Origin of the sequence: Natronorubrum texcoconense, assembly GCF_900100335.1 — an archaeon.
GTDB classification, from domain to species: Archaea; Halobacteriota; Halobacteria; order Halobacteriales; family Natrialbaceae; genus Natronorubrum; species Natronorubrum texcoconense.
The window spans coordinates 166,225-222,522 of the sequence record NZ_FNFE01000002.1; the positions used below are offsets into that span (position 1 = coordinate 166,225).

Consider the following 56,298-nt stretch of genomic DNA (forward strand, 5'->3'; position numbering starts at 1 on the left):
TCTCGTCGTCCGTCTCGCTTTCCTCGTCCGCATCGTCGTCGCTTCGGCCGCCGTCGGACAACTGAACGTCCCGCGTCGTCAGCTGACTCTCCCTGACGGTGACGGTCGACCGCCGCGTGTTGTAGCCGTCCGCGCTGGTCTCGAGCGAGTAGCTCCCCGGATCGATCTCGAACGCGTAGCTGCCGTTCTCGTCGGTCGTCGCCTCGAGATCGGTGCCCGCGATCCGAACCGTCGCGCCCTCCACCGGTTCGTCGTCGGGGTTCGTCACGGTTCCCTCGAGCTCCGTCGGCTCGGCGGTGAGCGTCACGTCGGTTCGCGTCCAGCTTCCGTTCGAGAGGGTCTCGGTCCAGGTCTTCGGTTCGTGACCCGCCGTCTCGACGGTGACCTCGTGCTCGCCTCCCTCGAGTTCCAGACTGTAGAAGCCGTCGGCGTTGGTCCTCGACGCCTCGCTGGAGCCGTTGACGGTGACGTTCGCGCCGAAGATCGTCTGCCCGTCCTCGTCGGTGACGGTGCCGCTGAGCCGGGTGGTGTCGCTATCGATCGCCGCACTCGAGAGTCCGGCCCCGAGCGCGAGCAAAATCACGAGACTGAGACCGATCGACGCGGCTGTCGCGACGGCTGTGACGGCGCTGGTATCGACCCCACTCATTCGGATTCGACCAACTCGAGTAGGGATTCCGTCGCTCGAGGCTATAGGGTATCGGACGACTCACCGCTCGATACGTCGCTCACCGCTCGAGCGACGCCGAACGACCTCTCCCCGAGTAGCGACGACCGTGGCCCACCTCGAGCGAGCACCACGCTTTTATCGGCGCTGTGCGACTCCGAACCTATGACCGGACTGTACTACGAGGAGTTCACCGTGGGTGAGACGATCGAACACGAGCGCCGGCGGACGATCTCCGAGAGCGACAACCAGCGCTTCTGCGATATGACGATGAACCAGCAGCCGCTGCATCTGGACGGCGAGTTCGCGGGCGACACCCAGTTCGGTGAGCGACTGGTCAACGGCCTCTACACGATGTCGCTGGCCGTCGGCATCTCGATCCCGGAGACGACCGACGGGACGATCGTCGCGAACCTCTCCTACGACGACGTCGAGCATCCAAAGCCCGTCTTTCACGGCGACACGATCCGCGTCCAGTCGACGGTGACGGACAAACGCGAGACCAGCGACGGTGAGCGCGGAATCGTCACTATGCACGTCGAGGTACACAATCAGGACGACGACCTCGTCTGCGAGTTCGAACGTACCGTGCTCTCGCTGAAACGCGAGCACGCGGAGGCGTGACCGATGGCGAACGCACCAGCCGTGACCGACGGCGACGACCACGGTCTCGAGTGGCTCTCGCTGGACGACGACGAATCCGTCCTCTGGTCCGGCGGCCCGGATCGCCGAACGATCGCGCCGACGGCGGCGCTACTCGCCCTTCCGGTCCTCTCCCTACTCGTGGTCCCGTTCAACGCGGCCGCCGGACTGGCGCTTACGGCCGTGCTGGCGCTGGTCGTCGGTCCGCTCGTCGCCTGGTCCGTGCTCTGGATCCGCCGGACGGATTACGTCGTGACCACCAGCGCCCTCTACGCGAAACGGGGTATCCTCTCGCGAGACGTCAAACGGATCGACTTCGAGAAGGTCCAGAACACGTCCTACAGCCAGAGCGCCATCGGAACCCGCGTCGGCTACGGCACGGTCGAGGTCAGCTCCGCCGGCGGCTCCGGCGTCGAGATGAGCTTTCGATCCATTCCGGAGCCGCGGGAGATCCAACAGCTGATCAGCAGCCGCGTCTCGCCGGGTCGTTCGTCGAGTAGCCGAACGAACACCGACTCCGACGCTGACGTCGAGTCGGACGACGTGCTCGAGGAGATCCTCGCCGAACTGCGAGCGATTCGGGCGGCACTCGAGGAGGGTGAGACGAACCGACCGAGACCGTCCGAGTCACAGCCGACCGACGCCGATGCCGAGAGCGTCACGCTCGAGCACGATTCGGCCGACTCACAGCGGTAGACCTGTAGCAGCGTCCTCGCCGGATTGCGTACGGTGCGTCGACCGACGCTCCATCAGAACGTCGTCGAGATCATGTAGAGGTTGATGCAGACGGCGGCCGTCCAGGGGATCGCGAGTCCGGCGGGAACGATCGCTCGGTAGGCCTTCGGCAGCATCGGTCGACAGACCAGTCCGATCCCGATCGCGAGCGCCTTGAGCGCGAGCATACCGAGCAGTCCGTAGCCGTCGATCGCGCTTCGAGCGACCGGGTTCGATTCGGCCAGCCCCAGGTGGAGCCCGACGAACGTCGTCACGACGTCCCCGACGAGCGAGAGGCCGACGAGGACCCAGAAGAACCGCTCGAGGGCGGCCGGCGAGACGTCGACCGGGAGTTGGTGGTGCAGGTGTGCGGCGTCGGAACTCATACTCTCCCCGCCGGAGTCGAACCGGGCGTCGACGCGTCGACCGTCGGGAGCGTGCCGTTCGCACGCCACGCTTCCACCAAATGGGGTATTGTTATGCCAGGCGTAGGCCTCGTCGACCCGACGCTTTCGGTCAGTAACGACCCTCAAACGCCGTGATAACAGTCTCGAACGGTCCGCGATAGTGAACGGACGTGACCTGAAATCGTCTCGAGATTACACGATCCGCCAGCGACGTAATCGCGGGACGAGATCGGATAGGCGGCCGGAACACGGAGAGATGAAAACGCGAGTAGCGGGCTGATCGTTGGAGAAATAGAACGCTACCGGTGGATGGTTCCCGTCCTCACACTGTCTGCTGTAAGTCAGTTCCGGGGGGCCCCAGAACGGATCGCGACCCCACCGGTAAACCGTTACAGCAAACCGTATCAGAGCACGGTTCCGTGTTTCTTGTCCGGCAGCGACTTCTCGACGTCCTCGTAGAACGCGAAGCGGGCGGCGAGTTCCGCCCGCAACTCGCTGGGCGGGACGATCTCGTCGATGACGACCTCGCTGGCCATCCGGTGGACGTCGATATCCTCGCGGTACTCCTCGCGGAGTTCCCGTTCCATCCGTTCGCGTTCCTCGGGGTCGTCGATCTCGGAGAGCTTGCGCGCGTAGACCGCGTTGATCGCTGCCTCGGGGCCCATGATAGCGATCTCACCCGAGGGAAGTCCGATGACGCTCTCGGGATCGTAGGCCGGCCCACCCATCGCGTAGATCCCCGCGCCGTAGGCCTTCCGGACGACGACGGTCTGCTTCGGGACCGTCGCCGAGGAGGTCGCGTAGATCATCTTCTTACCCTGCTCTAAGATGCCCTCCTTTTCGACCTGTGAGCCGGCCATGAAGCCGGGCGTGTCACAGAGGTAGAGTAACGGAATGTTGAACGCGTCGGACTTCCAGACGAACTCCGCGGCCTTCTCGGCGGCGTCGGGGAAGATCGCCCCGGCCCGGTGGGCGGGCTGGTTGGCGACGATCCCCACGGGACGGCCGTCGATTCGGGCGTACGCCGTGATGATCTCCGGGCCGTAATCGGGCCGTAACTCGAAGTAGGTGCCCGAATCCACGATCCGGTCGATGACGTCGGTCATGTCGTAGCCCTTGTTCGGCGACTGCGGGACGACGGCGTCGATCCCCTCCGGCGACCGCGCCGGCGAGGTCGGCTCCTGCTGGGGCGGCTTCTCGTCCGAGTTGTCCGGCAGGTAAGTGATCAGCTGGGCCACGAGCTCCCGCGCGTGTTCTTCGTCCTCCGCGATCAGATCCGCGGAGCCGGACTCTCGAGCGTGAACCTGCGGTCCGCCGAGCTCCTCGAGGTCGATCTCCTCGCCGGTGACCATCTGCACCATCCGGGGGCTCGCAATCGCCATCGCGGACATTCCTTCGACCATGATCGTGAAGTCGGCGAAGACGGGCGTGTATGCGGCGCCGGCGATACAGGGGCCGTAGAGGACACAGACCTGCGGCACTCGCCCCGAGAGCATCGAGTGGTTGTAGTAGTACTTCCCGATCCCCTCCCGGTTCGCGAAGAAGCCCGTCTGCTGGTCGATCCGACCGCCGGAGGAGTCCATCAGGTAGAACACCGGCCGGCCGGTCTTCAGCGCGCGCTGTTGCATGCGCAGGAACTTCTCGACGCCCTTCTTGGCCATGCTCCCGCGCTTGACGGTGTAGTCGTTGGCCATGAAGTGGACGTCTCGGCCCTCGAACGTCGCGCCGCCGGTGATGAGGCCGTCGGCGGGCAGTCGGTCGTCCGTCTCCTCGCCCGTTCCGTCGGGGTGCCAGTCGTCGAACGCCGCGAACCTGCCGTCTTCGAACTGGAACTCGCTGTTCTCGCCGTCGAACCAGAGATCGAGGCGATCCCGAACGAACAGCTTCTCCGAATCCTTGAGTTGGTCGCGGTACTTCTCGGGGCCGCCCTCGAGAATGTCTGCGATCTCCGCGCGAAGCCTTCGCTCGCGGTCGGTCGGCTCGAGGTCGTCCGCTCGGCCGCTCCCGGTGGAGTCGCGCTGCGGAGCGCCGGTGTTCGAAGCGGAATCGGTTTCGCGTTCCGCCGACGGTTCCGATTCGGCCGTTCCGTCGTGGCTCGCCAGCGGCTCGTCGTCGTCGCCGACGTACACCTCGACCGATTCGCCGACGTGTTCGGCCAGTGCGGCGGCGATAGCGGCCGCTTCCTCGTCAGACGCCCCTGCCGCGATACGAACGTGCATGATAGACGATGTGTGGGGGGACCAAAAACCGTTTTCGTCGTCGACTCGATCGCGCGACGATCCGGGAACGGAGCTGACGGCACCCCGAGTGCGTTCTCGTCGGCCGAAACCGCCCGCTCACTGATGAGTGGCTTGGAGCGAGAAGGTACTGTAGCGCGGGACCCTCGAACGGGACGGTAGAGAGGAGAAAACGGTTCGCGTCCGACCGCCACTGATCGTTCGGAGCTCGCCACGAGGGATGAGGAGGATCGCGTGTCGTGGACGCGAACCGATCGGGAGTGAGTCGTACCGTCGGGCATCTACTGCCCGCCAGTAGCTGCCTTCGTGGTCACCAGCACGAAGACAGCTATTGCTGGACGGGGAACTGACACGAACGCTTGCGTTCAGTCGTACAGGTTTTATATCGGGTCGGGTTTATGAACGCCTACGAACGTTTCGGCGCGCCGGCATTGGCGCGTCGCGGCCCGCACAGCGGCCGATACAAAACGAGTAGCAGGTGCAGGCACAACCGCTATCGCCGATTTCGTCGTTACATTCGACTGTCATCGACCCTCCCGTGTACGTGAACATTAGCTTTGGCGTCGTGAACTGAACGGACATTGCAGACACCAGAATCGCGGTATGGAAGGCACACACACTGAGCATCTCGTCCACCGGGTCGCCACGATCCGTGATCGGATCGAGGCCGGCATGGATCGTCGCGAGTTTCTTCGGACCCTCGTTACCGGCGGCTACGCACTCGGCGTCGCCGGGGCGCTCGGCGTCGACGATTTCCTCGCAGCCGACGACGGCGAGGTTCCCATCGTCACGGCACACGTCCGAGCCGATCCCGACGACCCGTGGTCGCTCGAGGAGCGAACGCGATACGTTCCCGCCGACTGGTACGCATCCGTCCAGAAAGCTCTCGAGTTGAACGAGTTGCTCGCACGAACGGCGTTGACCGGCTATCTCGGGAGCGCGGTCGTTCCCGGATCCTACGACAGCGGGACGGCCACCGTCTCCGTCGGTATCTCGAGCGATCCGAGCTCGCTCAGGGAATCGTTCGACGGACTGCTGGACGGAATCTCGCTCGATATCGAGACGATCGGCGAGATCGAAGATATCGAGCAGGGGCCACAAGATATCGAGCCGCGAGTCGTCGACTCCGTCACGAGCGACGACGTTCCGAGCGGCGTCGCCTGCGAGACGGCGAACAGCATCGCGACGCTCGGTCCCGTCATGTACGACCCCAGCAGCGAATCGGAGTTCTTCGTGACCGCCGAACACGCGTTCGACGGCGGCGCAAATACGAACGACGACTACCTCAACCTCCCGGTCGACGGAAGCGACTCTGTCGAACTGGGCCCGGTCTCACACGCCCATCCGGCGGAGGACGTCGCCGCGATCACGCCCGAGGGACGAGTTCGGCCCTCGAACGCGATCGACACGCCGTCGCCGTCGCGCGTTCGCGGCCAGCTCACCCGGCTCGGACTCGCGGACCTCATCGCCCGCGACGAACAACTCGAGAAGGTCGGCGCGGTGACCGGCCACACGACGGGCGCTATCCAGGGGATCGACGCGGTCACCTGCTTCACCGACAACTTCTGTCGGCACGGCCAGATCCGCTGGGGCGGCGAAATGGATCTGACCGACGGCGACAGCGGCTCGGTGAGCTACTTCGCCGACCCCATGGGCGACGACGAAGACGTCCTCATCGCGGGCTTCAACAACGCTCGCACCTGGTGGCCGGGACAGAGCTACGTCTGGGGCGTCGGCGCCTACAGACTCACCGAGATGTACGGCTATCACTTCTAACTGCACCGAACTGTACCAAACAGGCTTCACACCCACCTCACTCCCACCCCATTTCCACTAACTCATGGCAACCGATACCCACACCGGCTCCGATCGTTCCGACCAACCCGGGATCGTGAGATCCGTCGCCCGACTCGTCGGCGATCTACTCATCGTCACCTGCTGGGTCGTGTTTCTGACGCTGGTCTTTCTCGGGACCGGGTGGCCCCAGTGGGCGTTTTACCTGCTGTTGATACTCGGCGTCGGCCTGTACGTCACCGTCACGGCGACGTGGACGGGGTCCGGCGACTAGAAACCACGAGAGCCAAAAATCGGGCGAGCGAAGTCGGTAACAGCGGACCGCCGAATCTCGACTACGCGATCAGATCCTCGAGTCGATCGATCAGTTCCTCGTTGCCGACGTGAACCGGCGTTCGGTCGTGAAGATCGTCGGGATCGACGGCCAGCAGCGATCGCTCACCGTCCGACGAGCGACCGCCGGCGCGTTCGACGATGTAGCCGATGGGGTTGCCCTCGAACTGGAGGCGGAGTTTCCCCTCGGGACGGGACTCGAGGCCGGGGTAGCCGAAGATCCCGCCGTAGGTGAGCACCTGGTTGACGTCGCCGATCATCGCGCCGCCGTACCGAAGCTTGAGTTCCTGTTCGATCTCGCGAGCGTACTCCTGAAAGTCGTCGGGCCAATCGGGAACGCGCCCGCCGAAGCCGTAGACGACCGGCTCGTCGGGGAGCCGAACGTCCCGCTGAACGACGGTTCGTTCGCCGCCGGTCAGTTCGTACTCCGTGACCGAGTCCTCGGTCGCGAGCACCATCGTCGTGATCGGGCCGTACAGGATGTAGCCGGCGGCGACGAGCGTCTCGCCTCGAGCGGGGAGCGCGGCGTCGTAGACGCCGAAGATCGTCCCCATCGCATTGTTCGACTTGAGGTTCGAGGAGCCGTCCAGCGGATCGACGGCGACGGCGTATACGTCCGCCATCGCCGGATCGCCGCCGCAGTCTTCGACCTCGGCTCGCTCCTCGCTCGCGTACTGTCCGACGCCGTCGATAGCGGCGAGTCGGTCGCCGAGCAGTTCGTCCGCCCAGACGTCGGCTTCGACCTGTGTCTCGCCGCTCGGATTCTCCTCGTCGACGGTGCCGCGACGGCCGATGAGCCCCTGTCTGATCTCGGTCGCCGAGCGGCTGATCGTCGCGATCACGCTCTCGACGACTGGATCGGACACCGTCATCCTATTCCGTAGCCTCGAGTGCGGCGTCGGCCGTCTCCTCCTCGTAGATGACTCGCTCGAGGGCGTCGAGGAGCTGGGTCGGGTCCTCGCGCTGCCAGACGTTACGGCCGACGGCGAGACCCTTGCAGCCGGCGTTGACGGCGGCCTCGACGGTCGAGAGGAACTCGTAGTCGGAGGTCTTCGAGCCGCCGCTCATGACGACCTTCATATCGCCGGCGGCCTTGCAGGCGTGTTCCATCGCCTCGGGGCTGCCGGGGTACTTGACCTTCGCGATGTCGGCGCCGATCTCGAGGGCGATTCGGGTCGCATACGAGATCGTGCCGGGCTTGGTGTCGTTTTTCAGTCCCTGTCCGCGCGGATAGGACCACATGACCATCGGCAGGTCGTGCTCGCGGGCGCTCTCCTGGGCGTCGCGGAACTCCTCGTACATCTCGACCTCGTGGTTCGAGCCGCTGTAGACGGTGAAGCCGACGGCGTCGGCGCCGAGTTCGGCGGCGTAGTCGACCGAGCAGTTGACTGGCGAGTCCGGCTCGCCCATCCAGAGGTTCGAGGTCCCGTTGAGCTTCAGCAGGAGGTTGACGTCGTCCTCGTAGCTGGGGTAGTAGCCCTCGGCGACCCCCTTCTGGACGGCCATCGCGGTGACGGCGTCGTGCGTCGCCGTCTCGAACACCGTCGACGGGTCGAGCTTTTCCGGCACGTCCTCGAAGTCGACTGGACCGTGCTCTAACCCGTGGTCCATCGCCAAAATCAGTGACTTGCCATCGCGGACGATCGGTGAATCGTCGATCGGAATCATCTGTAAGTGGGTCCAACAGGCCGCTATAAATCTCTGATGGTCCGGATTATCGAAATTACGTACGATCGTAGTTATCTCCGCGGTAATCCGGCCCGATTCCCCTCATTCGTTGTAGTTTACCGAGGCACTCGTTGTCACTCGAGCAGTTCTCGGGCGTTGTGTCGCCACGTTCGAACGTGGACGACGTTCAGCCCGAGGACTCGAGCGACGTCGAACGCGCTGATCGTCGCCAGTCGCTCCGCCGAGCAAATCCCGGCTTCGGCCAACTCGTCGGCGTCGTCGGGTCCGACGCCGGTCACCGCCGTCACGGGCGTCGGTTTCGGCCACGGTCGCTCCGACGGTTTTTCTCGGCCGACCGCCGCGACGGGAGACGCGTCGTACTCGAACGCCTGCCAGTCCTCGTCCGCACTGACGGCGATCCACTCGCGTTCGGCAGCTCCGAGTCCGCGAACCTCGTCCGACCGGCGGTCGAGGTCGCCGTCGCTCTCGAACGACCACGGGAGCGAGAACCGCCGTCGAAGCGTCCCCGCAGTCGTTTCATCGAGTCCAGCATCCAGCAACATTCGATAGGAGTACTCCTTTTCCGGAATCGCCTCGGGGTCGATATCGGCCGCTTTCAGAGCCGTCCGCTCGTCGGGCTCGAGTCGCGACCGATCGTCGGTAGCGGTCTCGTCGGTAGGCCGATCCTCGCCGGCCTCGAGTACCTGCCGTTCGTCGAACGCGAGTACGACACCGTCATCGGCGTCAGTTCCAGCGCCGGCAGCGGTGACGCCATCGTCATCGTCAGCAGCGGCGATAGCGCCGTCGGCGTCAGCAGCGACAGTAGCGGGATCGACTTCCAGATCGACCGAAATACCGATTCCGAGATCGACAGTCTCGGTGCGTTCGCTGTCGCTTCCCGTCTCCGTCTCCCGCTTCCTGACGACGTTGTTCTTGCTCACGCGACCCACCAGTTATCAGTAGCTCACACTGTCTCGCCTTGAAGGTTGTCCCCAGAGTGGAACTACAGAGCGCCGGCCAGACGACAAAGCACTGTCCAGACTACGGAACACGGGCCTGGATAGCCGACTCGAGCCAGCACACAGCCGTGACATCCGGCCGCGATCTGATGGCGGCTTCGTCTTTCACGCTCGATTTCGGTGGCTCGATCCCGTGAGACCGCGTCGCCGACTGATCTGTCGCCAACATCGACCGATCGTGTAGCTTCGACAGAATCTATTTGTGAACGATGTCCGTACGTCGAAACAATGCGGCCCGCCCGACTCGCACCCGCCGTCCTCTGTTGTACCCTCCTCGCACTGGCCGGTGTCGCCGTCGTCGTTGGTGCACCCCCGCCGACGTCCCTCTGTGGCGTCTGTGGGCCCGGAGTCGCCGACGATTCCGAAATCGACGGCTCGACGGGGCCCGGTACGCTCGACATCTACGTCGACGACACTGGAGATTCGCTCTGGAGCGCCCGCGTTCCCGTCACCGATTCGGCTGCCGATCGATACCGGACCAACGAAACCGCACTCGAGATCGCGGTCGACGACGCCTGGGTCTCGCCGCACGCGGCCGGCGGCGACGTTCGAGCCGTGGAGTCGACGATAGATGACGAGACCGTCGTCGTGAACTACACCGTCACCGATGTCGCGCGGTCGGGCGTCGGTGACGCCTGGCTCGTCGATTATTTCGCCGACGTCCCGTCGAACACCCGCTACTCGCTGACCGCCGAGCGGGTGACGATCCACGCACCCGAGCGAACGGTCGTCACGAACGATCCCGCCCACGCCAGCGTCGAGGGGAACACCGCGACGTGGACGCAAAGCGACGACTCCGCATCCGGCGGCGATTTCAACCGACTGACGTACGTCACCTACGGCGAGGACAGCATCCGCGACACCGCGAGCGGCTACGCGACGATCGGGCTCGAACGCGGCCCGCCCGCCTTAGAACGCGGCGTTCTCGGAGGCCTCGTCCCCGGAGCGCTGCTCCTGCTCGCGGGAGTAGCCGTCGTTCGCTACGACCCGGGCCGCGAGACGCTCACTCCGGCGACGCTCGAGCGGCTGTTCGTCGCGGCCGGAGCGATCGGTGCGATCGGATTTCTCGCCCTGAGTGTGGCGGCGACCGGTCGACCGCTCAGTCCCGGACTCGGTGCGCTGAGCGCACTCGGCATCGGCTACGCCTCGATCGGCATTGCGGCTCGCCGGAGCGATTTCCGACACAGCACTCGCGGAGTAGCCGGCATTGCTGCGCTCGTGACCCTCGGAACCGGCGTGTTGCTGTGGCTCTTCGGCGGTCCGATAGCCGTCGTCGTCCTCCCCTTCGCACTGGCTACCGCGTGCTTCTTGCCGCTTGGACACGCCTCAGCGACCCGTTCGAAGCCCTCCGTTCCGCTTCTCTTCGCGGTACTCTCGGCGTTCGTACTGATCGCCGGAGCCGTCGGCCTGGCGTTTCTTTCCCCACCGGTAGGATTCGGCGTGATCCTCTATTGGCTCGTGTTGGCGTTCTGGGCGGCCGTCATCGTCGCGTTCGGCTATCCGCTCGGGCTCATGGGCCGTCGACTCGCCGAGGCGTAAACACCGACCGAGTCGCCGTCGAACCTCTCGAGGCAAAACAGATCAATCTGCGAACGCTCGATAGCACCCACTACGTCGACGAGCTATCCGCTTCCGAATCGACGCTCACTCGGTCGTGAATATGTCCTTCGCGAGCGTTCAGATGCTGCGGCGTTCGATCGTTTGACACCGCCAGCACCTCCGCGACGATGCTGTGTGCGATCTGGTAGGGCGAACCCCCGCCGAGATCGAGGCCGATCGGCGTGTACAGCGACGACAGCGCCGCCCCGTCGAACGTCGTCCCCTCGCTCTCGAAGGCCTCGGTCATCTCCTCGAACCGTTCCTGTGGCCCCATCAACCCGACGTACGGGACGGGCGAGTCGAGCAGCCGTTCGATCGTCAGCCGGTCGTCGACGAAGTTGTGCGTCATGACGACCGCGTAGGTGCGACCGTCGAGGTTGATCCCGTCGTCGATCGCTGCCGGCGACGTCGTCACCGTTTCGTCGGCGTCGGGGAACCGGTCCTCGAGGTCGACACTCCCCCGGAAGCTGACCACGGTGACCCGAAAGTCGTTCTTCGCGGCTAGCTCCGTCACTGGCCCGACGTCGTGACCGGAACCGAAGACGACCAGCTCCGTCGGGGCCGCGAGACCGTCGATAAACACCTCGAGTCGCTCCCCGCGAACCTCGATTTCGATGGTATCCGCTCGGCCACGCTCGGCGAGGTCGGTCGCTGGACCCGCGAGGTCGTCGGGCCACGCCGTCGCCGGCTCGCCGTCCGGCGTCGCGAGGACTCCCTCCTCGGGATGGTAGTACGCCCGATCGCCGTGAGCGAGGGACGCGTCTTCTTCACCGCTTCCGTCTCGCCCAGTCCTCTCGTCCCCTTCGTCCCCCTCATCATCGCCCTCGAGCACGGTGAGAACGGCCACGCTCCGGCCCTCGTCGAACGCCTCGACGGCCGGCCGATAGGCGTCGGTCAGCGGCTCGAGCAGGACGTCGATGATCCCGTTACAGCCGACGCCGAGCCCCCAGACATCGTCGTCGTCCTCCATCAGGTCGTACGTCACCAGCTCCGGCCGGCCGCGTTCGCGAACCGACTTCGCCGCGACGAGGAGTTCGTCCTCGAGGCAACCGGCCGTGATACTCCCGACGCCCTCGCCCGCTTCGTCGAGCAGCATCTTCGCGCCCGGCCGGCGGTAGGCGTTCCCCTCGACGTCGACGATCGTCGCGAGGACGTCCGTTCCGTCCTCGCCGAGCCGTTCGTGAATGCGCTGTACCACCTCGGTCTCCGGAACGCTCCAGTTGCTTCCTGTCATTGGTTCGAATCGCTTGGGTCTGTGGTCTCGCTCCCGCCGGTCGTCTCGCTCCGTCGCTCGCTTCCGTCGGTCGTGTCGCTCGCTCCCTCACTTCGATTTATGCGTTCGTCCGGCGTCGCCGGTCTCCGTAGCCCGCGGTCCGGATCAGCGACGCCGTCGGCCATCGTATACACCTTCCGTACGCCGGCGTCGTGCAAGTCAGTTCCGCACGCTCCACTCTGGACGGCTTCGCGAACCCGGTCCGGCGCGGCAACCTCGGCTCCCGCGACGACGTCGACGCCGGCCTCGAACATCGGTTCCGGGAGCCCCGACGCGGTCGCACCGATCAGGACGACCGTCGCGTCAGCCGGTGCGGCCTCGAGATAGCGCTCGAGACCGCCGTAGACGAACACGGAGCCGGTGACGAACACGACGTCCGCGTCGGCCATCGCCGCGGTCGCTTCGGCCGGCCGGAACGTCGTGACGCGCACGTCGTCTGGCGCCGAGACGGGGCCGACGTCCCCGCGTTCGATCACTCGAACGTCGACGTCCGAGAACTTCCGGAACGCGGGTTTGAAGGCGCCGACCGTGGCGATCACGTCCACGCTCGGATCTAGCAGCGCCATCGGATCACCGGTTCGCCAGTCGATGGACGGCGCCGACAGCGCGTTGATCGCGGCGACGCCCAGCGCGATCCGGAGCGCGGTGTCCCCGTCCACCGTCGCGTCGATGCGGCCCGATTCATCCGCTTCAGAGCCGTCGTAATCCGATTCGCCCCCCAAATCGTCGAACTCCAACGTCGCCCATCGGAGGAGCGTCTCGAGGTCCACGTCGTCGGTCGACACCGACTCGCCCGGCGGTCGGTGGGCGAGCCCGGCCGTCCGTGTTCCCTCGCCCGCAGCCGCGAGTTCGGGATCGGATCGATCCGCTGCGCGGACGCCGGCCAGTTCGACCAGCACCGCCGATTCGCCGATCGTCACGCACTCGACCGTGACGCCATCCGGGATTCCGCGGCTGCGGAGGCGGTCGACGATGGCCGGTCGGATCGGGTCGATCATCCGCTATCACCTCCGTTGTCGTCGCTCTCGGCGGCGGAGCGCCTGCGCCGGGGATCGTGCTCGAACCCGACCGGGCCGTCGATCCCGTAGCGCTCGAGCTGTCGCGCCGCCTCGTCGAGATCGGTCGGCGTCGCGAAGCCGAACAGTCCGTCGACGTAGGGGTAGACGGTCTCCATCCCACGCGAGCGCGGCTCGTACGCCGGCGACACCGCGAGCGGGTTGAGCCAGACGACCGCGTCGGCCCGGCCCGCGAGCCAGGTGACGCTCTCCTCGAGGATCTCCTGGTCGCCGACGTCGAGCCCGTCGCTAATAACGACGACGACCGTTCGTCGATCCACCGCGTAGGGGTGGCGCCGCCGGAGCGCGTCGAACGCCTCGCCGATCCGCGTCCCGCCGCCCCACTCGATTTCGGCGTCGCGCAGCGCCCCGGCGGGGTCGCCGTCCGCCCGCGCGAACTGCTCCGTCGCCTCGACGAGGTCGGTGTCGAACAAAAAGACGGACGACCGACGCGCGGTGGCCTGCAGTCGGTCCGCGACCGCGAGGAGCGTGTCGCGATCGATCGTATCGAGAACCGAGCCGCTGACGTCGATCAGCAGACAGCAGTGGAGTTCGCTCGGCACTCGTTCGCGCGTCGGAAGGTCTACCGCGGTGCCGCCGGTCCCCAGGCTGGCGCGGAGCGCTCGCCGGGCGTCGATCCGCTCGCCGGTGGCGGCGAGTCGCGTTCGGCGGCCGGGAATCGTCGACAGCGCGTCGAGAAACCGGTCCACCGCGGCGGTCTCGTCGGTGGTCAGCGGAGTCGGCGTCGCTTCGACGGGTTCGCGCCGCCCGACGGCGCTGTACAGCCGTGCATCGTCGCCGTCGTCGCCGTCGGACGACGGCCGTTCGCCGGTTGCGTGCCTGCGTCCGGTTGCGAGACGAAGGTCGACGCTCTCGGGCCCGTCGTCCGACTCCGGCGGCGGCGGTTCCACCCCCGACGGCAGGTCCGCTCCCTCCAACGATGCTGCCTGCCGATTCGACTCGTCGGTATCGTCGCCGTCTCGCGCAGGCGAGTCGTCGTGGGTCGAAATCCGGTCGATACCGGTCCGCAAGCGGTGCCAGAAGGTCGGAAACTCCGCATCGAAAACGTCGATATCGTCCGATTCGGTGAGCAGAGATGCCCGAAGCGCGTCGGCGGCTGGATCTCGGTCGGCGAACCCGACCACCGCGAGCGCTCTCGCACCCTCGAGCGCCCCGCTCGCCGGCACGCTGGCGCCCTCGCGCCGAAGCTGACCGACGAAGCGAACGAGCTCCGTCAGCACGTGTTTGCGCGCCGCCTCGAAATCCGGCGCGGTGTGGCGGCCCGATGGTCGGTCGAGACCGTCGCCGTCGGTCTCGATTTCGGACTGAACCTCAGGCTCGATCCCCTCGAACTCCCCCTCAGTATCGAACGGATTCCGACGTGGCGTCATTGGTCTGGCGCGTCGGTTCGGTCGCGAGCCGCGGCTGCGGCGTCTCGAAGCCGTTCCAGGAGCGAGCCGTCGACCCGTTTGACGTCCTCGACTTCCTTGAGCAGGCAGCCGATCGTGCGCTCGATCTCGTCCGCCGAGAGCGATCCGGTCCGGCCCTCGGCTCGCAGCGCGGCGACGGCTCGAGCCCAGTCGAGCGTCTCGGCGACGCCGGGGCGTTTGAGGAACGACTCCTCCCGCAGACGTTCGACGACGGCGCAGACTTCGGCGGCGATGGCGGCGTCGAGTTCCGGCACCTTGCGGGAGACGATTTCGTACTCCGTCTCGAACGACGGGGGCTCGACGTGCAGGTAGAGACACCGCCGTTTGAGCGCGTCGCTCAGCCCGCGGGTCCGGTTCGACGTGAGGACGACGATCGGCGGGTTCTCCGCGCTGACCGTGCCCAGCTCCGGTATCGACACCTGATAATCCGAGAGCAGTTCGAGCAGGAAGGCCTCGAACGCCTCGTCGGCGCGGTCGATTTCGTCGATCAACAGGACCGGCGACCGATCCTTCCCGGCGGTGAGCGCACGCAGGAGGGGACGCTCGAGGAGGAACTCGTCGTCGAACACGGAGCGCGGTCGCTCGGTGTTCGACCCGGAGTCGTCCGTCGTGCCCGGGGCGTTCTGAGCGTTCGAAACATCCGGCGCGTTCGAAGCATCCGGAGCGCCCGAATCGGTTGCTTCGCCCTCGGCCGCCACCGGAGTGCCGACGCGTCCCTCGTTCGACTGCACCGCGAGCAGCTGTTTCGTGTAGTTCCACTCGTAGAGCGCGTTTTCCGCGGTCAGGCCCTCGTAACACTGGAGCCGAATCAGCTCAGTTTCGAACCCCTCGGCGAGGACTTTCCCCAGTTCGGTCTTTCCGCTGCCGGGCGGCCCTTCGACGAGGAGCGGCCGCCCCAGCTGTAGTGCGAGGTAGACCGTCGTGACGAGGCGGTCGTCGGCGACGTAGTTCAGCTCCTCGAACCGCTCGAGGAGCGCGGACTCCGAGATCGTCTCGAACGCGAGGGCCGGCGTCTCGTCGGTCATGGTGACATCAGTTCCCCGTCTTCGACCGTCTCGAGATAGTCGCCGGGATCGGCCCGGAAGCTGTCGGCGCAGCCGTGACAGCAGAAGTAGTAGGTCGTTCCCTCGTGCGTGACGCTCGGCGCGTCGTCGGGATCGACGGTCATGTCGCAGACTGGATCGACTGCCGGCTCGTCGGTCACGTCGTTCGGTTCGTTCACGCTGTTCGAGTCGGTCGCATCGGTCGTCGCCGTTTCGGTCTCACTGACGCCACCTCCACAACAAGCGCCACTCGCTTGGTCGCCGGCGTCGGTCGCCGTCGCTGCGTCCTCGAGACTCTCGCTCACACGCGAGGACGCCGTCACCGCGCCCGTATTAGCCCGCACGTCGATCAGTTCGGCGAGCACGCTCGCCGCGATCTCCGCGCCCGTTTTAGCCGAGATATCGACGCCCGCGGGGTTCGTGATCGCGTCTCGGACCGACTCGGAATCCCGATCGAGGAGTCCCGCGGCCCGTTCGACGACCGTCTCCGCGCGCGCATCACTCGCCACGAGGCCGATGTACGGCGCGTCCGCGAGGACGCCGGCGGCGACAGCGCGAGCGTCGTACTCGCCCATCGAAGCCGCGACGACGAGCGGGGCGGGGCCGACGGCTTCGGCGATCGACTCGGGCTCGAGCGTCGAGAGCACCGTAACGTCGTCCGGAACGGTTCCGCCGCCCCCATCGGGGTCGACGACCGTCACGTCGATTGCGAGTTCGCTCGCTAATCTGACAAGCGAGTTCGCGACGGGCGAGCCGCCCACGACGAGCAGTGTCGTCGTCGGAACCACCGGCTCGATGAACACCTCGAGGGTGCCCTCGCTCTGACACGTCATCGGAAACGCCTCGAGTCCGGGGCGATCGATCGCGGCGGGCTCCGGTGCGAGACCGATCAGCCGCGGCTCTCCCTCGGCGATGGCTGTGCGGGCCTCGCTTTCGACCCGCGACTGGGCGCAGGCCGCGCCGCCGACCCAACCGACGAGGTCGCCGTCGGTCGTGACGAGCGCCCGGTCGCCGACGTTGGCCGACACCGGCGCTTCGCGGCGGACGACGGTGGCCCGTGCGTAGGGTGTCCCGCGCTCGGCGAGCGCTCGCTCTTGCTGTGCGAGTTCGCCGTCGCTCACGGCGTCGGCTCGATCGCTGGTCGACTCGGCGTTCGTGGTCTCGTGTGGTGTGTCTTCGGTCATTTCGTGCTGTCGACGCCTCGTTTGCCGGCGTCACGGAGGGAGGATACGGGCGAGTTTCGTCGTAGGGCCGCTCGCATCCATCGGTGGCCGCGACGAGCGCTCGAGTGCCGGGACGTAAGTCCGCTCATCGTGGCTGTCAGTCGTCCGCCGCCTCGTCGCTCGACTGGACGTCGAACTCGAGGGCGACGTTGTCGGCCGGGTCCATGGCGAGTCCGGCCTCGTCGAGTTTCTCCCAGACGACGTCGGGCGTCATCGGCATCTCGACGTGGCTGATCCCGCCGTGGGCCATCGCGTCGACGACGGCGTTGACGATGGCCGGTGGCGAGCCGACCGTCGGCGACTCGCCGACGCCCTTCGCCCCGATCGGGTGGTGGGGCGACGGCGTGACGGTGTGGCCGGTCTCGAACTCAGGAATCTCCATCGACGTGGGCAGCAGGTAGTTCATGAAGTCGCCGCCGGTGACGTTGCCGTTGTCGTCGAAGGTGACGTGCTCCATCATCGCCGTCCCAATCCCCTGGGCGAGTCCGCCGTGGATCTGGCCCTCGATGATCATCGGGTTGATCCGGTTGCCGCAGTCGTCGACGGCGACGAACTTCTCGAACTCGACCTCGCCCGTCTCGCGGTCGATCTCGACGATCACGATGTAGGAGCCGAACGGATACGTCATCTCCGGCGGATCGTAGTAGTTGACCGCCTCGAGTCCCGGATCCTCGCCCGCGGGCTTGTTCATGTACGCGCCGGCGGCGATCTCGGTGATCGAGATCGACCGGTCCGGCGCGCCGGCGACGTGGAACTCGCCGCTCTCGCGGTCCCACGTGATGTCCGCCTCCGCGGCCTCGAGTTCGTTCGCCGCGATAGCTTTCGCCTTCTCGCGGACCTTCCGCGAGGCGACGGCCGCGGCGGCGCCGGCGACGGGGGTGCTCCGAGAGCCGTACGTTCCCAGGCCGTAGGGGTCCGTATCCGTGTCCCCGTGCTCGACGGTGATGTCGTCGACGTCCATGCCGAGTTCCTCGGCGACGATCTGGGCGAATGTGGTCTCGTGACCCTGCCCCTGGGTCTGGACGCCAACCCGAACCGTCGCGTTGCCGGTCGGATGGACCCGAATCTCGGCGGAGTCGAACATCTCGACGCCCGCGATGTCGCAGGTCTTTCCGGGACCCGCACCGACGACTTCCGTAAAGGATGAGATGCCGATGCCGAGCAGTTTGTCGGCGTCCTCCTCGATTCGGCGCTGCTGTTCCTCGCGGTAGTCGTCGTAGTCGGCCATCTCGAGGGCGAGATCCAGGGCCTTCTCGTAGTCGCCCGAGTCGTAGTTCCACCCCGTCGGACTCTCGTAGGGGAACTGGTCGGGCTGGATGAAGTTCTTCCGCCGGATCTCGGCGGGGTCCATCTCGAGTTCGTCGGCCAGCACCTTCACCATCCGCTCGATGAGGTAGACGGCCTCCGTGACGCGGAACGAACACCGATAGGCGACGCCGCCCGGCGCGGTGTTGGTGTAGGCCGCCGTCAGGGTGCCGTAGGCCGTGTCGACGTCGTACGATCCGGTGAAGATGTTGAAGAACCCGGCGGGGAACTTCGACGGCTGGGCCACGGCGTTGTACGCGCCGTGGTCGGCGAGCACGTCGGTCCTGACCGCCAGGATCTCGCCGTCTTCGGTCGCGGCGAGTTCGCCCTGCATGTCGTAGTCGCGGGCGAACCCGGTCGACTGGATGTTCTCCGAGCGCTCCTCGACCCACTTCACCGGCTGCTCTAAGACGTACGACGCCGCCGCGGCGACGACGTAGCCGGGGTAGATCGGCACCTTGTTACCGAATCCGCCGCCCACGTCGGGGCTGACGATCCGAACCTTGTGTTCGGGGATCCCCGAGACCTGCGAGAACAGGGTCCGGTGGATGTGGGGCGCCTGCGAGGTCATGTGGACGGTTAGCTTGTCCTTGCCGGGATCGAAGTCGCCGACCGCCCCGCAGGTCTCGATCGGCGCGGGGTGGAGTCGCTGGTAGAGCATCTGCTCTTTGACGGTGACCGGCGCGTCGTCGAACACCCTGGCGGTCGCCTCCTCGTCGCCCGTCTCCCAGTCCAGACAGTGGTTGTCCTCCTGGCCCTCGATGTCGTCTCTGATCAGCGGCGCGTCGTCCTCGAGCGCCTTCTCCGCGTCGACGACCGGATCGAGCACGTCGTAGTCGACGACGACTTTCTCCGCGCCGTCTTTCGCCGTGTACCGGTCGGTCGCGATGACCGCGGCGACCTCCTGGGACTGGAACTTCACCTTGTCGTTGACCAGGACGTCCTGCGTGTCGTCCATCAGCGTCGGCATCGTCGCGAGGTCGTACTCGAGTAAGTCCTCCGCGGTCAGGACGGCGACGACGCCGTCGACGTCCAGCGCACGCGATTTGTCGATGTTCTCGATTCGGGCGTGGGCGTGCGGGCTGCGAACGATCTCGCAGTGGAGCATCCCCGGCTTCTTGATGTCGTCGACGTAGTTGCCGCGACCGGTGATGAAGCGCTGGTCCTCCTTCCGTTTGACCTCCTCGCCCATGCCGCCGCGACCGTGCCCGCAGTGTTTCTCGGGCTGTGGGCCGCCGTCTTCCGCTTCCGCGAACCGTTCGGAGTCGCTGCTCATCGCGAATCACCGCCGAAATCGCCACCGTGTTCGCGGTCCGTCGTCGAGCCGCCGTGCTTGCGGTCCGTCGTCGGCCCGCCACAGCAGTTCTCCGCGCCGCAGTCGAACTCGCCGTCCGGGATGTCGTAATCGACCGAGGCGGACGCCTCCGTCGAGCCGTCTCCGTCGACGGTAACGCCGCCGTCGGCGGCCGCGATCTCGCCTTCCTCGAGTTCCTCGGCGGCGTACTCGATCGAGCGAACGATGTTCTGGTAGCCGGTACACCGACAGAGGTTGCCGCTGATCGCCTCCCGGATCTCCGCTTCGCTCGGGTTCGGATTCTCGTCGAGCAGGGCCTTCCCGGACATGAGCATCCCCGGCGTGCAGTAGCCACACTGCAGGCCGTGTTCCTCGCGGAATCCCTCCTGTAGCGGATGTAACTCGCCGCGGGCCTCCGGGAGCTCTTCCATGCCCTCGACGGTCGCGAGTTCGCTCCCCGCGGCCTGCGTCGCGAACATGAGACAGGACTTGATCGGTTCGCCGTCTTTGAGGACGGTACAGGCCCCGCAGTTTCCGGTGTCGCAGCCGATGTGCGTGCCGGTCAGGTCGAGTTCCTCCCTGATCGCGTGGACGAGCAGCTGTCGGGGTTCGACCTCGATCGTGTGTTCGGTTCCGTTGACCGTCAGCGTAATCTCTCGTGTGTCTGTCACTGTGATACCCTCCGTTTGACGACCCCGGCGCGTTCGGCGGCGTCGCCGAGCGCGCGCTGGGTGAGGACGTTCACCATTCGTTCCTTGTAGCCGGCGTCGCCGTGCTCGTCGGACTCGGGATTCGACTGCTCGGCCGCCAGCTCCCCGGCGCGTTTGAACAGGTCGCTGCCGGGACGTTCGCCCTCGAGGTGGTCCTCCGCATCGGTCGCGCGGACGTTCGTGATGTCGACCGCGGTGAGACCGATCCCCGCCCGCTCGATCCGACCGTCCTCGTCGAAGACGAGTCGCGCGGCCGAGCCGACCATCGCGTAGTCGCCGACTTTGCGCTTCAGTTTGTGGTAGGCGCTCCCCTCGCGCGGCTCCGGCGTCGGCACGCGAATCTCGGTGACGAGTTCGTTCTCGTCGAGGGTCGTGTCGTAGGGAAGGAGGAAGAAGTCCTTCGCCGGGATGACTCGCTCGCCGTCCGGCCCGTGGGCGACGACCTCACCCTCGTGGGCGAGCAGGACGCTGCCCCAGTCGCCCTTCGGATCCGCCTGGGCGACGCCGCCGACGACCGTTCCGCGATTGCGGATCTGCGGGTCCGCGACCAGCGGCGCCGCGTCGGCGAAGCTGCCGTAGTTCTCGTCGACCAATTCCGACTGTTCGACGTCGGCGTGGCGCGCGAGCGCGCCGATCGTGAGCCAGCCGTCTTCCTCCTCGAGGTAGTCGAGGCTCTCGATGCGGTTGATGTCGATAACCGTCTCCGGAACCGCGAGTCGGAACCGGAGCATCGGGACCATGCTCTGACCGCCCGAGAGGATCGCCCGGTCGTCTAAGCTCTCGAGCAGGCTTACGGCTTCCTCGACCGTCTGAGGCTCGTGCTGTTCGAACTGCGCCGGCTTCATAACATTCCGCGGATCCGGTCTGTGATACCCGAATCCGTCTCCTCGTCGACGTCGCTCATCTGCCGTTCGATGTCGCTGAAGAAGTTGCCGACGATCTTGTTGGCGACGGGCTCGATCACGCGCGAGCCGAGCTGGGCGATCCGGCCCGAGATGTCGGCCTCGGTCCACCACTCGATCCGCGAGCCCTCGCCCTCCTCGAGCGGGTGGATCTGCATCCCCGAGTCCATGCTGAAACTGCTCCCGCTCGCGGTTCCGCTCCCGGTGGCGGTCATGATGAAGTCCTCCTCGTCGCGCTCCTGGATCGTCACGGACGTCTCGAACCGCGGTTTGACGCTCCCGACGCCGACCTGCATCAACGCGGCGTACTCCCGGCCCTCGACGAACGCGCGTTCGGCGACGTCCTCCGGGTCGGCCTCGGGTAGCGTCTCGAGGTCCTCGTCGGGTTCGTAGTCGTCGAAGCTGAAGTCGTCGTCCATCGGGGTGATGTACTTACAGCCCTTCAGCGAGTTCCGGACCGCGACCGGGTCGGAGAGGACGATCCACGCCTTCTCGGGGGGAACGTCCTCGAGTTCGAATTCGCCGTCGAACTCCATTACGACCACCCGTTCCGCAGTCGTGTTTGTGATTCTCTACCAGCCATCATCTTTTATAACCCTGCACTATGTGCATACTATTTACCACAGTATATGTTATACCGTACCACCCCAATAAACATTAGTGTTAATCGCGGATCACGTCGATCCGGAAAGTTACGAGTATGACGGGGGAGATATCGCACGACGGTGACGACCTGATCGACCTCGACGACGCGGTCGACCGGATGCGAACGCTCCGTTCGATGTGGCTGGCCGACCGATCGACCGAGCGCGTGTCGCTCGAGCGATCCGCCGGACGGGTGCTCGCGGAGCCGATCCGCGCGCCGGTAGACGTTCCCGCGCGGAGCCACGCGACGATGGACGGGTTCGCGTTCGACGCGACCGACGAGTATCCGTTCGAGGTGGTCGACCGGTCGGTGTTTCCGGAGGACGATCCGGGAGCGCTCGCCGACGGCACGGCGGTCCGGATCGCCACCGGATCGCCGCTTCCGCCGGCGGCCAACGCGGTACTGAAGCGGGAGGAGGCAGCCGTCGACGACGGACGACTAACGGGGCCGACGCTCGAGCCCGGAACCTACGTCTACGAACGAGGCAGCAACGTCGCGGAGGGTGAACAGCTGTTCGACGCAGGCGAACGCCTCGGCGCGAAGGATACGCTGTTGCTCGGTGACCTCGAAATCGACGAGGTGACGGTTTTCGAACCGCTCTCTGTCGGGTTGCTCGCGACCGGGACGGAGATCCACGAGGGTCGCCACCGCGACCTCGACTCGCCGATGCTGGCCGGACTCGTTCGCTCGTGGGGCCACGAGGCTACCTACGAGGGATCGGTTCCCGACGAGAACGATCTGGTCGCGTCACGGATCGACGAACTGGCCAGCGAGCACGACGTCGTGCTCACGACCGGCGGCACCAGCGTCGGGAAGAAGGACTACGTCGTTCGCTCGCTCGACGCCCTCGGCGACGTGCTCTTTCACCGCGTGCGGCTTCGACCGGGCAAACCGATCGCCGTCGCGCGCCTCCCCGACTACGACGCGGTGGCGATCGCCATCCCGGGGAAACCCGTTGGCGCGCACCTGGTAACGGCGCTCGTCGCCCGACCCTTTTTCACCGGTGACGACGCCCTGCCGACGATTTCGGCACGGATGGCTCGAGCCGTCGACATCGCGACGCCGGGCTTCACGTACGCCATTCCGGTCACGCTCGAGGACGGCGTCGCGATGCCGCTCGGCCACGTCGACTCCGCGCTCGCGGTCTACGACGAGACGTTCGACCCGAGCGTCCTCTCCTCGAGTACGCGCGCGAGTCGGGCCGACGGGATCGTTCTGACCGAGGACGCGATCCGAGCGGACGAACGGGTCGCGGTCGTTCCCCACACCGTTCTCGAGCGGTGATTGAGGTGAAGCGATGACGAAAATGACCGAGAGCACACCCGACGCGGAGCGGGAGTCGCCCTCGTCAGAGAATCTTCCGGTGGTCGACGTGGATCAGCGCTCGAGGCCACTCGAGCAGGAACTCGATCGCGACGACGGCGATGGACGTTCCCGCGACCAACCGGCGGTCGCCGGAGTGCTCCTCGCCGGCGGAACGAGCAGTCGGTTCGGGAGCGAGAACAAACTCTTGGCGACGATCGACGGCGAGACGATCGTTCGTCGCGCCGCGCGAACGCTCCTCGAGAGCGACGTCGACCCGGTCGTCGCGGTGCTCGGCCACGAGGCCGACCGGGTTCGGGCCGCACTCGAGGGACTCCCGATCGAAACCGTCGTCAACGAAGCGTACGACACCGGTCAGGCCTCGTCGCTGCGGACGGGCATTCGAGCAATCCGAGACCGCGAGGAAAAATGTGAGGCGGCGGTCGTCGCGCTCGGCGACATGCCGTTCGTCGCGCCCACGACCGTGAACGCGCTACTGACGGCGTACGCCGAAAACGCCGGCGACGCGATCGCACCGGCGTTCGAGAGCGTCCGCGGCAATCCGGTGCTGTTCGACGAGCGGTTCTTCGACGCGCTCGGGGACGTCGACGGCGATATCGGCGGACGCGAGATCCTGCTCGGGAGCGACGCGAGCGTGCTCGTGGCCGTCGACGACCCCGGTGTGCGCCGCGACGTCGACCACCCTAACGACCTGTAGACGCAGCCGTGTCGTGTCAACCCCATCGCACCCACACAGCCGGCTCGAGCGATCTGCGGAACTACTCCGTTTCGAGTTTTCTGACGACGATCTGACCGTCTTCGACGTGCCACTCGACTCGGTCTCCGGCGCCGACATCGAGGAAGTTGCGGACCGGTTTCGGCACCGTGGTCAGGTTCTTCTCGGAAACTTTCGTATCGGTAAGGGTTCCCATCGCCGTAGGGTAGAGCCGTAGTCGATACATAGCTTACGCTATACCTGCGGACGGGGGACGGGTTAGCCGCTCGAGCGCCACCGATGAGCACCGCCGTCGGAAGCCTTCGAGAAGTCGAGGTCGTACCGGTCGGATTCGATGAGAACTTTTCCGGGCACGTACCGGTCTTCGGCCCCGTCGACCGGCTCGAGGAGGTTTCTGTCCGCCATCGTCGAGAGTACGTCTCGAACCGTTCCTTCGCGGCCGGGGATCAAATTCGCCTCTTCCATCACGCCGTCGACGTCGACCTGCCCCCGGAGGAATGCCAGCCGAATCGCCGACACCCACGCGGGTTCACGCTTCGTTTCCCGACACATGAAGGGGTAGTTGTGAGGGATGGAGTTATAGTTTCTGACGGGACTGTGCAAGCGATTGGTCAGTGGCGACCCGATCCACGACCGCGGTTCGGCGAGATCGACTGCGGACGACTCCTCCGAACGTGACGTCGGGACAGGGTTTTTGTCAACTGGCCGAATTATCAAACGCATGGTCGCTCGGTACAGCCGCCGAACGGTGCTCGGCGCGGGACTCGGCAGCGTCGCCGCGGTGCTCACCGGGGGTACGCGTGGGCTCAGTATCAGACGCGACAGACGATTCGGCTGTACCACCTCGAGGTCGTCAACGAGTCCGACGAGGCCGTCACACTCGAGGTGACCGTCACGGACGCAGTCAGCGACCGCGAGGGGACGCGAACCGCGAGCCTGGAACCCGCTGGCGGCGCGGACGGGACGCACCTCTCCGGACTCTGGATGAAACACGCCGGCGAGTGGCACATCGACGCGGCAGTCGCGGACCACCGACTCGAACTCTCGACCGAAGAGATCAGGGACCGACTCGAGGGATCGGGCTGGGGCGTCGACTGTGCGCACGTTACGATCGCGGTGACGGCCGACGGCGAACTCGAGAGCCGCGTGGAGCCGTCCGACGTCTGTTGAACTCGGCGCGGTAGCGGACGGGTCGTCCCGACCACGGGTCGAAGAAAAACAAGTCGAAGAACGGAGCGTTCTCGTCGGGCCAGCGAGAGAACGAGCTACTGGTGGAGCGGTTTCTCGGCCATCTCCTTGCGGAGTTCGGCCAGCGCGGCTCGAGAGACGTTCCCCTCGAACGTCTGGAGGAGCGCGTACACCTCCGCTCGAGAGACCTTGACGTCGCCGTCGCGGACGACGTCCTCCGGGCGCTCGCGGAGTTCGCGCATCGTGCCGACGGCGAGCAGGTAGGGGATCGCCCACGCCGAGAGCCGGTTGCCGTGGGTTTCGGGGACGACCTCGAGGTAGCGGTGGGCGTCGTCGAGGTAGGTTTCGGCTCGTCCGGTGACGCGCTTGATGACGTTGGTGACGCCGCGCTGGTTGGACTCGTCGGTCACCGCCTCGAGGTCGACGTTTTCCTCTTCGAGCCACTCGGCGGGGAGGTAGACGTTGTTCTCCTCGTGGTAGTCCGACTCGACGTCTTTGGCGATGTTGACCAGCTGGAGGAGGAGCGCGAACGAACGGGCGTTGTTCCGCATCTCCTCGGCGCGTTCGGGCGACGCCCCACGGGCGACCAGCCCGGTGATGAGCGTGCCGACGGTGCCGGCGGCGTACCAGCAGTACTCCTCGAGTTCCTCGAGCGTCTGTAAGCGGAGTCCGCCCTCGTCGGCGTACCGACTCGTGAACATCGCCATCCCGTCGACGAGTTCGCGGACGGGTTCGCGCATGATCTCGCGAGGTTCTTCGTCGAGGGATTCGAACGTCCGGAGGACGCGTGGGGTCTCTGCGACGACGTTCCAGTCGTCGGTTCGCTCGTCCGGAACCCACGGCTCGACCTCGTTCATAAACGCCGAGACGGTCTGGTCGGCGTCCGGATCGAGCAACTCGTCGTACGCCGAAAGCAGGTTGCTCTGGGCTTCCGGGGGAATGTGTCCCGCGTCCTCGATCGTATCCGCGACGCGACAGAGGAGGTAGCCGAGACAGATGTGCTTCGCCATCGGCTCCTCGAGCCGATCAATAGTGATCGAAAAAGTCCGCGAAACGTCGTGAACCGCGTCGTAACACCACTCCAGGTCGGCGTCAGTCGGCGGTTCGGGCTGGCCCGTGGTCATCTACTCTGTGAGAGTTTGTTCCCACCCCGGAAAAACACCGCGGTCTCGGCGGAATGTTCCGTTCGATACTCGCAGCGCCGATCCTGTGTGCCCGATCGACGTCCGTGCTGGCGATCTGCATCGCCGTCAGCCGAAACCGCCAGCAATTACGATCGGCTACCTGTCCGGTCCGGTGAACGTCCGTCCAGCATCCGTGAGACGATCATCTCCCGTGGGATTCGACGCGACGACTGCGACCGGCCGCGTGTTCGATACGACACCCGCCCGGCGTATTCCGACCCGACGGCTATCCCGACCGCCGGCGAAAGGCGAGCGTGACGCAAACCGTACTCATCGCGGGCGCTCACGGACAGGTCGGACAGCACGTGACAGCCATTCTCGGCGAGAGCGATCACGAGGGCAAGGCGATGGTCCGGGACGACGACCAGGTCGCCGAAATGGAGTCGCAGGGGGCCGACGAAACGGTCGTCGCGGATCTGACGGAGACCGTCTCCCACGCGCTCGAGGGCTGCGACTCGATCATCTTCGCGGCGGGCTCCGGCGGAAACGACGTCTACGGCGTCGACCGCGACGGCGCGATCAACCTGATCGAGACCGCCGAAGAGGCGGGCGTCGACCGGTTCGTCATGCTCAGTTCGATGGGTGCCGACGATCCCGAATCGGGCCCCGACGCCCTCGAGGACTACCTGACGGCGAAAGCCGAAGCCGACGACTACCTCCGCGAGAGCGCCCTCGAGGACACGATCGTTCGGCCGGGCGAGTTGACGAACGACTCCGGCATCGGAACGATCGAGGTCGGAGACGATATCGGGCTGGACGCCGGCGATATCCCCCGTGAAGACGTCGCCCGGACGCTCGTAACCGCGCTCGAGCACGACGAACTCGTGGGGGAGACGTTCGAAATTCTCTCGGGCGACGAGCCGATCGAGGAGGCCCTCGAGACGATCGCCGCGAACTGATCGTCACTCGGCATCTGCCCCCAGTTCGGAGTCCCTCAAGCACTCGGTTCGACCGGTCAGGCGGCGAAGCGACCGCGCGCAGCAACAATAATAACAACACGTCGCCCCGAATACTCGCGCATGGACTTCGCACTCTCGGCCGAGCAACAGCAGATCCGAGATATGGTATCCGAGTTCGTCGACGAAGAGGTCGTCCCCGTCGCCGACGAGATCGATCACGAGGACGAGTACCCCGCCGATCTCGTGAGCGAGATGGCCGAACTGGGACTGATGGGGATGCCGTTTCCCGAAGAGTACGGCGGTTCCGGGCTCGACTACCACTCCTACGCGATCGGCCTCGAGGAGATTTCGCGGGGGTCGGGCGGTCTCGGAACGATCGTCGCGGCCCACACCTCGCTCGCGGGCAACATGCTCTACGAGTTCGGCGACGAGTCCCAGAAGGAGGAGTACCTGACGCCGCTGGCTGCGGGTGAGGAGATCGGCGCGTTCGCGCTCTCGGAAGCCGGCGCGGGCAGCGACGTGCCGGCGATGGAGACAACCGCCGAAAAGGACGGAAATGAGTACGTGATCAACGGGGGCAAGCTCTGGATCTCCAACGGTTCCGTGGCCGATACGGTAACCGTCTTCGCTAAAACGGATCCCGAAGCTGGCAACAAGGGGATCTCCTCGTTCGTCGTCAAACCCGAGGCGGACGACGGCTTCATCGTCGAAGGAACGGAGGAGAAACTCGGCGACAAGGGCTGTCCGACCGCCGAGCTTCGGTTCGACGACTTGCGCATCCCCGAAGATCGACTGCTCGGCGAGGAGGGCGAGGGGTTCGTCCACGCCCTCAAAACGCTCAACGGCGGCCGAATCACCATCGCCGCCCGTGGCGTCGGGATCGCTCGCGCGGCCTTCGAGGAGGCCCGCGACTACGCCAACGAGCGCGAGCAGTTCGGCCAGCCCATCGGCGAGTTCCAGTCGATCAAGCACAAACTGGCCGACATGGACACGAAAATCCAGGCCGCGAAGATGCTCATGCACAAAGCTGCGGATAAAAAGATCCGCGGCGAGAACTACATCAAGGACGCCTCGCAGGCCAAGCTCTACGCCTCCGAGGTGAGCCGCGAGGTCGCCAACGAGGGGATCCAGATCCACGGCGGCTACGGCTACACCAAGGACTTCCCCGCCCAACGCTTCTATCGCGACGCCAAACTCAACGAGATCTACGAGGGCACGAGCGAAGTGCTGCGGAACACGATCGGGGACCAGTTGCTCGAGGAAGCCTGACGGCGGTCGTCGCTTCTCGTCCGGCGCTGGTTACTTTAACCACAGAACGTACACCGTAATCGCGATTCCGCCGACGATGCTCAGCGTCACGGCCGCGATCAGTCCGAGGACGACGTCGATCTGTAACAGACCGATCACGAGCGCGAGAAACACCAACTGAAGAACGGCGAGGGCAACGCCGAACCTGAACCAGCCGGTTTCGACTGCTACCGTCGGTCCGTCGCTCGGATCGTTCGCGTCTGATGCGGACATCGCTCCGGTGTACGTACGCCGCGGATCGGTATAGTTCTCCGCACCGAAGGCTGGCGGGCGTGACTACTCCCTGCCCTCGTGGCCCTCGAGACACTCCCGAACCCAGTCGTAGTGTTCGCGAACCCGCCGCTCACCACCGTCGGTAAGGGCGTACACGTCGTATATTCCCTCCGTCCGTTTCTCGACGAATCCCGCGTCCACCAGCGCCGACAGCGAGCCGTAGAACGCCTTCGGCTCGAGGTGGTCGTCGTAGTGGGACTCGAGACGGGATTTCAACTGCTGGCCGCGCAGTTCGCCCTCGTCCGCGGCGGCGAGCAGAACGCAGATGTCGCGGCGGCGACCGCTCCGGAGCCACTTGGTCATGCGCCGATATCGCCTCGACTACGGCACGAACGTTACGGTTTCGTCCTTGCCGAGAACGGCTACGCGGAGCCGAGCGACCGGTAGCAGCCGACGGCGACCGCCCAGCAGCACCCGCCGAGCGCCCCGACGGCGAGCCACAGCGCGGCTCCGATCTCGAGGTGGACGGCTCCGGCCTGCGGATCGAGTTCGTGACGGAAGAGCAGCCACTGACCATCGCTACTGCCGAGTACCACGGTTCCGGAGCCGGCGGCGAGCGAGAGAAACACCGCACCGACCAGCGCGATCGAACACGCCGCGAGGGTCCCCACTGCACCCGCGGCGACCGTCGAGAGCAGCCGTACCCCGGTTCCTCGCTCGACGGCACGGTCGCTCGAGCCGTAGATCCCGAACCCCTGTGTGTCGCCGTCGGCGAGGGGGGCGACCCGGACGTCCGCGGGGTACTGCCACAGGACGGCGGCCATCCAGAGGTCGCCGATCGAACCCGCAGCGTTCGCCGCCAGCGGCACGACCAGCAGCGAGGACGGGTAGACGACCATCGCGGCGAGACCGACGGTTGTAATTCCGACGAAGGGGGCAAGCAGAACGACGAGCAACTGATTTCGGGTGTAGTTCGTTCTCGCCGTCTCCGCATAGGCGTAGGGCAGCAGGAAGTGCGAGACGCCAACACCGTAGGTTGGACGTCCTCCGTAACGAGCCATGAACGCGCCGTGGAGGAGTTCGTGGGGAACGACGACGAGCGCGACCAATCCCACCGAGAGGGCGATCCAGACGAGGGCGTCCGACGGCGCGAACGCCGGGATGACGATCGGCTCGAGCGACGTCCCCCGAATCGCGGCGAGCACGTGCGCGAAACCGTAGGCGAAGCCGAAGAAGCCGACCGCAGAAACGACCGCCCACTGGATCGCGACCGACCGCGTCTTGCGAAACGTCGCGATCGGTCGCGGTGACTCGCGGGACTCCGTTCGACTCACGACCGCATCCTGTCGGTGGTCGAAAATATCGGTGTCGATTCCTCGCCGCCGTTGCACGCTTCGAGTACGCTTTCCCCGGCTCGGTGGGGACTCGCCGGAACCGATAGCTTCCCGGTTCTCCGTCCGCGAGTGTCGACCATGACCGACGACCGAACGGCCGAGGCGAACGGCATCACGGCGACGTACGACGAGACCGAGACCGAGCGAGTCCTCGAGTTCGTGGCAACCGGCGACGGGGCGGATTCCCAGGCTCGAGCCGGCACGAGCGCCGCGATCGCCCAGAACATCGAAGGGTACGCTATGCTGAAGGTGCGACCGACGGCCGACGGCGACGAACTCGAGCGCTACTACGGATTCGACATGGCGCTCGACCACGCCGGGGAGTTGCTGGGCGTCTCCCCGCACGACCTCCCGATTCCGACGGCGGCCGAAGATATGGGGATGTAGGACCGATTGCGGGCGTACCGGAAGGCCGCCACCTCCCGTCTCACGTAACGACCGCGTACAGAAACAGCATGCAAAAGTAGAGGAGGAGGAGCGTCCCGAGCGCCTGCAGCCGGAACCAGCGAATGTCCGTCCCTTCGTCGGCGTATGCGCGTTCGAACGCGGCCCGTTCGCGGTCGGAGAGCCTCGAGGGGTGCTCGAGGCCGCGGTGCAACGTCTCGAACCGCTCGTCGTGGAACGGCTGGTGACAGTACGGACAGCGCGCGGCCGGCTCGTCGCCGCGGACGGCCGTCTCCGGACCGGTATCGCGGATCGTCGGCCCCGGATCATCATCACCGCTGCACCCGGGAGCGTTCGTCGCGCGAGAAGCGTCGGACGGAGACACCGTCTCGGACGGTACGTGACCATCCATTATCGTTGCTCGCCCTCGTTTCAGCGATCGTGATTGCCGGCCTGGAGAGATATCGGACCGAACCGATTCGGTCCTACTGCCGGTCGAGACCGACCGGAGAGCGGGAAAAAGCGGGACTCATAAATACGCAGAGTCGAACGGTTCAGACGAGAACAGTCGTGGCAACCACATCGTCGCCCTTTCCCCGTCCGATCGGTAGCCGACAACGCTTCTCTGCGCTGCTCGCAGCGACCGCGCTCGGGGTCTACCTCCTGTTGATCATCGGCGCGACGACCTCGCTGACGAACGCGGCGTCGGCGTGTTCGACCTGGCCGACCTGCCACGCGCCGGCCGATCCGCTGAGTCAGACCGAACTCGTCATCGCCTGGGGCCACCGCCTCGCGGCGGTTATCGTCGGGCTGCTCGTCGCCGCCACGGCCGTCACGGCGGTCCTCGGCGACGTCTCGAGTCGCGTCCGATGGACGATCATCGCCGCTGCCGTCCTCTACGTGATTCAGGTCGGCGTCGGCGCCGCGACGGCGATCTTCGGACCCGCGGCGATCGTTCCCGGGCTCCACCTCACACTCGGTCTCGTGATCTTTACGGGTATCGTGCTCGCACTCGCCTGGGACCTCGAACTCGCGACCGGCGAGGCAAACGACGCAATCGAGCAACCCGAGCCGCTCGAGTCCGTCGCCGCCGACGGGGAGGCTCCCGCGTCCCGTCCGCTCCCCGCCGGCGGGCTCGTTCGAGCGCGGCTCACCGCCTTCGCCTACTTCAAGATGATGAAGCCGCGGCTGATGTGGCTGCTCTGTCTCGTCGCCGCCGCGGGGATGGCGCTGGCAGCCGGTCCCGCGCTCACCGTCTCGACGATCGTCGCCACGCTCGGCGGCGGCGTCCTCGCCATCGGCGCGAGCGGGACGTTCAACCACGTCCTCGAGCGCGACATCGACCAGAAGATGTCCCGGACCGCCGACCGGCCGCTCGCGACCGAGTTGATCCCGGTTCGGAACGCGATGGCCTTCGGCGTGCTCCTGACGATCGCCTCGCTGGCGACGTTCCTGACGATCAATCTCCTCGCGGCCGCGCTCGGACTCGCCGCGATCGTCTTCTACAGCGTCGTCTACACGCTCGTGCTCAAACCCAACACGGTCCAGAACACGGTCATCGGCGGTGCCGCCGGCGCGTTGCCGGCGCTCATCGGCTGGGCCGCCGTCACCAACGAGATCGGCTGGCCGGCGCTCGCGCTCGCGGGCGTGATCTTCCTCTGGACACCAGCACACTTCTACAACCTCGCGCTGGCGTACAAGGACGACTACGCTCGCGGGGGATTCCCGATGATGCCCGTCGTGCGCGGCGAGACCGAGACCCGAAAACACATCGTCTACTACATCGCCGCGACGCTCGTCTCGACGATCGCGCTCGCCTGGATCACCGACCTCGGCGCGCTCTACGCGGCGACGGTCGCGATATTCGGCGGGATCTTCCTCTGGTTCGCCATCCGGCTCCACTTCGAGCAGACCGAGGCCGCGGCGTTCCGGTCGTTCCACGCTTCGAACGCCTTCCTCGGAGCCGTCCTGATCGCGGTGCTGATCGACGCGCTCGTGATCTGAGACGAACGTCCCGTGGCGTTCCGACATTCCTAACCGCGCGCCGTTCGTACCGTCAGCCAATGCACCGCCGATCGTTTCTCGCCGTCACCGTCGGCACCGCCCTAACCGCCGGACTGGCCGGCTGTACGTCGCTGCTCGGTGAACAGTATCCGGAGGAGTTGGAGGACGTCGACCCCGACCGAGAGCTCCCGGAACCGACGCTCGGCGACGGTGACGTAACCGTCGAGGTTTACGCCGATTTCACCTGCCCGTCCTGTCACAGCTTCCAGGCGGACGTCTTCCCGACGCTCGAATCGGAGCTGATCGAACCCGGCGAAATCACGTACCGCCACACCGACTTCCCGATCCCCGTCGAAGACGAGGCCGTCCCGATGGCGAACGCCGCTCGAGCGGTCCAGAGCGAAACCACGACCGACGACGAGCCGGCCGGGAAGTTCTTTGCGTACAAACGGGTACTGTACGAGAACGACTATACGAGCGACGAGGACCTCGCGACGGCCGCGGCAGACGTCGGCGTCGACGCCGACGTCGTCACCGGTGCGCTCGAGGGCGGAACGTACTACCCGACGATCGCCGCCGATAGGGAACGCGGCGAGGACGCCGGCGTCGGGGGAACGCCGACGGTACTCGTCGATGGCGAGGAGGTCGACGATCCGTTCGACATCGAGGAGATCGTGCAGACGGTCGAGGACGCTGCGTAGCTACCGCAGGGTACCGAACGCGGAGCAAGAGCACGTAGCCTGGAAGTAACTCGTCGAGCGCCCCTCGAGGACGACGATACTGTAGTGATAGAGCAGCGACAGCAGGAAGATCAATGCGACCACTCCTCCGATAGTCTTCACTGCACGACGCTGCCAGCGCTCGATGGCCAGATATTGGATAGTCGCGTACTGACTCCTCGTCTACAGAAACGGCCCCGGCGAGGACGGCCCCGGTATCGGAGAACTCCCGAAACACCGTTGTCGGCACCCAGGCGGTCCGACTCACCGGGAGGCGGCAATGAATCGATTAACGGTTTCGTCGCTGCCGGCGACGATGAGGCTGTCGCCTCGCTGGATCGTAAACTCTGGACCGAGATCAGTCAGCAACTCGCCGTCCCGTTCGGCCGCGACGACCGTACACCCCAACCATGCGCGAATATCGAGATCCGTCAGCGTTTGGCCAGCGAACTCGGGTGCCGTCGTCCGGATGATCTCGAACTGCGTTTCCGGCGTCAGCACCTCCTCGTCCTCGAGCAGGATCGAGGAGAGTATCCGTCCCGTTACCGTCGACAGGGCGAGGACGTACTCGGCGCCCGCCCGGTAGAGCTTTCGCACGGTTTCGGTCTCGTTGGCTCGCGCGATTACCTCGGTCTCGGGAGCCACCTTCTCGAGGACGAGCGTCGCGTAGATGGCGGCCGTATCGTCGTCGAGTGAGAGGACGATCGATCGGGCGCTCCCGATATCCGCAGCCTCGAGCGTATCTTCGTCGGTGACGTCTCCAACGACATCGATGCCGAGGTCTTCGCGCTTGTCGATAACCGTCCGGGAGAGCCCCTCCGCCTCGAGCGTGTTGCTGACCGTTTGGCCGACCTCCCCGTATCCGCCGATGACGACCCGAAAGGTGCGTTCTTCCGCGGGCGAGAGCGTTCGTGCGGTCAGTTCCGTGAGCGTCTCGTGAGAGCCGGCGACGAGCAGGATCGTGTGTTCGTCGATGGTCGTCTCGGGATCCGGTGCGGGGACGAACTCGCCGTTGAACCACGCGCCGATCACGGTGATGCCCATGCGGTCGCGTACGCCTGACTCGGCGATCGTCCGACCGGCGAGATCACTGTCACGCTCGACGAGAAATTCGGTGATCTCGAACTGTTCGTCGAGTTCGATCGTCTCCTGCAGTTCGGTGGTGATCGACATCGCGGCCTTCGCTGCGAGGCTGTGACCGAGAACCTGTCGCGGCCGAACGACGATATCCGCACCGGCGTAGCGATGGTAGGTCTCGGCGGCTTCGTCCTCGGCCACGCTTACGATCTGGATCTCGTCGGTGAGTTCCCTCGCGGTGAGGATCACTTCAGGATTGGCTTCATCGGAGATGTCGACCACGAGAGCGCGGGCCTCGTCGATGTTCGCCGCTAAAAGCGTCTGTTCTTGCTCCGGATCACCCACCATCGCCTCGATGCCGTCGGCCGTGAGGTCCGTGACGGTTTCCGGGTCGTCGTCGACGAAGACGGACGGAACGTCCGCGGCCTCGAGTTCGTCCCTGAGAACGTCTTCGCGTTCCCTGTGTGAACAGATGATGACGTGATCGGTGAGGTCGGTCGACTCCGCCGGCTGCGTCGCAAGCGCCCGCTGAAAGAGCGGCACGACGAACAGCGGCAGCGCGAGAAAGACGAGCAACACGCCGCTGAGGTTCATTCCGATAACGATGAGATTCATCGGGGCGCTGTTCCAAGCGTCCGTATCGCCGCCGAACCCGGCGGTCGTCAGCGACTCGATAACGACCTGAATCGACTCGTAGATCGTTCGCTCCTCGCCCTCGAACGTCAGCATCCCCCACTGATAGATGAAGGCGTAGACGATCACGATCCCAAAAACAGCGACGAGCGACAGCACGATTCGTCGCCACCACGTGTTCATCGGGGTACCTATTACTGTTGGAAGTATGAAACCTACTGCTTACCCGGTTCGCTATCCGGGTATTGCGCCAGCAACACGCGCTCGATGGCCCGTTCGACCTTTCACCTTACTCGCCGTCGTTTCGGGCCGCGTCGATGCGCTCGAACTGCTCGTCGCTCAGTTCGATCTCGACCGCGCCGACGTTCTCTTCAAGCTGGTCTGGCGTGCGCGCACCCACGATCGGCGTGCAGGTGAACCGATCCTGGTCCATCAGCCACCGCAGGGAAACCTGCGCCGGCGTGGCGTCGACCTCGCTCGCGACTGACTCGACGGCCTCGAGGACGTCCCAGGCGCGATCCGTGGCGTAGCGGTCCTCGAACAGGTCGTCTAAACTGGCGCGGGAGCCGTCCGGCGCTTCCACGGAGCCGTCCTCGGCTTTTTCGTACTTCCCCGTCAGGAAACCGCCGCCCAGCGGCGAGTACGGACAGACGGCAAGGTCCTGGTCAGCACAGACGTCGAGGTAGTCGCCGACGACGTCGTAGTGGGCCGCGTTGACCATCGGCTGAGTAACGTCGAAGCGCTCGAGGCCCTCGACGTCGCTGGTCCACAGCGCCTTGGTGAGCTGCCAGGCGGCCATCGTACTCGCACCGAGGTGGTTGACTTTGCCCTCGCGGACGAGGTCCGAAAGGACCGACATCGTCTCCTCGATCGGCGTCTCTTCGTCCCACCGGTGGATGTAGTAGCAGTCGAGGTAGTCAGTCCCCAGCCTGTCGAGGGTGCCCTCGATCTGAGCCCGGATGTGCTTGCGCCCGAGTCCGGAGTCGTTCGGGCCGGGCTCTCCCCAGCCGTTGAACGGGAAGTAGACTTTCGAGGCGATGACGAGGTCCTCGCGGTCGATGTCGTCGCGCGCTTCGAGCCAATCGCCGATCCACTCCTCGCTGGTGCCGTCCGGATCGCCGTAGACGTTGGCCGTGTCGATGAAGTTGATGCCGTGATCCCAGGCCGCATCGAGCAGTTCGTGGGCCTCCTCGCGGTCGGTCTCGACGACGCCGCCGGTTTCGCGTCCGAATCGCCAGGTGCCGTAACAGAGTCTCGAGACGGTCGTGCCCGTGTTGCCGAGCGTGGTGTACTCCATGGTGAGGAGTTTCGTCCGCCAGCGGGAAAACGGTAGGGAAGCGGCGAATCGCTCCCGATCGTCGCGTGTTTCGATCGGGGTCCTTGCAGGCCCATGGCGAGGCGTCTTGTTCGTGCCACCTGCTATGTCCGACGATGGAACCGAACGAGTCGGCCGTCCGCGAGTGTGGATCGGCGGAGTCGCCGGAACCGATCGTCCACGAGTACGACGCCGAGACGCCGGCCAGCATGGCCGTCATTCACGCGATCTGTGCCGTCACGAACGTCGACCCGCTCTCTGCCCCGACTGAACTCGGGTTCGTTCTCTACGAACACGTCGATCCGGGGGCGCTCGATACGCTCCTCGGGGATGGAACCGGCGACGGCGAGACGGTCGTCTCGTTCGAGATCGCGGGCGAGCAGACGTACGCGGTCGATATTTCTGACGACGGACGTATCGAAGTTCGTCGGTCGCGCTCGTCGGGCTGACGATCCGAACACCAGTCACAAATTCGATCGGACTGATTCGCTCGAGTCGTTCGCGATCTACCGGGTTCGAGTCCGATAACTGGTCCCTCGGTCCAATGTCGGTTGATCCGACTAGCGATGGTCGGTGGGGACCGAGAACTCGAACGATACTGCGTCGTCCGTCCGGGCGACCTCGAGTACGCGTTCGACGAACGCGGTCTTCCCCGTCGAGTAGGCGACGAGATCGTCGTGTTCGGCCGCCAGGTCACGTTTCAGCGTCTCGTACTCCGCACGAAGTTCGGAGTGTTTGACGAGAACGTCCCGCGTAACCACGCTGATCTTCCAGCCGTCGCTCGATGCTGCGAAGACGTGGTCGTTGAATCGCCGGACGTTCTCGCGGCGAAAGACGGGATGCCACTCGTCGCTGTTCTCGTGCCTGTCGCCGCCGAGTTCGGACTCGAGCGTTCGAGAGACCGCATCCACAGCGTCGTCCGCGACGACGATGTCGAGGTCGACGATGTCCTTCGCGGCGAGGCCCGGCACGGCGGTCGAACCGACGTGTTCGATTCGGTCGACGGCGGACTCGAGCGTCGCGTCGCGGAGCGCGTCGGTCACGCGCTCGCGTTCGGCATCGAAGCGCTCGCGCCACGCGTCGTGTCTGGACGGAACGAGTTCGATCGGATCCTCGTTCGGACTGACCATTGTTTCGCAGACACGTGTTCGGTACTTGAACGTTTGGCTCGAGGGACGACCGAGCCGACGTCGAAGCGCAGAAAACGGCGGAGATCGACCCTACTGGACCGACGGCAGCACTTCCTCCTCGTAGAACTCGATCGCCAGCTCCTGGTCGGGTCCGATCTGGTGGAAGTAGACGTGGTCGTAGCCGGCGTCGACGGCCTGCTCGATGCTGTCGATGTGATCCTGGGGGTCCGGACTGGTGGTCGTGCCGGACTCGGCGATATCCTCCTTTTCGACCAGCTGTGCGGCCTGCTCGAAGTGGGCCGGGTTCGGCAGTACCTGCGAGAGTTCGCCCGGCATGGAGCCGTTGGGCCAGTACTCGTAGACGGTGTCGACGGCCTCGTCTTCGGTTTCGGCGTAACAGCCGTGAAGTTGCGTGTATTTTGGGCCGTCGCCGCCGGCGTCCTCGTACGCTTCCACCGGCGCTTCCTTCGGGCCGGAACACCAGAGGCCGTCCGTGTTCTCGGCGACCCACTCGGCCGTCTGCGGGCCGAACGCACTCCCGATCGTCGTCGGCTGCTCGTCGGGACAGGTGTAGAGCCGGGCGTTCTCGACCGTGAAGTGCTCGCCGTGGTGGCTGACGGTCTCGCCCGTCCAGAGCTTACTCATTACGTCCATCGCCTCGTCAAGCATCTCGAGGCGGACGTCGTGTTCGGGCCAGCGCTCGCCCGTGACGTGTTCGTTCAGGTTCTCGCCGGTGCCAACGCCGAACGTGAATCGGTCGCCGAACATCTCGTCGACGGTGGCGACGGCGTGGGCGACGTTGATCGGATGGATGCGAATCGTCGGGCAGGTGACGCCGACGCCGACCTCGATGTCCTCGGTCGCTTCGGCGATACCACCCAGCGTGGACCAGACGAACGGCGACTCGCCCTGTGCAGAAACCCACGGGTGAAAATGATCCGAGATCGAGAGGAAGTCGAACCCGGCGTCCTCGGCGCGCCGGGCGATATCGACCAGTTCGTTCGGGCCGTGCTCCTCGCTCGAGAGGGTGTAACCGATCTGGGTCATTCTCGCGTCGCTACGACGAATCGGCGCGTAATGGTTCGGCTTGCGAGGGCTGCGGGGATCCGTCACCCCGTTCTGGAGGCGACAGCGCAGGCGAAGGCGCCGACCTGCGATCGAGGCGAGCGACGACCGTTTTACGTCGATCGGGGCCCTACGAGCGGTATGGAATCGAACCGCCAGTCGACGGATCCCGAACGCCCGCGAGGTCGCGCATGATCGAGCGGTCGCTAACCGTCGTCCCGGAGAACGGACTGCACGCGCGCCCGGCAGCGCGGTTCGTCTCGACGGCGAGCCAGTTCGACAGCGCGATCGAAGTGTCGGCGGCGGACGGCGATCCCGTCGACGCGAGCAGTATGCTCGCCGTCACCGGGCTGAACGTCCGCGGCGGCGAGCGGGTTCGCCTCACCGTCGACGGCCCGGACGAGGACGCCGCGTTCGAGGCGCTCGAGGAGATACTGACGACCCCGGAGGAGGAGTGAGGTGACCGGTCGATGACCGAACCGAACGGCGAGCGACGGCTCGAGGGAACCGGCGTGACGCCGGCCGTCGGCGTGGGCCCCGTCCACTGGCTCGCGACGGACCTCGAGTTGCCGGAGCCGCCCGACGCTGACGCCGTCGATCGGTCGAGCGAGCGCGAACGGATCGTCGCCGCTCGCGAACGGGCGCTCGAAACGCTCGAACGGGAACGGGCGGCGGCCGTCGAGCGCGTCGGCGAGAGCGAGGCGGAGATCTTCGACGCGCACGCGGCGTTCCTGACCGATCCCCAACTCGAGGACGGCATCGACGAGGCGGTCGACGATGACCTCCCGGCCGAACACGCGGTGCAGGCGGCGTTCGAGGGGCCGATCGCGCAGTTCGAGGCGATGGAGGGGCCGATGGCCGAACGCGCCGACGACCTCCGGGACGTTCGCGACCGGCTCGTTCGCGAGCTTCTCGGACGGGAGACGGCGGCGATCCCGTCCGGAAGCGTCCTCCTCGCCGACCGACTGACGCCGAGCGACACGGCCGGACTCGACCCCGATTCCGTCGCCGGCGTCGCGACGGTCACCGGCGGGCGAACCGCCCACGCGGCGATTATCGCGCGAGCGCTCGGCCTCCCCGCCGTCGTCGGCGTCGGCGAAGAGTTACGCGCGCTCGAGGCGGGAACTCAGGTGGTCGTCGACGGCGAGCGGGGCCGCGTGATCGCCGATCCCGACCCCGAAACGCGGAATCGAGCGGAACGCGACCGACGCGTCGAACCGATCGCAGAGCCCGTCGAAACCGCCGACGGCCGGCCGATCGAAGTCGCGGCGAACGTCGGCGGCGACGATTTCGCGGCCGCCGCGACCCAGGGTGCCGACGGGATCGGGCTCTTCCGGACGGAGTTTCTCTTCCTCGACCGCGAGGAGCCGCCGACCGAGGACGAACAGTGCGAGGCGTACGCGGACGCGCTCGAGACCTTTCCCGACGGGCGGGTGATCGTCCGAACCATCGACGTCGGCGGGGACAAGCCGCTGCCCTACCGCGAGGGGGCGTCCGAACGTAATCCGTTTCTGGGTGCGCGGGGGATTCGAGTCGCCCTCGAGGAGCTGTCGGACCTCTTCGAGACGCAGCTGCGGGCGATCTGCCGGGCGGCCGCGACCGAGGGCGGGGGCGAGCTCGCGGTGATGTTCCCGATGATCGCGACGGTCGAAGAGCTCGAGGAAGCGCAGGCTCGGCTCGAGGCCGCCGCATCGGCGTTGGCCGAGGAGGGGATCGAGTACGAACGCCCCACTATCGGCGTGATGATCGAGACGCCGTCAGCGGCCTTTATCGCCGACGAACTCGCCGCACGCGTCGACTTCCTGAGCATCGGGACGAACGACCTCACGCAGTACGTGATGGCCGCCGATCGGGAAAACGAGCGCGTCGCCGACCTGCAAGATCCGTTGCACCCCGCGGTGCTCCGGGCAATCGATCGGACGACAAGCCACGGCAGCGACGCGTGGGTCGGCGTCTGCGGCGAACTCGCCGGCGATCCGGCGGTGACCGAACTCCTGATGGGGCTCGGCGTCGACGAGCTGAGCACGAGTCCGATCGCGATCCCGGCGGTCAAACGCCGGGTTCGGGAGGTCGAGGCGTCGGCGGCGCGGGCGCTCGCCGACCGCGCGCTCGAGGCGGGGACGCGCGACGCGGTCGCGAGGCTGCTGGACGGCGAGTAGCTCAGTCCTCAGGCCTCAGACCTTCGAGACGTCGCGGGCCTCCTCGGCGGACTCGCGAACGCTCTCGACGGTGGCCGAGGGCGACGTCGCGGCGACCGCCGCGTTGAGCGCCCCCTCGAGGACCGGCGCGTCGGCGATGACGACGTCGTCGACGCCGGCCATCTCGATCGCGAGCTCGGCGTTCATCACGGCGCTCCCCAGATCGACGAGGACGACCACGCCGTCGCCGTCGGACGCGGTCTCGATCGCCTCCCTGATGGGGTCCGAGCTGGTGCCGATCCCGCCGTCGGGGTCGCCGCCGGCGTACTCGAGGGCACCCTCGCCGCTCATCTCGCGGGCGATCTCACAGATCCCCTCGGCCGCTTTGGCGCTGTGGGAGACGACGACGATGCCGACCATCAGTCGTCACCCTCGCCCGGACTCTCGGCCTCGAGTTCCGCGGGATCGACGTCCGCCTCGGCGTCGATCTCGCGTTCGATCTCGCCGTCGAGCTCTTCGGCTGCCACCGCGAGCAGCTCCTCCAAAATCATGAGCGTGCTCGTCGCGCCGGGGTCCTGGTGGCCGACCGAGCGCCAGCCCAGATAGGAGGCTCGTCCCTTCTTCGCGCGGATCGGCGTCGTGAACTCGACGCCACGTTGGGCAGCGTCGACCGCCTTGGCCAGTGCTTCGAGCGGGTCGAGATCGTCGACTTCGATCGATTTCTTGTAGGTGTGGACGGCGGGGGTGAGCGCGTCGACCATCGTCTTGTCGCCCACCGTCGCCTTCCCGCGGCTCTCGACGGTCTCGAGGTAGGTTTCAGCGAAGGCGACGCTAGAGTCGGCCGTGATCCCGCCCTCGAGTTCCTGACTCGCGCTCATGATCGAGCCGCCGTAGAGCGGACCGGACGCCCCGCCGATCGTCGAGACGAGGGCGACGCCGATCGTCTTGACGACGTCGGCCGGATCGCCGGCGTCGTTCTCGGACACCTTCTCGAGGGCCGCCTGAAACCCGCGGTTCATGTTCGCGCCGTGGTCGGCGTCACCGATCGCGGAGTCCAGTTCGGTGAGCGTCTCCTTCTCTTCGGCAAGCCGATCGGCGACGGCCTCGAGTGCGGTGACGACGAGGTCGCACTGTCGCTCGAACTCCTCCGGCATGCTTATTCCCCGCCGGTGACCGTCAGTCCGGGCGTTTCGACCGGGTAGGCGAGCAGCTCTTTGAGTTCGTCGTCGAGTTCGAGCAGCGTGATCGAACAGCCCTCCATATCCAGCGACGTCATGTAGTCGCCGACCCGGGCGTTCCATGTCTCGATGCCCGCCTCGCCGAGCAGCTCCTGCAATCGACGATTGACGACGTAGAGCTCCATCAGCGGCGTCCCGCCCATCCCGTTGACGATCGTGGCGACCTCCGCGCCCGCCTCGAGGTCGAGGTCCTCGAGGACGGCCTCGGTGAGGTGGTCGGTGATCTCGTCGGCGCTCATGGTGTCGGTTCGCTCGGTACCGGGTTCGCCGTGGATGCCGATGCCGAGTTCGATCTCGTCTTCGCCCAGATCGAACGTCGGCTCGCCCTTTTCGGGCGTGACACACGAGGTCAGGGCCATCCCCATCGTCCCGACGCGGTCGTTGGTTTTCTCGGCGAGGCGTTTGACCTCCTCGAGGTCGTCCCCGCGGTGGGCGGCCGCGCCGGCGACCTTATGGACGAAGATCGTTCCGCAGACGCCGCGTCGACCCGACGTGTACAGCGAGTCCTCGACGGCGACGTCGTCGTCGACAACGACGGTCTCGACTTCGACGTCCGACTCCATCCCGGCCATCTCGACGGCGGTTTCGAAGTTCATCACGTCGCCCTCGTAGTTTTTGACGACGCAGAAGACGCCCTCGCCGCCGTCACAGGCTAAGATCATCTCGCTCAACTGGTCGGCCGTCGGCGAGGTGAACACCGCGCCGGCTGCCGCGCCATCGAGCATCCCGTCACCGATGTAGCCGGCGTGGGTCGGCTCGTGGCCGCTTCCGCCGCCGGAGACGATGCCGACTTTCCCCTCGACCGGCGCATCTTCGCGGACGACGACCTCCGTCTCCTCGAGTCGCCGCAGGTCGTGAGCGGCAACCATTCCCTCGAGCATTTCGTCGACGACACCGTCGGGCTCGTTGATGAGTTTCTTCATGAAAGACCTTTATGTACATATGGCTACAAACGCTGATAAACGTTCTCGTGCTTTCACCTTCGGCCGAGACGACGTCTTCGTCTGCGAGCGTCGTTCTGCACCGCATCGAGAGCGGAGCCGACCCGCAACACGGGCGGCGTGACGAATCGAACTTCTTACCCGCAACCGACCGATACCGGCCCGTATGGAAGCCGAAGCCGTGGTCGAAGCGACGGACCTCGAGAAAGCCTACGGCGAGACGGTGGCGCTATCGGGGGCGTCGCTCTCCGTCGCGGGCGGCGAGGTCTTCGCACTGATCGGCCCGAACGGGGCCGGGAAGACGACGCTCGTTCGCGCGCTGACGGGAACGACGGATCCCGACTCGGGATCGGCTCGAGTGCTCGGCGACGCGCCGGCGGCGATCGACCGGGATCGCCTCGGGGTCCTCCCGCAGGAGTTCTCCCCGCCGGATCGTCTGAGCGCGCGCGAACTGCTGTCCTACTACGCCGGACTGTACGACGACCCGCGGGATCCCGACGCGGTGCTCGCCGACGTCGGCCTCGCGGATACCGGCGACACCTGGTACGAAGACCTCTCGGGCGGCCAGCAACGTCGCGTCTGCGTCGGCTCGACGCTGGTCAACGACCCAGACGTGCTCTTTCTCGACGAACCGACGACGGGGATCGACCCGGCCGGCCGGCGGACGGTCTGGCGGCTGATCGAGGACCTCGCGGCGGGCGGGACGACCGTCGTCCTCACCACCCACGACATGGCCGAAGCCGAGCGGTTGGCCGACCGCGTCGGCCTGCTCGCCGACGGCTCGCTCGTCGCTCGCGGGACGCCCGACGAACTCGTCCGCGACCACGGTGGCTCGAGTCGACTCACCGTCGAGACGGCCGCCGATCTCGACGCGTTCGCCGACCTCGAGTTCCCCGTCGGCCGTCCGGAACGTGGTCGATTGCAGGGACGAACGTCGGAGAGCGCGGTCGTCGTTCGCGATATCGCCCCTGCAGAGATCGGAACGGTCGTCGACTACCTCGAGGATCGCGGCCTCGAGTACACCGGCCTCTCGTGGGCCGAACCCGACCTCGAGGACGTCTACCTCGCGCTCGCGGATCGGACGGAACTCGAGCGAACGGATAGCGGTGGCGGCGAGGCTGCCGACGAGGCCGGCGCCGACGACATCACTCACGCGGGTGAGACGGCGTGAGCCGACTGCGTCGCATTCGGGCCGAAACCAGCGCGGGTTGGCGTTCGTTCGTCCGTCGCCGAACCGCGGTCTTCTTCACCTTCTTCTTCCCGGTGATTCTGATCGTCATCTTCGGCGCGCTCGTGCGAACGGATCCGACCGGCGAGGGGTTGTTCACGGAGCCGCCGGCGTACTACGTACCGGCGTATCTCGCCGTCGTCGTGCTCTTCACGCCGCTCTCGCGGATGGGCAGCGAGGTCGCGCGCCACCGCGAGGGCAACCGCTTCGAGAAACTCGCGACGACGCCGGTAACCCGCGGTGAGTGGTTGCTGGCCCAGACGCTGGTCAACGCCGTGATCATCGGCCTCGCGAGCGTACTCATCCTCGCGCTCGTGGTCGTCCTGACCGGCGCCGAGATCGCGTTCTCGCCGTGGCTCGTCCCGTACATCCTCGTCGGCGTCGTCTGTTTCTGCGGTATCGGTGCGATGCTCGGCAGCTACACCGACTCCCAGGACGGCGCCATCGCCGCGAGCAACGCCATCGGACTCCCGTTACTGTTCCTTTCGGAGACGTTCATCTCGCTCGAGCAACTCCCCGGTTGGTTCGAACCGCTCGTGAACGTCTCGCCGCTGACGTACTTCGCTCGCGGCGTCCGCGCGGCAACCTTCCCCGAGGCTGGGACTGCTGATGTGGCGGGTCTCGAGCCCGCAGTGGCGAACTTCGCGATCTTGGCCGTGTTGGCTGTGATCGCATTCGGACTCGGCGCGCGGTCGATTCCGCGGACTGATTGAGGGGTGGGCGTTCTCGAGTAGGAGACATCGTTCGCAGAACTGGCCGACGGCGGGACTGACTCGAGACGAAAAGTAACACTATTGTGCGGGCATCTCATATCCCGCAACTGGAGTCCCCAAGTGAACGCAGTTCCGCTGGAACTGCGAGTACTCGAGGATGAACGAGGAGCCCCGTGGTGGTGAGCAAATCCGAACGGATTTGCGAGGAACACGGGGCTTCGAACGAAGTGAGAAGTCCCGTGGTGTAGTGGCCAATCATATGGGCCTTTGGAGCCTATGACGGCGGTTCGAATCCGCCCGGGACTATTTTGCGGCGAACAATTCGTGAGCCGCAAATATCCTCGCGGATTCGGGCCCAGAAGGCGAGAGGATTCGAGCCTTCGTGGTTCGAATCCGCCTTCCAGTCTTCACAGCCGTTTTGGTGATTTTCCACGCGCGTGTACACTTACCACGCGAATAACCTCCAACGAGAACGTCGGCCGGCAAAGCAGCAGAGAAACAGCGATACCAGAAGAATGGTGTTCATTTGTACAGGTGATTGAGAAGATAAACGACTACTATCGCCCCGATTGGGTACAGCATCCACCCGGCGTACATAAACGTTTCATTCCTGGGACTCAGATAGGCGTTGATAGTCATATGAACGGTCCATAGTGTAGCAACGCAAGCCATCGCAACCAACGAAACTTGAACGATCATGATGAAGAAAATCAGATCTTGCTCAAATCTGCCGACAGAGAATCGGAGCTTCAGATCCTCCTGTTCGCGGGTCATGCTCGATCAACTCTATTAGACGACATTAACTGTTCTTGCTCTGTGATGATTAGTCTTCCAGCGATCGCAGCATCCCCGAGGACCGAGCCGCTTCGATTCGAATTCGGTTAGAAGCGACTCGAGAGCCACTCGACTTTGCAATCGCTCCGCAAACCCAGCTCTCCTGCGAGATCGGTGATATCTGCGCTACGAGCCACCGTGACCGGAAAGCCGTGTTCACGACCCGTCGATCCACCCCCCATAGCAGTCAGGAATGCGGGGTACGCTTCGAACGAGTACCGTCGAAACCGATGCGGGTGACGCCGAGCCACTGGTAGCGATGGACGCACAGTTCGACGAGGACTCGAGGTCACAGGGCGTTCCGTCGCGAGTACTGCGTGCTCGCTCGGAATCCCGCTCCATCGTCCACCGTCGTGAATACCGACTATCAAGTTCGTGACGGAGCGAAGCCGAACGTCGACGAATGAATGAGAGCACCACACACTCCAAATCATGTTGGTAGTACGCTTTTCCATAGCCGGTTGCATTCTACACATAGTACTTGAGAGTCCAACGCAGCAAGACGGTCACCCACTCCGGACTGGTGTCCCCTCGTCGCCTTTGTCGGTCGTTTCGACACGAATAGCGCATAATCCGAATTGTTTCTTGATGATTACTTGAAAATATATCTGGCCAATACCTAGAACAGAAGCTTTACATCGAACTACGAACCTGTTCTGGATGCAGACCATGACCTCCACATCGAACCAACACCGCTGCCGCTCTGACGAACCCGCAGACACGACCGAGTCTGCTCGATCGTCGCCCCTCTCCCGAGACGACATCTTCCACGTGCTACAGACGAACCGCCGGCGGGACGCGATCGCGTACATGTTGAACAGGGACGGTCCCGTCAAGATGAGCGACGTCGCCGAGTACGTCGCTGCGAAAGAGAACGATACGACCGTCGCGAACCTGACCTCCGCACAACGCCAGCGCGTCTATATCCCGCTCTACCAGTCCCACCTCCCGAAACTCGACAAGAAAGGGATCATCGAGTACGACCAGTCCCGCGGAATCGTCCGGTCGACGGATCGCATCGAGACCTTCCGTCCGTACCTCGAGGACACCACAGACAGTGCCGATAGCTCGACCCGTGGCTCACCTCGGTCGATCGTGGCGAACGCCGTCGGCGACTATCACGTGACGTCCGCGTGTGCGAGCACCGGACTGCTGGTCGCGACGATGGCCGGATTGCTGCAGCTCCCCGAGTTGACGCTCGCCGTACTCATCGTCGGCCTCTTTACGCTGGCGACGGTTGCGACGACGATCACCGACTCGCTCGCGTCGAACGACGCCATCGACGGCCGTTCGGTCCACTGATTCGAAGGCCGGTTCCACACGTCGGGCTGATGCCCGCGAGCCGCGTTCGAACGAAGTCTGCACGGTTTCTGTTCTGTGTTCGGTGACGACCGCGAGTCGCTGTCCGTAGCAGGACATCGGTATTCGTTCGTCCTCGTATTAGAACGACGGACTGAGTACCTAGCTGTCTCTTAACGGTCGCATAGTAATCGCCACGTCGGCGCTCCGTCGCGTATGTTCGGAACCAGCGGTATTCGAGGAACCGTCGGCCACGACGTGACGACGGCGCTCGCACTCTCCGTCGGACGGGCCGTCGCGTCCGAGGGCTACGATCGCGTCGTCGTCGGGCGCGACGTTCGGGAGAGCGGCGACGCGCTCCTCGACGCACTGACCGCCGGTCTCCGGGAGTGTGGCGCGGACGTGCTCGAGGCGGGCGTCGTTCCGTCGCCGACGGTTGCGAGAGCCGTCCCGTGGACGAACGCGGACGCAGGAGTCGTCGTGACGGCTTCGCACAATCCCGCGCCGGACAACGGTTTCAAACTGTGGTCCGCAACTGGACAGGCGTTCGACCCCGAGCAGTGCGAGACGATCGCGACGCGAATCGAGCGAGACGAGTACGGTCTCGGCGCCTGGAACGAGTACGGATCGATCGAGTCCCTCGACGATGCACCTGATCGACACGCGACTGCACTGCGAGATGCCGTCTCGATCGACGACCCGCCGACCGTCGCCCTCGACGTCGGAAACGGGACGGGCGGAATCACCGCCCGCGTGCTCGCCGACCTCGGCTGTGACGTCGTCACGGTGAACGGCCACCGAGATGGACGGTTCCCAGGTCGGCCGAGCGCTACCGACGATCAATCGACTCGAGTGACCCTCTCGGACCTCTCGTCGCTCGTCGAGACGACCGATGCGGACGTCGGAATCGCCCACGACGGCGACGCAGACCGAACCCTGGCCGTCGACGACACCGGGACGTTCGTGCCGAAAGACGTGCTCATGGCGCTGTTCGCACGCGAGGTCGCGACCGACGGCGACGTCGTCGCGGCACCGGTGGATACCAGTATGATCGTCGACGACGCGCTCGCGGCAGTCGGTGCGTCCGTGAGTCGAACGCGAGTCGGCGACGTTTTCGTCGCCGACCGTGCGAGGCGTCCGGACGTCGTCTTCGGCGGCGAGCCCAGCGGCGCGTGGATCTGGCCGACGGAGACGCTGTGCCCGGACGGCCCGTTGGCCGCGTGCAAACTCGTCGAACTCGTGGCCGACCGTGGACCGCTCTCCTCGCTCGTCGCGGACGTCGAAACGTACCCCATCCACCGACGATCGGTCGAAGTCACGGCGAAAGCGGCCGTGATGGATCGAGTTCGCGAGCGGGTCTGCGATCGGTACACGGACATCAGCACGATCGACGGCGTCTACGCCGACGTTGGCGACGGCTGGATCTTGCTACGAGCGAGCGGCACCCAGCCGGTCGTCCGGGTCACGGCCGAAGCGCGAGCGGAATCTCGGGCCGAGCAGTTGACCACTGACGCCGTGGCGATCCTCGAGGACGCGATTGCAGCACCTCCGTGATCCGGACCGAGTCGAACCGTGTAGACCGGACGGGATCGAACCGTGTAGACCAGACGCCGTCTTCCGTATCTGCGATCAGGTTCCGGGCCGCACGACGGCTACGAGTTCCGCTGCGACGAGGGTTACCTGAACTGACGCCGCACTCCGCTCACGAACAGTTTCGACCGCTGCAACGGGCAGTTACACGCTCTATAAGTATGGGTCGCCGGTCGAATCGCAGATGATACGGCTAGTATGGGATTTATCGCCGAAGTCCACCTCGTTCACGACGACCTCGCGTTGGCCCCAACGATAGCGCGCTATCCCGACGTAACGATCAGGTACGAGTACGAGGCGACGACTGCTGATCAAACGCTGCAGTTCTTCTCCGTCTTTAGCGACGAGTATGGACCCCTCGAGCGAGCGATGGACGAAGATCCCACGGTCTCGAACCCGGTGCGAGTCGCGACGTTCGAGAATCGGTCGATCTACCGCGTGACGGTCGAGACCGACGTCGAAATCGTTCCCGACCGGTGTGCGGAGAGCGGGCTGTTCGTGTTCACGATGACGAGCGCCGAACGGGGTTGGATCGCACGGGTGCATCTACCGGACCGTGACGCGCTGACCGCGTTCCGAACGTGGAGTCGCGACCGCGGCGTTTCGTTTCGGGTCACGCAGCTGTACGACCTCTCGGTCTCCGACAACGGGACGTACTTCCTGACCGAGCAACAACACGAAATTCTCCTCATGGCGTACTACGCCGGCTACTACGACATTCCACGCGGGATCACCCAGGACGGGCTCGCCGAACGACTCGAGATTTCGGACTCGGCGGTCTCCCAGCGACTCCGACGCGCCGTTTCCGAGTTGATCGCTGCCACGCTCGAGAACGATCGTACACCGAGCAACCTGGCCTGACAGCTTCCCACCTGCCGCTGCGGCGGTTACGGGAACGTCGAACCGACGGAGACGGAGAAAGTCGCAGTGTTCGTCGTCGCTCGGGACACTGATCTGCACTCCGACTTGTGCCAGGACGACTCCCGCGTCGGACGGCAGGTTCGAGAACTCGCCGCCGGTTCGTTCCCCGGTGTCCAACGCCTTGCGAACCGACCGTTCGCAAACATCCGGAGCGCTTCGATTTTCGAATACACTATTTCTGTCCGCGTTGCCGTCCAGTCCGTACACTCGGGTCGTCCGAGGCGCCCCTGCATCTCGTTGAAACCCTCGCAGCTACAGCGATTACACGTTTTTCGACGTGTCGTACTTCTCGACCGATCGAACGTCGACAGCTGCGTCATGGGCGTTGTGCTCGAGGTGCTAAGGCGGACGAACGGTGTTCTGTGGGCCGTGTCGCTGACGTCTCGTCTCTCGTCGGTGTTCCTGCAGATGCTAAGAGTACCACGACGATGACCTCGTTGCGTTCAACGACCTGCTGCCCCGTCCGTTTCGGCCTTACCGATGGAGTTTCGACTCCTACTGGGTAACGCTGCTCATCGGTCACCGACCAATCACGACTGTATCCCATAGGGTGGGCCCTTACCCATATCCGTCTCGGTGACTGATACCTGTACTCTTAGATAGGTGATAACCCAGTACCCATACGCGCCCGATTCCGTGTGTTCTCGGACTTGTATTCTTCACTTGTACGAGATGAAATCGTCTGTAGTAGTTGTTAATGTGTTTTTATTGACGATTTCGAGATTGGATTTCGGACTTAAAAGCTTGCTATCCGAATCCATAGATACTGGACCCCGTCATCACTCAAAAAGAAGTGACTATCAATGTCGGAAGGAAGTGGTAAACGAAGTTCGACGTGCGGTGAGTCCCATCGAAGCGAGAATACCCGTCAACTCGACGGATCGACGACTGAAGGATCGTCGTTCTCTCGCTCACGCCGAAGGTTTTTACAAGGTGTAGCGATCACGGGTGCTGCCGGTGTCGGTTTGGCGTCGACTGTTGGTGCATACCACGAACGCTATGGACAGTACGAGGACGAGTACGACAACGTCGTAAACGTCGTCGAAGCAGGTGCAGACAGGACCGGTGAGGAGTCGATTACCCCTGTACTCGAGGAGCTTCGGGCGGACAATACCCTGTTCGTGTTCCCCGAAGGACGGTACTACATGGACAAACAGTTCCGATTTACGGGGTTCGAGAACGTCGGTTTCGTGGGCGACAATGCGACGCTTGTTCCGGCGAACTACCACGAGTTCGACGGACCGCGGTTCAGGCTGTTCCGTCTCGGCGTCTCGTACGCCCCTGGTAGACACCTCCGGTTCGAGGGATTCGACGTGGACCAGACGGCCCCCGACACGGGGATCCGAACGATCGAAGCGAGCGTATCCCAACGCCTCGAGGTGCGAAATATCACCATCGACGGCGAACACGACAGCGGAACGTGGGGTCCAGGGATGTTCGCGATCACCGATTCGGACGGACGAGGAACCGTCGAACGGTTTCGGGCGCCGGACGGCGGAGTTCACGCCGACGAGACGCCAAACGCGGGCAACATGTGGCGCGGTCCGATCGGCATCGAGGCGAACACCAACGTCGGCCGACTCGAGTTCGTCGACTGCGAACTCGGCGGATTTCCCGACAACGGGCTGTACGCGATCAACGAGGCGGGAACGGTCATCGTCGACGGCGGCCGGTTCAAGAACTCTAACGGCGCGAACGTCCGAGTCGGCGGTGAGGGAAGCGTCATCAAAAACGTCTCCGTCGTCGTGGATCGGACGCGTTCCTACGACAACAGTCAGCGCGGGATCCGCCTCGAGAACGGCGATGACCTCCACGTCGACGGCGCCGAGGTGACGATCAGTTCACCGCAATCGACGAGTCACGCGATTTCGGTGATGAACACCTGCCAGCGGTCCCGGATCGAAGACGCGACGGTCGAGATCCGAGGCGACGATGTGAACCACGGGATCGTCATCTCGCCGGAGGCCGGCTACTCGCACATCGTCGACTCCGAAATCGTTCACGAGGCCGCCGGTGGGTACCCCCTCTGGATTCGCGACACCGACAAACAGGATCGAGTGCTCGTCGAACTTCTGGATGTCTCCGGCAACGCCGGCGTCACCTCGGCCGGATTCCGTGACGGTATCCGGTGTGGCCGGGACAACTGTCGGTTCAGCACCGTCACTGTCGATCAACCCGGTCGCGGCGGCGTCGACCGAAACGGGGTCGTCATGACGGGTGACGACTCCACCCTCTACAACTGTACGTTCCGCGCGAGCCAGTACCCGTACGTCGATCAGGGCGACGGGAACCACCTCCGAAACTCGGAGGTCGAGTCCTCCCGCGACGGTCTCGAGGGCGTCCGGTTCTATCCGGGCATCGACGGCCCCGAGCTCAGAGTGAATCGAATCGTCGGCGGGATCGACGACCTCGGCGCGAGCGACGTGGTGAGCTGGCGGAATACGTACCAGTAGGGTCGTACCTGCCTATCGACGGCGAGCTTACCGATCGTTTTACGTCGCTCGAATCGCGTCGCGGAACGTCACGACCTCGAGATCACGTTCCTCGACCCACTCGAGGACCTCGCGGATCCGTTCTTCGGTAACCTCCTCTTTGAACGTGTGGGCGCCGAGCACGCCGACGGCCTCCTCCTCGGCGACTCGATCGAGCCCCTCTCGAACCGCCTCGCGAGTCGTGTTCTCGGCGAAGTACGCGCGGTTAGTCTCGAAGGGATCGAACTCGTGTCGGTCGTTGACCATCGAGTCCGGATTGACGTTCGAAATGCCGTCGTAGTACTCGCCAGCGATGTCGACCGTCCGTCCGTCGACGACGTCGTACGGCGCGAGCAGCGTGTCGACCTCGAATCCCAGTCCCTCGAGTTCCTCCTTCGACGCCCCGAGGAACTCGTGCATGAGCTCTTCCGGATAGCGCTCGACGGTCTCGCCCGCGAGAAACGACTCGCCGACCGGTTCGTCGAACTCGAGGTAGCCGCCGACGTCGTCGTGACCCGAGTCGACGACGGTCCGTTGGACGGTCGCCTCGCCGTCGGTGACCTCGATATCGTACTCGTGGTGGAATCCGTGGTTGCGCTGCTCCGGGTAGATCCGGATGTCGTCCGGATCGACGTCCTCAACGAGTTCGAACGCCGCGAGTGCGGTGTGGTCGGTCGTATGCGAGCAGATCTCCCAGCCGGCGTCGGCGAGTTCCTCCAGGTGATCGACGTCCATCCAATCGTTGTCGTTGAAGTCCTCACGGCCGATCCACTCGGAGACGATACCTGCGGTCGCCGGCGCGTCGAACTCCTGGTGGACCGGGAACGCCACCTCGTAATCCTCGATCGGCCCGTCGTCGTAGACGAAGGCGACGGCACCGCCGTCGAGGCTCGGGACGTCGTCCGACTCGTCTCCGTCCTCGGTTACACCATCCTCGTCGCTCCCATCGTCGTCGTCCGACTCGTCGTCGTTCGACCCGTTCTCGCGCCCGGTTAGCGCGTCGGTGCAGCCTGCCGTCAGTCCGATCGCGCCCGTTCCAGCGATACCGATGAAGCGACGGCGCGTCGATTCGTGACTCATCGTGTTCGGATCGAACTCGCACGCGGTCGGCTATACTTATCCGTCCGATAAGCTCTCGTTCGGCCGAGAGTCGTCCGATTTCGACCGGCTCGATCGTCGGGAACGGTGACGAAATCGGCCGGTCGATCGAATCGGCGTCTCGTGCGGGAACGGCCCGCTGGCGGATTTAACACGGGTATAATAAGGCACCACTGCCGACACCGTCTCGGTATCATGAGTATCGCCCGTCGGCACAGGCGGTCGAACGACGACGTACCGGTTGGTCGAACGACGGCATCACCGCTCGGCCGACGGCGCCGGGTGGTCGCCGCGTGAACCGAAGCATCGCGAGCGGCGTCTTCTCGGTCGTCAGCGCGAAGGTCGTCGTACTCGTCCTCACCGCGCTCTCGACGCCGCTGCTGTACCGGTTTCTCGGTGCATCGGGCTACGGCGACTACGCCTTCTTGATGTCCGTCTTCGCGATCTACATGATCTTCGTGAGCTCTGGGATCACCGACGGCGTCCGGAAGTTCCTCGCCGAGGACCGCAACGCGACGAACTGGAGCGAACACGTCGTCGGCTTCTACTTCCGGCTGGCGGTCGGTCTCGCCGCCGTCGGTGCCGTGTTGCTGGTCCTCGCCGCTCAGTTCAACGTCGTCAGCTTCGCCTTCGGCGAGGAGTTCACGATCTACTTCTACGTCCTCGCCGTTCTCGTCGTGACGGCGCAGTTTCGCGACTACGCTCGAAAGACGCTCATGGGGTTCGGACTCGAGCGATACTCCGAGCCGCTGAAGATCCTCGACAAGGTCGGGTTCGTCGCCGTCGCACTTCCGCTCGCGTACGTGTTCGGCGTGATGGGTGCGCTCGCGGGTCACCTGGCCGCGAGCCTGCTCGTCGCTATCGCCGGACTGATCATCGTCCACCGTCGGATCCCGCTGTCGTGTATCTACAGCAAGCCGACGGAACGATTTCCGCGCACGGAGATGCTCACGTTCAACTCGATGAGCATCGTGCTCGTCTTCCTGCTGATGTCGCTCTACCACATCGACATCGTGATGCTCCAGCACTTCCGAGAGAGCGCGGACGTGGGGAACTACCGGGCGGCGCTGGTGCTCGCCGAGTTCCTCTGGTTCGTTCCGCTGGCGATCCAGACCGTCTTCGTCCACTCGACCTCCGAACTCTGGTCGCAGAACCGCCACCGGAAGATTTCGGAACTCGCGTCGAAGGCGACCCGGTACACGTTCCTTCTGACGGCTGTCATGGCGGTCGGTCTCGCGGCGCTGGCCGACGTCGCCGTGCCGATCTATTTCGGTTCGGAGGCGACGCCGGCGGTCGCTCCCCTCCTGTTGTTGCTCCCCGGTGCGCTCGGCTTCGCGCTCGCACGGCCGATTCTGGCGATTTCACAGGGAGAGGGAACGCTTCGGTACCCGGTCGCAGCCACCGGGGCGGCGGCCCTGATCAACGTCGTCCTGAACGTCGCGCTCATTCCGCGCTACGGGATGCACGGCGCAGCAATCGCGACCAGCGTGGGTTACGGGACGATGTTCGTCTTCCACTGCTGGAGCGCCCGAATCGTCGGCTTCGATCCGCTCGCGGACGCCCGAATCGGTCGGGTGGCGCTGACGACGGTCCTCGCTGGCGCCCCCATCGTCGCCCTCGCAACGGCGATCTCGAGTCCGTGGCTCGCCCTCGCCGTCGTCCCGCCCGTCGGGTTCGCCATCTTCGTCACCTTCGCGCTCCTCGTCGGCGCGCTCGACCCGTCCGAGCCGTTCGAAGTGCTCTCGATCTTCCCCGATCCGCTCGGCTCGAGAGCCGCGTCGGTCCAGGAGCGACTCGAGAGCGACGGAGACGGCCAGCCACGGAGTTGGTACCAGCACCTGCTGTTCCTCGCCGGTCTGTCGCTGCTCGTCTCGGGGCTCGCACTGGGGGTGCTGGAAGCGGACGCGCTGTTGATCTCGCCCTGAGACACGGTGAGTGGTTTTCGAGAGTCACTCGAGATGCTCCCTTGCTCTCATCGGTAACTGACGACCGTTTTGGAGCTGTCGGAGTTCGAAACGACACGTGACAGCTTCGACACCGCATTTGAAGACGAATGGTTGAGAATACTTCGCTATGGACGTTCTCGTTCCAATCGACGGTTCGGATCCCTCGATGGCCGCCCTCGAATACGCCTGTACCAACTCCCCGAACTCGACGATTACGGTGCTGTACGTGAGCAGTCTGAAGAGCGGCCAAAACCGATTCATTGCGGGTGGAAGCCTCGACGAATGGAAACAGACGGAGAAACAAATTGCCGAAGGACTGCTCGAGACGGCCCGTGAGAGAGCTGAATCGTTCGACACCGATATCGAGACGGCACACGAGTTCGGAGACCCGATACGAGACATCGTAGGGTACGCGGCGGAAAACGGTATCGATCAGATCGTCATCGGTAACCGCGGACGCGATGGCGTCAAACGATTGGCACTTGGAAGTGTCGCCGAACGGGTTGTTCGGCAGGCACCGATGCCCGTTGTCGTCGTCAAGGCAAACGGTTCGGAGCGGAGCTAGTCTCTACACACCGAGTTCGATCACGAGCAGCGTTGCCAGCCCGAAGTAGATCAGGAGTCCACTCACGTCTTTGATCGTGGTGACGATCGGATTCGACGCCGCCGCCGGGTCTTGGCCGATCAGGTAGACGAGCCACGGAATGAGGAATCCGACCAACGCCGCAACGACGGATGTGCCGACCATCGCACCGAAGACGACGTACGCGATATCGGCCCGTCCGATCCATGCGAACGCGACGATGGCGGCGACGGCACCGACCATGAGTCCGATGATCGCACCGACCACGGTTTCTTTCCCGATTCGACGAGCCACGTTACTCTTATCGATATGGCCGAGCACCACGCCACGGATGAAGATCGTCGACGACTGCGTACCGACGTTCCCACCCATGTCCATCACTACCGGAATGAAGAACGCGAGGATAACGACCGCCTCTAAGGTGTCCTCGTAGACGCCGATGACACCGCCGGCCAGAAATCCACCTGCGAGCGCGACGATGAGCCACGGAACTCGGATTCGAAGAATCTCCCAGAGGGACGCATCTAACATGAGCCGACTCCGCTGTTCTTCCACGTCGGTGAGGTCGCTTGCTTTCAGTTCCGGGAGGTTCATCCCTTGCATCCGGAGCATGTCCTCACTGCTTTCTGCTTCCATCACGTCAACGAGCGTATCCGACCGAACGATACCGACCAGTCGCTCGTCGTCATCGACGATCGGAACCGCGGGATAGTGCAGGTCCGCAACATCCATGGCGGCCTGCTCGGCGTCAGCAGTCTCGTGAAACGACACGACCTCGTCTTTCAT

Annotated in this window: 55 protein-coding genes and 1 tRNA gene (2 of these 56 cut by a window edge); 25 read left to right on the forward strand and 31 right to left on the reverse strand. The window is 65.1% G+C overall.

The window, feature by feature from the left end; genetic code table 11:
• On the reverse strand, nt 1–649 hold the 5' portion of the coding sequence (locus BLT08_RS07070) for a carboxypeptidase regulatory-like domain-containing protein (RefSeq protein ID WP_090304354.1). The gene continues 254 nt to the left of window position 1, outside the view; 649 of the gene's 903 nt are visible here — the first part of the coding sequence; the start codon lies at nt 647–649; its stop codon lies off the left edge, out of view.
• Between the two features lie 183 nt (nt 650–832).
• Between BLT08_RS07070 and BLT08_RS07075 the strand changes: the two genes are divergently transcribed.
• Nucleotides 833–1,291 carry a MaoC family dehydratase gene (locus tag BLT08_RS07075; RefSeq protein ID WP_090304356.1) on the forward strand — a complete coding sequence of 153 codons (459 nt, stop codon included), beginning with the start codon at nt 833–835 and terminating at the stop codon, nt 1,289–1,291.
• A gap of 3 nt (nt 1,292–1,294) precedes the next feature.
• Nucleotides 1,295–2,005 (forward strand): PH domain-containing protein, encoded by a 711-nt coding sequence (locus BLT08_RS07080; protein WP_090304359.1) that lies wholly within the window; start codon nt 1,295–1,297, stop codon nt 2,003–2,005.
• Nucleotides 2,006–2,058: 53 nt separating this feature from the next.
• Here the strand turns inward: BLT08_RS07080 and BLT08_RS07085 are convergent, their stop codons facing one another.
• Both BLT08_RS07085 and BLT08_RS07090 read right to left on the reverse strand, forming a co-directional pair.
• Nucleotides 2,059–2,409: a DUF5658 family protein gene (locus tag BLT08_RS07085; RefSeq protein ID WP_175529256.1), complete on the reverse strand. Its 351-nt coding sequence runs from the start codon at nt 2,407–2,409 to the stop codon at nt 2,059–2,061.
• A gap of 425 nt (nt 2,410–2,834) precedes the next feature.
• Nucleotides 2,835–4,649: an acyl-CoA carboxylase subunit beta gene (locus BLT08_RS07090; RefSeq protein WP_090304364.1), complete on the reverse strand. Its 1,815-nt coding sequence runs from the start codon at nt 4,647–4,649 to the stop codon at nt 2,835–2,837.
• A gap of 621 nt (nt 4,650–5,270) precedes the next feature.
• Between BLT08_RS07090 and BLT08_RS07095 the strand changes: the two genes are divergently transcribed.
• Together BLT08_RS07095 and BLT08_RS07100 are read left to right on the forward strand one after the other, a co-directional pair.
• Nucleotides 5,271–6,443: a hypothetical protein gene (locus BLT08_RS07095; RefSeq protein WP_090304366.1), complete on the forward strand. Its 1,173-nt coding sequence runs from the start codon at nt 5,271–5,273 to the stop codon at nt 6,441–6,443.
• Nucleotides 6,444–6,507: 64 nt separating this feature from the next.
• Nucleotides 6,508–6,735 carry a DUF8119 family protein gene (locus BLT08_RS07100; RefSeq protein ID WP_090304369.1) on the forward strand — a complete coding sequence of 76 codons (228 nt, stop codon included), beginning with the start codon at nt 6,508–6,510 and terminating at the stop codon, nt 6,733–6,735.
• A gap of 61 nt (nt 6,736–6,796) precedes the next feature.
• Here the strand turns inward: BLT08_RS07100 and BLT08_RS07105 are convergent, their stop codons facing one another.
• The 3 genes from BLT08_RS07105 to BLT08_RS07115 all read right to left on the reverse strand — a co-directional run bounded on the left by BLT08_RS07105 (nt 6,797) and on the right by BLT08_RS07115 (nt 9,403).
• Nucleotides 6,797–7,666, reverse strand: a complete 870-nt coding sequence (locus BLT08_RS07105; protein WP_090304372.1) for a class 1 fructose-bisphosphatase — start codon at nt 7,664–7,666, stop codon at nt 6,797–6,799.
• Nucleotide 7,667: 1 nt separating this feature from the next.
• On the reverse strand, nt 7,668–8,462 hold the full coding sequence (locus tag BLT08_RS07110) for a class I fructose-bisphosphate aldolase (protein ID WP_090304375.1): 795 nt from the start codon (nt 8,460–8,462) through the stop codon (nt 7,668–7,670).
• Nucleotides 8,463–8,596: 134 nt separating this feature from the next.
• Complete coding sequence (locus BLT08_RS07115; protein WP_090304378.1) at nt 8,597–9,403, reverse strand: hypothetical protein; 807 nt, start codon at nt 9,401–9,403, stop codon at nt 8,597–8,599.
• A gap of 306 nt (nt 9,404–9,709) precedes the next feature.
• Between BLT08_RS07115 and BLT08_RS07120 the strand changes: the two genes are divergently transcribed.
• A complete protein-coding gene (locus BLT08_RS07120) occupies nt 9,710–11,020 on the forward strand; it encodes a hypothetical protein (protein ID WP_090304381.1) in 1,311 nt (436 codons plus the stop codon).
• A 70-nt stretch (nt 11,021–11,090) separates the two neighbouring features.
• On the opposite strand, the gene BLT08_RS07125 is transcribed toward BLT08_RS07120, so the two are convergent.
• The 9 genes from BLT08_RS07125 to BLT08_RS07165 all read right to left on the reverse strand — a co-directional run bounded on the left by BLT08_RS07125 (nt 11,091) and on the right by BLT08_RS07165 (nt 21,851).
• Entirely contained in the window at nt 11,091–12,314 is a 1,224-nt protein-coding gene (locus BLT08_RS07125; RefSeq protein WP_090304383.1) for an XdhC family protein, read from the reverse strand.
• A complete protein-coding gene (locus tag BLT08_RS07130) occupies nt 12,311–13,351 on the reverse strand; it encodes a Rossmann-like domain-containing protein (RefSeq protein WP_090304385.1) in 1,041 nt (346 codons plus the stop codon). Before BLT08_RS07130 ends, BLT08_RS07125 begins: the two co-directional genes overlap by 4 nt.
• Nucleotides 13,348–14,799, reverse strand: coding sequence for a VWA domain-containing protein (locus BLT08_RS07135; RefSeq protein WP_090304388.1), 1,452 nt, complete (start codon nt 14,797–14,799; stop codon nt 13,348–13,350). Before BLT08_RS07135 ends, BLT08_RS07130 begins: the two co-directional genes overlap by 4 nt.
• A complete protein-coding gene (locus BLT08_RS07140) occupies nt 14,796–15,863 on the reverse strand; it encodes an AAA family ATPase (protein ID WP_090304391.1) in 1,068 nt (355 codons plus the stop codon). The genes BLT08_RS07135 and BLT08_RS07140 overlap by 4 nt, the downstream gene beginning before the upstream one ends.
• Entirely contained in the window at nt 15,860–17,065 is a 1,206-nt protein-coding gene (locus BLT08_RS07145; protein WP_090304395.1) for an XdhC family protein, read from the reverse strand. The genes BLT08_RS07140 and BLT08_RS07145 overlap by 4 nt, the downstream gene beginning before the upstream one ends.
• Before the next feature lie 136 nt (nt 17,066–17,201).
• Nucleotides 17,202–19,685 carry an aerobic carbon-monoxide dehydrogenase large subunit gene (locus BLT08_RS07150; RefSeq protein ID WP_090304398.1) on the reverse strand — a complete coding sequence of 828 codons (2,484 nt, stop codon included), beginning with the start codon at nt 19,683–19,685 and terminating at the stop codon, nt 17,202–17,204.
• Nucleotides 19,682–20,374, reverse strand: a complete 693-nt coding sequence (locus BLT08_RS07155; RefSeq protein WP_090304400.1) for a (2Fe-2S)-binding protein — start codon at nt 20,372–20,374, stop codon at nt 19,682–19,684. Before BLT08_RS07155 ends, BLT08_RS07150 begins: the two co-directional genes overlap by 4 nt.
• On the reverse strand, nt 20,371–21,258 hold the full coding sequence (locus BLT08_RS07160; protein ID WP_090304403.1) for an FAD binding domain-containing protein: 888 nt from the start codon (nt 21,256–21,258) through the stop codon (nt 20,371–20,373). Before BLT08_RS07160 ends, BLT08_RS07155 begins: the two co-directional genes overlap by 4 nt.
• Nucleotides 21,255–21,851 (reverse strand): SRPBCC family protein, encoded by a 597-nt coding sequence (locus BLT08_RS07165; RefSeq protein WP_090304405.1) that lies wholly within the window; start codon nt 21,849–21,851, stop codon nt 21,255–21,257. The genes BLT08_RS07160 and BLT08_RS07165 overlap by 4 nt, the downstream gene beginning before the upstream one ends.
• A 164-nt stretch (nt 21,852–22,015) precedes the next feature.
• Between BLT08_RS07165 and BLT08_RS07170 the strand changes: the two genes are divergently transcribed.
• Both BLT08_RS07170 and BLT08_RS07175 read left to right on the forward strand, forming a co-directional pair.
• Nucleotides 22,016–23,245, forward strand: a complete 1,230-nt coding sequence (locus tag BLT08_RS07170; protein WP_090304408.1) for a molybdopterin molybdotransferase MoeA — start codon at nt 22,016–22,018, stop codon at nt 23,243–23,245.
• A 13-nt stretch (nt 23,246–23,258) separates the two neighbouring features.
• Complete coding sequence (locus BLT08_RS07175) at nt 23,259–23,981, forward strand: nucleotidyltransferase family protein (RefSeq protein ID WP_090304409.1); 723 nt, start codon at nt 23,259–23,261, stop codon at nt 23,979–23,981.
• A 61-nt stretch (nt 23,982–24,042) separates the two neighbouring features.
• Here BLT08_RS07175 and BLT08_RS07180 read toward each other — a convergent pair whose 3' ends face one another.
• Both BLT08_RS07180 and BLT08_RS07185 read right to left on the reverse strand, forming a co-directional pair.
• Nucleotides 24,043–24,195, reverse strand: a complete 153-nt coding sequence (locus BLT08_RS07180; protein WP_245724171.1) for an AbrB/MazE/SpoVT family DNA-binding domain-containing protein — start codon at nt 24,193–24,195, stop codon at nt 24,043–24,045.
• A 62-nt stretch (nt 24,196–24,257) separates the two neighbouring features.
• On the reverse strand, nt 24,258–24,551 hold the full coding sequence (locus tag BLT08_RS07185) for a hypothetical protein (protein ID WP_090304413.1): 294 nt from the start codon (nt 24,549–24,551) through the stop codon (nt 24,258–24,260).
• Between the two features lie 333 nt (nt 24,552–24,884).
• On the opposite strand from BLT08_RS07185, the gene BLT08_RS23350 reads away from it, so the two are divergent.
• Complete coding sequence (locus tag BLT08_RS23350) at nt 24,885–25,169, forward strand: hypothetical protein (RefSeq protein WP_245724172.1); 285 nt, start codon at nt 24,885–24,887, stop codon at nt 25,167–25,169.
• Between the two features lie 95 nt (nt 25,170–25,264).
• Here BLT08_RS23350 and BLT08_RS07195 read toward each other — a convergent pair whose 3' ends face one another.
• On the reverse strand, nt 25,265–26,311 hold the full coding sequence (locus BLT08_RS07195; RefSeq protein WP_090304416.1) for a phytoene/squalene synthase family protein: 1,047 nt from the start codon (nt 26,309–26,311) through the stop codon (nt 25,265–25,267).
• 314 nt (nt 26,312–26,625) lie between these two features.
• On the opposite strand from BLT08_RS07195, the gene BLT08_RS07200 reads away from it, so the two are divergent.
• Nucleotides 26,626–27,270 (forward strand): SDR family oxidoreductase, encoded by a 645-nt coding sequence (locus BLT08_RS07200; protein ID WP_090304418.1) that lies wholly within the window; start codon nt 26,626–26,628, stop codon nt 27,268–27,270.
• 120 nt (nt 27,271–27,390) lie between these two features.
• Nucleotides 27,391–28,539, forward strand: a complete 1,149-nt coding sequence (locus BLT08_RS07205; RefSeq protein ID WP_090304421.1) for an acyl-CoA dehydrogenase — start codon at nt 27,391–27,393, stop codon at nt 28,537–28,539.
• 30 nt (nt 28,540–28,569) lie between these two features.
• Here the strand turns inward: BLT08_RS07205 and BLT08_RS07210 are convergent, their stop codons facing one another.
• The 3 genes from BLT08_RS07210 to BLT08_RS07220 form a co-directional block, all read right to left on the reverse strand.
• Nucleotides 28,570–28,791: a hypothetical protein gene (locus tag BLT08_RS07210; protein WP_090304423.1), complete on the reverse strand. Its 222-nt coding sequence runs from the start codon at nt 28,789–28,791 to the stop codon at nt 28,570–28,572.
• A 63-nt stretch (nt 28,792–28,854) separates the two neighbouring features.
• On the reverse strand, nt 28,855–29,154 hold the full coding sequence (locus BLT08_RS07215; protein WP_090304425.1) for a PadR family transcriptional regulator: 300 nt from the start codon (nt 29,152–29,154) through the stop codon (nt 28,855–28,857).
• A gap of 59 nt (nt 29,155–29,213) precedes the next feature.
• Nucleotides 29,214–30,125 carry a DUF3267 domain-containing protein gene (locus tag BLT08_RS07220; protein WP_090306055.1) on the reverse strand — a complete coding sequence of 304 codons (912 nt, stop codon included), beginning with the start codon at nt 30,123–30,125 and terminating at the stop codon, nt 29,214–29,216.
• Nucleotides 30,126–30,263: 138 nt separating this feature from the next.
• Between BLT08_RS07220 and BLT08_RS07225 the strand changes: the two genes are divergently transcribed.
• Nucleotides 30,264–30,572, forward strand: coding sequence for a DUF7111 family protein (locus BLT08_RS07225; protein WP_090304426.1), 309 nt, complete (start codon nt 30,264–30,266; stop codon nt 30,570–30,572).
• Nucleotides 30,573–30,612: 40 nt separating this feature from the next.
• Here the strand turns inward: BLT08_RS07225 and BLT08_RS07230 are convergent, their stop codons facing one another.
• The gene (locus BLT08_RS07230; protein ID WP_245724173.1) at nt 30,613–30,981 is read right to left on the reverse strand and encodes a DUF7410 domain-containing protein; all 369 of its coding nucleotides are present in this window, start codon (nt 30,979–30,981) and stop codon (nt 30,613–30,615) included.
• 158 nt (nt 30,982–31,139) lie between these two features.
• Here BLT08_RS07230 and BLT08_RS07235 point away from each other — a divergent pair, with 158 nt between their 5' ends.
• On the forward strand, nt 31,140–32,573 hold the full coding sequence (locus tag BLT08_RS07235; RefSeq protein WP_090304428.1) for a heme o synthase: 1,434 nt from the start codon (nt 31,140–31,142) through the stop codon (nt 32,571–32,573).
• Between the two features lie 59 nt (nt 32,574–32,632).
• The gene (locus tag BLT08_RS07240) at nt 32,633–33,274 is read left to right on the forward strand and encodes a DsbA family protein (protein WP_090304430.1); all 642 of its coding nucleotides are present in this window, start codon (nt 32,633–32,635) and stop codon (nt 33,272–33,274) included.
• Nucleotides 33,275–33,556: 282 nt separating this feature from the next.
• On the opposite strand, the gene BLT08_RS07245 is transcribed toward BLT08_RS07240, so the two are convergent.
• Nucleotides 33,557–35,185, reverse strand: coding sequence for a potassium channel family protein (locus BLT08_RS07245; protein WP_090304432.1), 1,629 nt, complete (start codon nt 35,183–35,185; stop codon nt 33,557–33,559).
• 106 nt (nt 35,186–35,291) lie between these two features.
• Entirely contained in the window at nt 35,292–36,299 is a 1,008-nt protein-coding gene (locus tag BLT08_RS07250; protein WP_090304434.1) for an aldo/keto reductase, read from the reverse strand.
• 134 nt (nt 36,300–36,433) lie between these two features.
• Between BLT08_RS07250 and BLT08_RS07255 the strand changes: the two genes are divergently transcribed.
• Entirely contained in the window at nt 36,434–36,766 is a 333-nt protein-coding gene (locus BLT08_RS07255; protein ID WP_090304436.1) for a HalOD1 output domain-containing protein, read from the forward strand.
• A 111-nt stretch (nt 36,767–36,877) separates the two neighbouring features.
• Here BLT08_RS07255 and BLT08_RS07260 read toward each other — a convergent pair whose 3' ends face one another.
• Both BLT08_RS07260 and BLT08_RS07265 read right to left on the reverse strand, forming a co-directional pair.
• Nucleotides 36,878–37,447: a GrpB family protein gene (locus BLT08_RS07260; RefSeq protein WP_090304438.1), complete on the reverse strand. Its 570-nt coding sequence runs from the start codon at nt 37,445–37,447 to the stop codon at nt 36,878–36,880.
• Nucleotides 37,448–37,537: 90 nt separating this feature from the next.
• Nucleotides 37,538–38,494: a TIGR03557 family F420-dependent LLM class oxidoreductase gene (locus BLT08_RS07265; protein ID WP_090304440.1), complete on the reverse strand. Its 957-nt coding sequence runs from the start codon at nt 38,492–38,494 to the stop codon at nt 37,538–37,540.
• A 209-nt stretch (nt 38,495–38,703) separates the two neighbouring features.
• On the opposite strand from BLT08_RS07265, the gene BLT08_RS07270 reads away from it, so the two are divergent.
• A complete protein-coding gene (locus BLT08_RS07270) occupies nt 38,704–38,970 on the forward strand; it encodes an HPr family phosphocarrier protein (RefSeq protein WP_175529257.1) in 267 nt (88 codons plus the stop codon).
• A 12-nt stretch (nt 38,971–38,982) separates the two neighbouring features.
• Complete coding sequence (ptsP, locus tag BLT08_RS07275; RefSeq protein ID WP_090304442.1) at nt 38,983–40,671, forward strand: phosphoenolpyruvate--protein phosphotransferase; 1,689 nt, start codon at nt 38,983–38,985, stop codon at nt 40,669–40,671.
• 15 nt (nt 40,672–40,686) lie between these two features.
• Here the strand turns inward: ptsP and dhaM are convergent, their stop codons facing one another.
• Genes dhaM through dhaK form a run of 3 tightly spaced genes read right to left on the reverse strand, consistent with a single transcriptional unit; the run spans nt 40,687 to nt 42,811 of the window.
• Nucleotides 40,687–41,070 carry a dihydroxyacetone kinase phosphoryl donor subunit DhaM gene (dhaM, locus tag BLT08_RS07280; RefSeq protein ID WP_090304444.1) on the reverse strand — a complete coding sequence of 128 codons (384 nt, stop codon included), beginning with the start codon at nt 41,068–41,070 and terminating at the stop codon, nt 40,687–40,689.
• Nucleotides 41,070–41,804, reverse strand: a complete 735-nt coding sequence (gene dhaL, locus BLT08_RS07285) for a dihydroxyacetone kinase subunit DhaL (protein WP_090304446.1) — start codon at nt 41,802–41,804, stop codon at nt 41,070–41,072. Before dhaL ends, dhaM begins: the two co-directional genes overlap by 1 nt.
• A 2-nt stretch (nt 41,805–41,806) precedes the next feature.
• Nucleotides 41,807–42,811 carry a dihydroxyacetone kinase subunit DhaK gene (gene dhaK / locus BLT08_RS07290; RefSeq protein WP_090304448.1) on the reverse strand — a complete coding sequence of 335 codons (1,005 nt, stop codon included), beginning with the start codon at nt 42,809–42,811 and terminating at the stop codon, nt 41,807–41,809.
• A gap of 184 nt (nt 42,812–42,995) precedes the next feature.
• On the opposite strand from dhaK, the gene BLT08_RS07295 reads away from it, so the two are divergent.
• The 7 genes from BLT08_RS07295 (at nt 42,996) to BLT08_RS07330 (ending at nt 51,867) form a co-directional block, all read left to right on the forward strand.
• Nucleotides 42,996–44,000, forward strand: coding sequence for an ABC transporter ATP-binding protein (locus tag BLT08_RS07295; protein WP_090304451.1), 1,005 nt, complete (start codon nt 42,996–42,998; stop codon nt 43,998–44,000).
• Nucleotides 43,997–44,770 carry an ABC transporter permease gene (locus BLT08_RS07300; RefSeq protein ID WP_090304453.1) on the forward strand — a complete coding sequence of 258 codons (774 nt, stop codon included), beginning with the start codon at nt 43,997–43,999 and terminating at the stop codon, nt 44,768–44,770. Before BLT08_RS07295 ends, BLT08_RS07300 begins: the two co-directional genes overlap by 4 nt.
• Nucleotides 44,771–45,003: 233 nt before the next feature.
• Nucleotides 45,004–45,076: transfer RNA gene (locus tag BLT08_RS07305), tRNA-Gln, on the forward strand.
• Between the two features lie 1,197 nt (nt 45,077–46,273).
• Nucleotides 46,274–46,906, forward strand: a complete 633-nt coding sequence (locus BLT08_RS07315; protein ID WP_175529258.1) for a DUF7344 domain-containing protein — start codon at nt 46,274–46,276, stop codon at nt 46,904–46,906.
• A gap of 213 nt (nt 46,907–47,119) precedes the next feature.
• Nucleotides 47,120–48,457: a phosphoglucosamine mutase gene (gene glmM / locus BLT08_RS07320; RefSeq protein WP_090304459.1), complete on the forward strand. Its 1,338-nt coding sequence runs from the start codon at nt 47,120–47,122 to the stop codon at nt 48,455–48,457.
• A 234-nt stretch (nt 48,458–48,691) separates the two neighbouring features.
• A complete protein-coding gene (locus BLT08_RS07325) occupies nt 48,692–49,354 on the forward strand; it encodes a helix-turn-helix domain-containing protein (protein WP_090304461.1) in 663 nt (220 codons plus the stop codon).
• Nucleotides 49,355–50,217: 863 nt separating this feature from the next.
• Entirely contained in the window at nt 50,218–51,867 is a 1,650-nt protein-coding gene (locus BLT08_RS07330; RefSeq protein WP_139171288.1) for a twin-arginine translocation signal domain-containing protein, read from the forward strand.
• A gap of 39 nt (nt 51,868–51,906) precedes the next feature.
• Here the strand turns inward: BLT08_RS07330 and BLT08_RS07335 are convergent, their stop codons facing one another.
• The gene (locus BLT08_RS07335) at nt 51,907–52,965 is read right to left on the reverse strand and encodes a polysaccharide deacetylase family protein (RefSeq protein WP_090304463.1); all 1,059 of its coding nucleotides are present in this window, start codon (nt 52,963–52,965) and stop codon (nt 51,907–51,909) included.
• Between the two features lie 311 nt (nt 52,966–53,276).
• Between BLT08_RS07335 and BLT08_RS07340 the strand changes: the two genes are divergently transcribed.
• Complete coding sequence (locus tag BLT08_RS07340) at nt 53,277–54,908, forward strand: flippase (RefSeq protein WP_090304466.1); 1,632 nt, start codon at nt 53,277–53,279, stop codon at nt 54,906–54,908.
• Nucleotides 54,909–55,056: 148 nt separating this feature from the next.
• Entirely contained in the window at nt 55,057–55,494 is a 438-nt protein-coding gene (locus tag BLT08_RS07345) for a universal stress protein (protein WP_090304469.1), read from the forward strand.
• 3 nt (nt 55,495–55,497) lie between these two features.
• Here BLT08_RS07345 and mgtE read toward each other — a convergent pair whose 3' ends face one another.
• Nucleotides 55,498–56,298 carry the 3' portion of a magnesium transporter gene (gene mgtE, locus BLT08_RS07350; protein WP_245724174.1) on the reverse strand. Its footprint extends 279 nt past the window's final position, so the window shows 801 of its 1,080 coding nt (coding positions 280–1,080); the start codon falls outside the window, past its right edge — the gene reads right to left on this strand; the stop codon is at nt 55,498–55,500.

Coding starts and splice junctions, on each gene's coding strand:
- BLT08_RS07075 (WP_090304356.1), top strand. CDS start 833: ATGACCGGACTGTACTACGAGGAGTTCACCGTGGGTGAGACGATCGAA.
- BLT08_RS07080 (WP_090304359.1), top strand. CDS start 1,295: ATGGCGAACGCACCAGCCGTGACCGACGGCGACGACCACGGTCTCGAG.
- BLT08_RS07085 (WP_175529256.1), bottom strand. CDS start 2,409: ATGAGTTCCGACGCCGCACACCTGCACCACCAACTCCCGGTCGACGTC.
- BLT08_RS07090 (WP_090304364.1), bottom strand. CDS start 4,649: ATGCACGTTCGTATCGCGGCAGGGGCGTCTGACGAGGAAGCGGCCGCT.
- BLT08_RS07095 (WP_090304366.1), top strand. CDS start 5,271: ATGGAAGGCACACACACTGAGCATCTCGTCCACCGGGTCGCCACGATC.
- BLT08_RS07100 (WP_090304369.1), top strand. CDS start 6,508: ATGGCAACCGATACCCACACCGGCTCCGATCGTTCCGACCAACCCGGG.
- BLT08_RS07105 (WP_090304372.1), bottom strand. CDS start 7,666: ATGACGGTGTCCGATCCAGTCGTCGAGAGCGTGATCGCGACGATCAGC.
- BLT08_RS07110 (WP_090304375.1), bottom strand. CDS start 8,462: ATGATTCCGATCGACGATTCACCGATCGTCCGCGATGGCAAGTCACTG.
- BLT08_RS07120 (WP_090304381.1), top strand. CDS start 9,710: ATGCGGCCCGCCCGACTCGCACCCGCCGTCCTCTGTTGTACCCTCCTC.
- BLT08_RS07125 (WP_090304383.1), bottom strand. CDS start 12,314: ATGACAGGAAGCAACTGGAGCGTTCCGGAGACCGAGGTGGTACAGCGC.
- BLT08_RS07130 (WP_090304385.1), bottom strand. CDS start 13,351: ATGATCGACCCGATCCGACCGGCCATCGTCGACCGCCTCCGCAGCCGC.
- BLT08_RS07135 (WP_090304388.1), bottom strand. CDS start 14,799: ATGACGCCACGTCGGAATCCGTTCGATACTGAGGGGGAGTTCGAGGGG.
- BLT08_RS07140 (WP_090304391.1), bottom strand. CDS start 15,863: ATGACCGACGAGACGCCGGCCCTCGCGTTCGAGACGATCTCGGAGTCC.
- BLT08_RS07145 (WP_090304395.1), bottom strand. CDS start 17,065: ATGACCGAAGACACACCACACGAGACCACGAACGCCGAGTCGACCAGC.
- BLT08_RS07150 (WP_090304398.1), bottom strand. CDS start 19,685: ATGAGCAGCGACTCCGAACGGTTCGCGGAAGCGGAAGACGGCGGCCCA.
- BLT08_RS07160 (WP_090304403.1), bottom strand. CDS start 21,258: ATGAAGCCGGCGCAGTTCGAACAGCACGAGCCTCAGACGGTCGAGGAA.
- BLT08_RS07165 (WP_090304405.1), bottom strand. CDS start 21,851: ATGGAGTTCGACGGCGAATTCGAACTCGAGGACGTTCCCCCCGAGAAG.
- BLT08_RS07170 (WP_090304408.1), top strand. CDS start 22,016: ATGACGGGGGAGATATCGCACGACGGTGACGACCTGATCGACCTCGAC.
- BLT08_RS07175 (WP_090304409.1), top strand. CDS start 23,259: ATGACGAAAATGACCGAGAGCACACCCGACGCGGAGCGGGAGTCGCCC.
- BLT08_RS07180 (WP_245724171.1), bottom strand. CDS start 24,195: ATGGGAACCCTTACCGATACGAAAGTTTCCGAGAAGAACCTGACCACG.
- BLT08_RS07185 (WP_090304413.1), bottom strand. CDS start 24,551: ATGTGTCGGGAAACGAAGCGTGAACCCGCGTGGGTGTCGGCGATTCGG.
- BLT08_RS07195 (WP_090304416.1), bottom strand. CDS start 26,311: ATGACCACGGGCCAGCCCGAACCGCCGACTGACGCCGACCTGGAGTGG.
- BLT08_RS07205 (WP_090304421.1), top strand. CDS start 27,391: ATGGACTTCGCACTCTCGGCCGAGCAACAGCAGATCCGAGATATGGTA.
- BLT08_RS07210 (WP_090304423.1), bottom strand. CDS start 28,791: ATGTCCGCATCAGACGCGAACGATCCGAGCGACGGACCGACGGTAGCA.
- BLT08_RS07215 (WP_090304425.1), bottom strand. CDS start 29,154: ATGACCAAGTGGCTCCGGAGCGGTCGCCGCCGCGACATCTGCGTTCTG.
- BLT08_RS07225 (WP_090304426.1), top strand. CDS start 30,264: ATGACCGACGACCGAACGGCCGAGGCGAACGGCATCACGGCGACGTAC.
- BLT08_RS07230 (WP_245724173.1), bottom strand. CDS start 30,981: ATGGATGGTCACGTACCGTCCGAGACGGTGTCTCCGTCCGACGCTTCT.
- BLT08_RS07240 (WP_090304430.1), top strand. CDS start 32,633: ATGCACCGCCGATCGTTTCTCGCCGTCACCGTCGGCACCGCCCTAACC.
- BLT08_RS07245 (WP_090304432.1), bottom strand. CDS start 35,185: ATGAACACGTGGTGGCGACGAATCGTGCTGTCGCTCGTCGCTGTTTTT.
- BLT08_RS07250 (WP_090304434.1), bottom strand. CDS start 36,299: ATGGAGTACACCACGCTCGGCAACACGGGCACGACCGTCTCGAGACTC.
- BLT08_RS07255 (WP_090304436.1), top strand. CDS start 36,434: ATGGAACCGAACGAGTCGGCCGTCCGCGAGTGTGGATCGGCGGAGTCG.
- BLT08_RS07260 (WP_090304438.1), bottom strand. CDS start 37,447: ATGGTCAGTCCGAACGAGGATCCGATCGAACTCGTTCCGTCCAGACAC.
- BLT08_RS07265 (WP_090304440.1), bottom strand. CDS start 38,494: ATGACCCAGATCGGTTACACCCTCTCGAGCGAGGAGCACGGCCCGAAC.
- BLT08_RS07270 (WP_175529257.1), top strand. CDS start 38,704: ATGATCGAGCGGTCGCTAACCGTCGTCCCGGAGAACGGACTGCACGCG.
- ptsP (WP_090304442.1), top strand. CDS start 38,983: ATGACCGAACCGAACGGCGAGCGACGGCTCGAGGGAACCGGCGTGACG.
- dhaM (WP_090304444.1), bottom strand. CDS start 41,070: ATGGTCGGCATCGTCGTCGTCTCCCACAGCGCCAAAGCGGCCGAGGGG.
- dhaL (WP_090304446.1), bottom strand. CDS start 41,804: ATGCCGGAGGAGTTCGAGCGACAGTGCGACCTCGTCGTCACCGCACTC.
- dhaK (WP_090304448.1), bottom strand. CDS start 42,811: ATGAAGAAACTCATCAACGAGCCCGACGGTGTCGTCGACGAAATGCTC.
- BLT08_RS07295 (WP_090304451.1), top strand. CDS start 42,996: ATGGAAGCCGAAGCCGTGGTCGAAGCGACGGACCTCGAGAAAGCCTAC.
- BLT08_RS07315 (WP_175529258.1), top strand. CDS start 46,274: ATGACCTCCACATCGAACCAACACCGCTGCCGCTCTGACGAACCCGCA.
- glmM (WP_090304459.1), top strand. CDS start 47,120: ATGTTCGGAACCAGCGGTATTCGAGGAACCGTCGGCCACGACGTGACG.
- BLT08_RS07325 (WP_090304461.1), top strand. CDS start 48,692: ATGGGATTTATCGCCGAAGTCCACCTCGTTCACGACGACCTCGCGTTG.
- BLT08_RS07330 (WP_139171288.1), top strand. CDS start 50,218: ATGTCGGAAGGAAGTGGTAAACGAAGTTCGACGTGCGGTGAGTCCCAT.
- BLT08_RS07335 (WP_090304463.1), bottom strand. CDS start 52,965: ATGAGTCACGAATCGACGCGCCGTCGCTTCATCGGTATCGCTGGAACG.
- BLT08_RS07345 (WP_090304469.1), top strand. CDS start 55,057: ATGGACGTTCTCGTTCCAATCGACGGTTCGGATCCCTCGATGGCCGCC.